Genomic DNA, 54,599 nt, shown 5'->3' with positions numbered 1-54,599 from the left:
GGCGACGATGAGCAGTTCATCGACGCGCTGCACGGCAACTTCAAATCGAACTTCCTGCTGCACTACAACTTCCCTCCGTATTCGGTGGGTGAAGTGGGCCGCGTGGGTTCGCCCGGTCGTCGTGAGATCGGTCACGGCAAACTGGCATGGCGCGCGCTGCAGGCGGTTCTGCCTGCACCGACCGACTTCCCCTATACCGTGCGCGTGGTATCGGAAATCACTGAATCGAACGGCTCGTCCTCGATGGCCTCTGTCTGCGGCGGTTCGCTGTCGATGATGGACGCAGGTGTTCCGCTGAAAGCACCGGTTGCCGGTGTGGCAATGGGTCTGATCCTGGAAGATGATGGCGATTACGCTGTCCTGACCGATATCCTGGGTGACGAAGATCACCTGGGCGACATGGACTTTAAAGTGGCAGGTACCGAGAACGGCATCACCTCGCTGCAGATGGACATCAAGGTCGCAGGTATCACGCCGCAGATCATGGAAACCGCTCTGGCACAGGCCAAAGAGGGCCGGATGCACATTCTGGGCGAGATGGGCAAAACCCTGTCCGAGACCAACGAATTCTCGGTCCACGCCCCGCGCATCGAGACCATGAACATCCCCACCGACAAGATCCGTGAAGTGATCGGTTCGGGCGGTAAGGTCATCCGCGAGATCGTGGAAACCTCGGGTGCCAAGGTCGACATCAACGACGACGGTGTGATCAAGATCGCCTCGCCCGATGGTGAATCGATCCAGAAGGCTTATGACATGATCTACTCGATCGTGGCCGAACCGGAAGAAGGTCAGATCTACACCGGTAAAGTGGTCAAGATCGTCGACTTCGGCGCCTTCGTGAACTTCTTTGGTAAGCGCGACGGTCTGGTCCACGTGTCCCAGATCGAAAACCGCCGCCTGAACCATCCGTCAGACGTTCTGAAGGAAGGTCAGGAAGTGAAGGTCAAGCTTCTGGGCTTTGACGATCGCGGCAAGGTCCGCCTGTCGATGAAAGTCGTCGATCAGGAAACCGGCGAAGAGGTCGTTCCCGAGAAGAAAGAAAAGAAAGAAGACGCAGAGTAATCTGTACCTATCTTCAGGCTCGAAAGGCCCCGGCGCTGTCCGGGGCCTTTTTGGTTTAGGTGTGTCTCCGACCACTCCCCAGTAATCTGGTCTAGGTAAATCAACCATTAACGATTCTTAAACGTATCAGCACAACCTTAAGGGTAATTTTGTTGCTCTCAGGGATGTTATGCGGCCGTGGCCACGATTACCGTCTATGAAATCAGTGCAGACCCGTTCAGCACACGCAACGTCGATATCACGGCCGCGTATTCTGTCGCAGTAACGGATAACGACGCCATCTTGGATGACCCGGACCCCGACAGCACCCAATTGGACCTGTCCGGGCTGCCGGGCTTTACCGCCTCGTCTCAGAATTTCAGTACGTTCGAGACATATACCGGAACGGTCAACGGCGCGCCTGTCAGTTTCACCCTGATCCAGTTCAGTAACCCGCGCTATATCATCGTCACTTCGGGGCAGGCTGCGCTGAATGACACCATCGAAGACACCAGCTTTGGCGGCACCGCATCTTCTACCCCGTATCAGAGCTTGCCGTCTTTCGTGTGCTTCACCACGGGCTCGCTGATCCTGACCCCCACAGGGCAGCGCCAGGTGGAAGAACTGGTACCGGGGGATCCTGTCCTGACCACAGATGGGCGCATCCGCCCGGTGCGCTGGATCGGTCGACGGCATCTGTCGACGCAAGAGCTGCGTTCCTCTCCGCATTTGTGCCCAGTGCGCTTCAAGGCGGGCTGTTTCGGTCCGAACTGCCCCACGCGCGACCTGCTGGTGTCGCCGCAACATCGGGTCGCTGTAACCTCAGCGATGATGGAACTGATGCATGGCGAGACCGCGATGCTGGCCCCGGCAAAGGCATTGATCAATGGGCAAAACATTGTAAAGGACCCGCCTGCGCAGGGGGTCGAATATGTTCACATCCTTTTAGATCAGCATGAGCTGGTGAATGTCGAAGGAATCTGGTCCGAATCCTTCTATCCCGGCGAAACGACCCTTAGTGCAATGGCACCTTCCACCCTGCGCAAGTTGTTCGACCTGTTCCCGGAACTGTCCCACGGCTCGACTGGTTACGGACCAACGGTGCTACCGGTCCTTAAACCTTTCGAAGCCGGAATGCTGAAAGCAGACTTGAAAGTTCCAAATTGGCGGGTTTATCCGAATTCGCTTAAGAAGGCCGCCTAACACAGTTTAGTGGGCAACACCGCCCGGCCCGTGTTTCAAAACGTGCCATTGGCCATAGCTGTCGTTCAAATCCAGCTTGATCGCCGCGTCTGCGCGCGTTGTAGCGCTGCCGATCTCGGCCATTGAGAACTCGATACCGCCAGGAATATCGATACGTACGCGATGCGGTCCCCCGCCATGAGGGGCTTCAATGGGGCGACCTGTCGAGCTCAGCACATCGCCGATGGACACACGGGCAGTACGCTCTTCCATGTTCATTTCGAAATCAATCGGCAGGTAAAGCGTGTCATGAACCTTATCGCACATGGCACGGAACACGTACCAATGTGTCGCCATCTCTTCCGTTTCTTCACCGTGAAAGACCTTTTCCAGCGCAGCGCGCTGTGCCGGGGTCGCAGCAGGATCAATGACAACCTGCATTTCTCCGCCGCCCTCGAAAATCGGCCCCGGCCAGGCATAGATCAGCGCGGCCTTGGCACCACCCAGATCAGTGTCACCGAAATACCCTGTGCCAATCTCTAGCACTTCGAAGCCCCGGCAGTTTCCGTGGGTGGGTAGCTCTTCGAATTGGCAAGGGCAGGCATAACCGCAATTGCAGTTTCCGAAGCTTTCTCCTTCAACATACCAATCTGTAAACGCCATGGTTCTCTCCTGCAAAGTACAGTGAAATCCCGATGGCTTTCGCCTGTGGAACAGCCCCCTTTCAGCCAGACTAGCACGTCCCTGCGCAGATCAGAAATCGACGGCCTCCCATTCAGCGACAACAACTCGAATAGGCGATTTATTCTATCACATGGCGCCAAATTAGAGTGACCCGATGTGACCGCCCGAACCCTTTCAATGCAACAGCAGACACACGATTTACGTGTGGAAACGTTTTGGAACAAAGGACATGATCATGGTTAGTCGTTTCATCCTGACCTCCGCCGCCCTGATGCTGGGCTCAACTGCAGCAACCGCGCAAAGCCTGGGTGACGGCACCTATGTTCAAGGCTTCATTGGCTACAGTCAGTTGCAGGACAGCAATTTCTCTGGCGCGATTGGCGGCGCGACCCAATCTGTCGATACGGATTTTGATGCAGGTTTTGGCCTGGGTGTGGCTATCGGTAAAGAGATCCCGCAGTGGTCCAACGACACGGTCGGAACGCGTATTGAACTGGAATTATCATACCGCGAAAGCGACGTGGATGGTGTAAATTTCTCGGGCAACGGTCCGGCACCGGAAGGCAATATTTCCGGCGATGTGTCGCAAACTTCGCTCTTTGCCAACGTGCTGTTCGACTTCAAACAATCCGGTGCGCTGACCCCGTTTGCAGGCTTTGGTCTGGGCGCGACTTATTCGGATTTGGATTTTGCTTACGGTCCCGGTGTGGCGCTGGATGACAGCGACACTGCTTTTGCGGCTCAGGTGATCGCTGGCGTGGCTTATGACATCAACCCGTCAACCGCCCTTACCGTAGACGCCCGCTATGCCCGCGCCTTTGATGTGTCGTCGCAGCGGTTGGCCCCGAACGGCGCTTTGACGGGAACGGTTGAAGACGACCTGGATACATTCAGCGTCAACTTCGGGCTTCGTTACAAGTTTTGATAAAATCGGGGGTTAGGTTTCTCTCCGGTTTCCCTTCCCCGTTATGCCCTCGCGCCTCTGGTGCGGGGGCATTCTGAAAAAATCGACAAAATAAAGCGCAGATCAAACATTCTGCGGATTGCCATGCGATCAGCAACCGCCAGTTGCATCCGACGCTAAACACATTTTGGGAAAAATGCCTATAGACGCGATTGGGGAGCCAACGGCCCCCCAACTTTCAGCCCGCCTTAGGACGGCGCTTTGGTCTTGCGCAGATATGGGAAGATCGTCTCAAACTCGCCAAACTTGGCCTTGGCATCTTCGTTGGAAACGGTCGGCGGGATAATTACGTCCTCGCCCGGAACCCAATTGGCCGGTGTCGCAACACCCTTGGCTGACATCTGCAGCCCGTCCAGCGCACGCAGGATCTCGGCAAAGTTCCGGCCCACGGTCATCGGATAGGTCATCGACAGCTTCAGTTGCTTGTCCGGGCCGATGATGAAGACTGAACGCACAGTGGCGCTGTCAGCCGGGGTACGTCCATCGGGCAGGTAGGCTTCGGCGGGCAGCATGTCGAAGGCTTTCGAAACGGCCAGTCCGTCATCGGCGATGATCGGGAAACCAGGATTGGCTTTGCCGTATTCTTCGATGTCTTTTTTCCACTTCTTGTGGTCCTCGACCCCGTCGACCGAAACACCAATCACCTTGGTATTGCGCGCAGCCCATTCGTCATTCAGTTGCGCAACGGCCGAAAACTCGGTGGTGCAAACAGGCGTGAAATCCTTTGGGTGCGAGAACAGAATGGCCCAGCTGTCGCCGATCCAGTCGTGAAACTGAACGGTACCCTGATCCGTTTCTGCTGTGAAATTTGGGACGGTATCGTTGATGCGCAAACCCATGGGGCATCTCCTTTCCTGTTAAAAACCTGAGTCGGTTGCTTGGAACCTAATCACTTTGCGCGCAGGTTAAACCATCCTATGCGTCTAGGGATAAGGAAATTACAGACCTCCCAAGAAAATAATTTGATCAAATTCACTATTGCCCAGTCTAAGTATGGGTGACAGAGTGTGTCCGAAACACCGATTTAAGGCTGAACCTTCAGGAGGGCGCGCGATGATCGAAAAACGGGATTTCTATATTAACGGTCATTGGGTCGCGCCGTCGCAGCCCAATGATTTCGAGGTCATCAATCCCTCGACCGAAGAACCCTGCGCAGTGATTTCGCTTGGCGCGGAAGCCGACACAAATGCGGCCGTTGCGGCGGCCAAGGCCGCCCTTCCCGGCTGGATGGAAACCCCGGTGGAAACCCGCATAGCGCTGGTTGAAAAGCTGGTGGATATCTATGCGGCGCGGTCCGAAGATCTGGCGCAAGCCATGTCTCTCGAGATGGGGGCGCCCATCGATCTGGCCCGTTCGGCGCAGGCTGGGGCGGGTATCTACCATCTGAAGAACTTCATTCGCGCTGCCAAAGCATTCGAGTTTGAGCGCCCGCTTGGAGATCACGCACCAAATGACCGGATCATTTACGAGGCTGTTGGCGTTGCCGCGCTGATCACACCCTGGAACTGGCCTATGAACCAGATCACGCTCAAGGTCGGCGCGGCGGCAATTGCGGGCTGTACGATGGTTTTGAAACCGTCAGAACAAAGCCCGTTGAACGCGATGATCTTTGCCGAGATGATGGACGAGGCAGGCTTCCCACCCGGTGTGTTCAATCTGGTCAACGGTGACGGGGTGGGCGTTGGCTCTCAGCTATCGGGCCATAAGGATGTCGATATGGTCAGCTTTACCGGCTCAACCCGTGCTGGCACGGCGATTTCGAAGAACGCAGCCGAGACGCTCAAAAAAGTGCATCTGGAATTGGGCGGCAAAGGTGCCAATGTGCTCTTTGAGGACGCCGACGAGAAGGCGGTCAAACGCGGCGTGCTGCACATGATGCAAAACACCGGCCAAAGCTGTAACGCCCCCAGCCGGATGCTTGTGCAGCGCCCGATCTACGACAAGGCAGTGGAAACGGCGGCCGAGGTTGCCAACATGGTCAAGGTTGGCCCCGCAACGGAAGAGGGCCGCCATATCGGTCCGGTGGTGAATGAGGTTCAGTGGACCAAGATTCAAGACCTGATTCAGAAAGGCATCGACGAAGGCGCGCGTTTGGTCGCCGGTGGCACCGGACGGCCCGAGGGGCTGAACAAGGGCTACTATGTCCGCCCCACGGTCTTTGCCGACGCCAACAACCAGATGACCATCGCACGCGAAGAGATCTTTGGTCCGGTTCTGACCATGATCCCCTTCGACACCGAAGAAGAAGCCATCGAGATAGCCAACGACACGCCCTATGGCCTGACCAACTATGTTCAGACCCAAGACGGCGCGCGAGCCAACCGCATGGCGCGGGTCTTACGCTCGGGCATGGTTGAAATGAATGGTCAATCACGCAGCGCGGGCTCTCCGTTCGGCGGCATGAAGCAATCTGGCAACGGGCGCGAAGGCGGTGTCTTTGGTCTGGAAGACTTCCTGGAAGTCAAAGCTGTCGGCGGCTGGGCTGCGGAATAGCGAGGCTTTGACGTGAATCAAGCGTGAGGCACCTTAGGATGCCTCACTCTATGTCTCAGGCATCCGCCTGAGCAGCTTCGTACGCCAGCATGGCCCGCTTGACCGGAAGACCCCAATGATAGCCGCCAAGGCCACCCGATTTGCGCAGCGCGCGGTGACAGGGGATCAACCAACTAACCGGGTTACGCCCAACTGCCGTTCCCACCGCACGCACGGCTTGTGGCGAGCCTACGCGCTGCGCGATCTCGGAATAGGTGGTGACTTGTCCTGACGGGATATGCATCAACGCTTCCCACACTTTGATCTGCAGTGGCGATCCGATCAGGTAAAGCGGTGTTGGTTCCAGCCGGTGGCTGGCAGCCCCAAAAGCGCTGAGCACCCAAGGCCGCAAACGCATCGGATCCTCGACGAAATCCGCTTTGGGCCAGCGCGAAATCATGTCCTCCATCGCGGCCTCTTCCCCGGTCTCTGCCCCAAAGGCGATGCCGCAGATACCTTTGTCTGTTCCCATGACAAGCGCAGGACCAAAGGGGCATTCGAACCAACCCCAATAGATCGTGAGACCTGCACCCTTGCGGGCGTATTCGCCGGGACTCATGGATTCCCATTTCAGGAACAAATCATGCAGGCGTCCGCTGCCCGAGAGGCCAACGTTATGTGCCGTTTCCAGCGTAGTGAATCGTTCCCGCAGCAATGCCTTTGCATGGCCTAGTGTCAGGTACTGCTGGTATCTCTTCGGTGACACCCCAGTCCAACGCGAGAACAGACGTTGGAAATGGGCCGGGCTCATATCCATCTGGTGGGCCAGCTCATCAAGGCTAAGGCCCTCGCCGCCCTGATCGATCAGATCGATCGCGCGGCGCATGACGTTGTAGTGGTATCCGCTTTCCGGGGTCTGGACATTCATGGTTCCACCTCATTTCCTGACAAAACCATAGCGCGCAGGCCACGCCCAAGCGACCCGGAACTTGCGCATTGGCTTTAGGCTTGTGTCACGGCCCACTGAGCGGCATTAAGGCCCGGATGGCAAAGCAACTCGATTATCATACGATCCGCGAGATCTTCACGCGCTTTCAAGACGCCGACCCCGAACCCAAGGGCGAGCTTGAGCATGTGAACGTCTATACACTGGTCGTGGCCGTGGCGCTGTCGGCGCAAGCGACCGACGCTGGCGTCAACAAAGCCACGCGCAAGCTGTTCAAGATCGCCGACACACCACAAAAGATGCTGGACCTGGGCGAACAGGGTCTGATCGAACATATCAAGACCATCGGCCTGTTCCGCCAGAAGGCGAAGAATGTCATCAAACTCAGCCGAATTCTGGTCGAAGACTATGATGGCGAGGTGCCCAACTCACGCGCCGCGTTGCAATCCCTACCCGGTGTAGGCCGCAAGACGGCCAATGTGGTGCTGAACATGTGGTGGCGGCAACCCGCGCAGGCGGTTGATACGCACATCTTTCGCGTAGGCAACCGAACCGGCATTTGCCCCGGCAAGGATGTGGACGCGGTCGAGCGCGCCATCGAAGACAACATACCTGCTGACTTTCAACTACATGCGCATCACTGGCTGATCCTGCATGGCCGCTACCATTGCAAAGCGCGCAAACCGCAATGCCCGACCTGCATCATCCGTGATCTCTGTCAATTCGAGGACAAAACCCAATGAAAACTTACCAGCTGACCGGCATCGGGAATGCCGTTGTAGACGTGATTTCCCAGGCCGATGACAGTTTCCTGGAACTGATGGGTATCGAGAAAGGCATCATGCAGCTGATCGAGCAGGAGCGTGGCGAGGTGCTGTATGCTTCGATGGAAGGTCGCGTGCAGACACCCGGCGGGTCCGTCGCCAACACCATCGCGGGGGCCGGTGCCCTAGGGCTAGACGCTGCTTTTATCGGTCGCGTGCATGATGACGCGCTGGGTCGGTTCTATGCGGATGCGATGAACGAGGACGGCGTCGATTTCGTGAACCCCCCGGTCCCGGGAGGAGAGCTGCCGACCTCGCGTTCGATGATCTTTGTGTCGCCCGATGGCGAGCGGTCGATGAACACTTATCTGGGGATTTCATCCGAGCTGTCCTCGCAGGACGTTTCGGATGATGTTGCAGGCAACAGCCAGATCATGTTCCTCGAAGGTTATCTGTTCGACAAGGAAAAGGGCAAAGCCGCGTTTCTTGAAGCCGCGCGCGCCTGTCACAAGGGCGGCGGCAAGGCCGGTATCGCCATTTCCGACCCGTTCTGCGTGGAACGTCACCGCGTCGATTTCCTGTTGCTGATCGAAAACGAACTGGATTTCGTGATCGGAAATGAGGCCGAGATCAAATCGCTGTTCGAAACCGACGATCTGGAGGAAGCGCTGGCCAAAACCGCCGCCATCTGTCCGTTGGTTGTCTGCACCCGTTCAGGCGACGGTGTGACTGTTCTGAATGGTGACAGCCGCATTGACGTGCCGGTTGAAAAGGTTGTGCCCGTGGATGCAACAGGTGCTGGAGATCAGTTTGCTGCGGGCTTCCTGTTTGGCATGGCCACAGGTCGGGATTACGAGACTTGTGCAAAGATCGGCAATGTCTGTGCCCGCGAAGTCATCAGCCATATCGGTCCGCGCCCCGAGGCAAACATGCAGGAATTGCTGCGCGCCGAAGGGTTGCTCTGACCTCGGATCGGGTCCTTTTCACAAAATGGATTGGGGCGTCAGCGCCCCAACCCTACCCTTTAGTTAGAAAACAGCGCCAGCCAGATTCCGACGAACATCAGAACCCCACCCAGGTTCACCCAGACGTGCCAAATCGCATAACGAAACGGCAGTGTCTTTTGGGCGTAAAACATCGTTCCAACGACATAGCTGACTGCACCGCCCGCAATGCACCAAAGGGTGGCTGCGGGAACGGTGGTCATGTCTGGGATTGCGCCTAAACCGATACCACCCAAACCAAGGTATGACGCCGTCGACCATCGCGACTTAACCGTCTCATTCGCGATCTTGTTCCAGACGGCTGCGATGGTCAGCCCCCAGCACACCCAAAGCAAGGTCATGGTCCATGCCGTGCCCGCCTGAACGAAGAATGGTGTGAACGTCCCGCAGATACTGGGATAAATCGCGGCGTGGTCGATACGGCGCAACAGCTTGCGGCGATCATGCCAAGGCGCAAAATGATAGGCGCAGGACGCAAGGTTCGACGCAAGTGCACTGAGAAAATAAACGATGACCGCAAGAAGCAGCGCAACATCCAGACGTTGATAGGCGTTCACGATCAGCAGGCTGCCAGCCGTCAGGATCAGGGACAAACCGATCACATGGACAACCATGTCGGCGGTACGATGCGCACGCGCGGGGCTGGGATAGGTGGTTTTCATCATGACTGGCCAGTTAAAAACAGCTCTGCGCTAAAGTCCCGCCAAAAGGATGTCCAACTTTCCCAAGCGTCACTTATACGAGCCGAGGTGGTCTTCAAAAGCCGCCAGCACTTGCTCGTACACGTCCCGTTTGAACGGTACGATCTCGTCGATCAACCGATCAGGCGCTTGCCATTTCCATTGTGAAAACTCTGGGTGGTCGGTTTCGATGTTGATCTGATCATCCTTACCGAGAAAGCGCAGTAGGAACCATTTCTGCTCTTGCCCGCGATAGCGCCCTTTCCAGATCCTGGGCACGATGTCCTGCGGCAGATCGTAGGGCAGCCAACCGTCGGTTTCGGCCACGATCTCCACCAGGTCCGAGGTTACCCCGGTTTCCTCCCACAACTCGCGCAGGGCCGCATCGCGCGGGTCTTCGCCCTTGTCCACGCCGCCCTGCGGCATCTGCCACGCGTCTTTGTGGCGATCATTGCGCTGACCCACAAAAATCCTGCCGTCCGCATTTATCAGCATTAGCCCCACACAAGGACGGTAGGGCAGCTTGGCGATATCTTCGGGGGTCATACGGGGCCTCATCGGATTGTTCCGCCAATCTCTAACAACCACAGGGGCAACAGCAAAGAGGGTGACGTGGGGTTTCGCGTGACAAAGATGACGCGAAGGTCAATCTAACTCGCATATTCGGGAGGGAGAGTTTCGCCATGACTGCGTACCCAAACATGCTGGCCCCGCTGGATCTGGGCTTTACCACCTTGAAGAACCGCGTGCTGATGGGTTCGATGCATACGGGGCTTGAGGAAACCGGTGACTGGAGCCGGGTGGCTGAATTCTATGCGGACCGGGCGCGCGGCGGCGTGGCGCTTATGGTGACAGGTGGCATTGGTCCGAATCTTGAGGGCTCGGTTCTGCCCGGCGCGTCGATGATGACCAATGAAAAAGAGGTGGCGAGCCATTCCATCGTGACCCAGCGGGTGCACGAAGCAGGCGGCAAGATTGCGATGCAGATCCTGCACGCAGGCCGCTATGCCTATGGCCCGAAATGCGTAGCCCCAAGCCCGGTGAAATCCCCTATCTCACCCTTTCCGCCAAATGAGCTGGATGAAGACGGCATCGAAAAACAGATCAGCGACATCGTGAACGCCGCCGTTCTGGCCCAACAGGCGGGCTATGACGGGGTCGAGATCATGGGGTCTGAAGGGTATTTCCTGAACCAGTTCCTTGTGACCCATACCAACAAACGCACAGACCGCTGGGGCGGGTCCTACGAAAACAGAATGCGCCTGCCGATTGAGGTCGTGCGCCGCACGCGCGAGGCCGTTGGCCGCGATTTCATCATCATCTACCGCCTTTCGATGATTGATCTGGTCCCCAATGGTTCAACCCATGAAGAAGTGGTGCAACTGGCGCAAGAAGTAGAAAAGGCCGGTGCCACAATCATCAATACTGGCATTGGTTGGCACGAGGCGCGGATTCCGACCATCGCCACCAGCGTCCCGCGTGCAGCCTTTGCTTGGGTGACGAAAAAGTTGATGGGCAAGGTTTCGATACCTGTGATCACCTCAAACCGGATCAACACGCCCGAGGTCGCCGAAGAGGTCTTGGCCACCGGCTGTGCCGATATGGTTTCGATGGCCCGCCCGATGCTGGCGGACGCGGATTTTGTCAACAAAGCAATCGCAGGACAATCTGCGCAGATCGCGCCTTGCATCGCCTGCAACCAGGCCTGTTTGGACCATACATTCAGCGGCAAACTGACGACATGCCTGGTCAATCCCCGCGCCTGTCATGAGACTGAGCTGGTGATTGAGCCCGCCACAACGCAGAAAAACGTTGCCATTGTCGGTGCGGGCCCCGCCGGTCTGTCCACGGCCATGACAGCCGCCCAGCGTGGTCACGACGTGACTTTGTTTGACCGCGCCGCAGAGATTGGCGGACAGTTGAACATGGCCAAACAGGTGCCGGGCAAGGAAGAGTTCTGGGGGCTGGTCGACTGGTATCGCACAATGATGGCCGATCTGGGCGTGAAGGTGGAATTGAACCGTGAGGTCAGCGCCGACGACCTGGCCGGCTTTGACGAAGTGATCATCGCAACCGGCGTCACCCCGCGTGATCCACAGATTCCCGGGCAGGATCGGAAAAATGTCCTCAGCTATATCGACGTGCTGCGTGGCAAGGCCGAAGTCGGCGAATCTGTCGCCGTGATCGGTGCAGGTGGCATCGGCTTTGACGTCTCCGAATTTCTTTTGGAGGACGGGCACAGCGCAACCACCGACTTGCCGCTTTGGATGAAGGAATGGGGCGTGACAGACCCGGCCGAGCACCGCTCGGGCCTTGCGCCAGAAGGGCCTCAACCCAGCGCGCCAGCGCGTCAGGTCACATTGCTACAGCGCAAGAAACAGGCACACGGCAAGGGATTGGGCAAAACCACTGGCTGGATTCACCGTGCAGCGTTGAAGATGAAAAACGTCAACTTCGTGGGCGGCGTGAACTATGAGCGCATTGATGACGACGGCCTGCATGTCAGCTTTGGCGAAGACCGTGCAGACCCCACAGTGATCTCGGCGGATACGATCGTTTTGTGTGCCGGGCAGGTTTCAGACCGGTCGCTCGCGGACGCACTGATCGAACGCGGCGTTACCCCGCACGTAATCGGCGGTGCGGATGTAGCGGCCGAACTGGACGCCAAACGTGCGATCAATCAAGGAACACGATTGGCGGCCGAGCTTTAAGCTTGGTCAGTCGGACAGCGCAAGTTTTACCCCAAGCGCGCCGAAGGCTGTTGCAAAACAACGTTTGATCCAGGCCATCACTGACGGGCGGTGGATTATGTAGTCCCGCGCCAAGGCCGCGCAGGCCCCGTAGGCGATGAATACAACAAAGGTCATCGCCATGAACGCAAGCGCCAGTTGCACCAAAGCCAGCCCCGCATCGCTTGTGTCGGCGGGCAGGAATTGCGGCAGGAATGCAAGGAAGAACAAAGACAACTTAGGGTTCAAAACGTTGATAAGCGTGCCGGTCGTCGCAATCTTTAGGTAGCCTTTACCGGATTTTTCGGCGCTCACTTCCATCGCACCGCCCTCACGGACGATTCCCCACGCCATATAGAACAGGTAGAGCACGCCAAGGTATTTGAGCACCTGAAAGGCCAGCGCGCTTGTATGCAGCAAAGCGGCCAGGCCGATAATGCTGGCTACAGCGGCGGGCACGATGCCAAGTGTACAGCCTGCTGCTGCCGCGACGCTGGCGCGAAATCCTCGGCCAAGCCCAATGGCCAGCGTGTAGATGACGCCGGTACCCGGCAACAGAACAACGATCAAGGACGTAAGAAGAAACTCAAGCGACATGAAACCCCCCGAACACGCGCCGGAGAGTTCCCCACATCAACGCGAAAGTAAACAGGCCCGTGGTTGCTTATTCGACGGTAATCGTAATCACCTCGGACACAATCGGCGGGTTATGCGGCACATGGCCCGCGTCCCCCAGCACCAGTTGCAACGTGTGCTGACCAGGGGGCAGGTCCAGTGTCACCTCGGTCTGACCGCCTCCGAAGTGCATGTGGTTGTCGTCGGCGGGCAGGCCATAGGCCAGCTCATCTGCGCCGTCATCACCCTCACCAATTGGTGGGCGGTTAAGCAGCAAGTGGTGGTGGCCGGTGTTTTCCTTCTCGGTCCCTGCCGGAGCGACACCCATTCCGCTGAGGCCAAAGACAACCGTAACCGGCGATTGCACTGCGTCACCGTCTGACAAATTGACGAAATAGACCTTTGCTTCGGGGTTCGAAGGCGTTTCACCCCCGGCGTGTGCGAAACCCGCAAAAAGGCAAAAGGCAGCGATGGTGAAAACGGTCTTCATGGTCTCCTCCCTTGTCACAAAAATGCCATTCTCAAACTAATAGATTAGTCCAATTGGCCAAAAAACACAGCCACACAGGGGCTGCGGCGCATTTGGAAACCACTGTTTCTGCGTTTCCCATACGCAAACGATCCGATTCAAATCCCTGATATTATCCCATGTATGCCCCGTTTCCGCCCAGATTCAGCGCCATAGTCAGGGAGGAAATCAAGATCTGGGGAACAAGTATGGACCGACTGACTGAAATGGAAGCCTTCGCCAATGTGGTGGACCAAGGTGGCTTCACCGATGCGGCCAAAAAGATGGGCATCTCCAAATCCGCCGTGTCCAAACATGTCTCGAGCCTCGAAGCGCGTCTGGGGGCCCGGTTGCTGAACCGCACCACGCGTCGGGTGTCGCCGACAGAAATCGGCCTTGCCTATTATGACCGCGCACGGCGCGTTCTGAATGACGCGGGCGAGGCAGATTCGCTGGTCACCTCAATGCAGTCGGCCCCATCTGGCCTGTTGCGCATCAGCGTTGCCACGGATTTCGGCGTGAATCACCTGTCCCCCGTTCTGTCCGAGTTCCTGGCCGCCTATCCCGACATCACCGTGAACATGGTTCTGAACAACCGTTATGTCGAACTGATTTCCGAAGGATTTGACGTGGCCGTCCGCATTGGCGAGCTGGAAGACAGCACGTTGCGCGCCCGTAAACTGACTGAAACCGTGAAGCGCATGGTGGTTGCGCCCAGCTACATAGAGCGCTTCGGTCGCCCGCAGAAGATTGATGATCTGAACGAACACAAGCTGCTGCACTATTCCAGCCAGTCCTCGGGCAATGTCTGGAAACTGACGGCACCTTCGGGTGAAAAGCGTCAGGTGCGCACTGCGGGCTGGCTGAGCGTGAATGACGGGCAGTCGCTGCTGAACGCGGCCATCTCGGGGCTGGGGATCGCGTATCTGCCCAGCTATCTTTATGCCGATGCGCTTAAATCAGGGCAGGTGGTCGACGCCATGCCATCACTGCCGGATGAGGTTCAGGGCATCTATGCCGTCTACCCACCCGGCCGCTTCACACAACCCAAAGTTCGGGCCTTCATCGACTTCCTGGTCAATTCCTACCACGACAAAGGCCCGATGGACTGGTAATTCTCCCTGAAGACCAACCTATGACCCGCATGTCAAAGTGCGGGTCTTTTTTTGCCTTCAGACTCGGCGGCACAGTTTCAGTTGACCAATAAAACCGCCTCGACCCGGCGGTTCAGGTCGCGCCCTTCAGGCGTTGCATTGGACGTTATCGGAGCCAGATAGCCCACGCCTTGCGCCTCAATCCGCTCGGGGGCCACGCCATGCGCCTCGATCAATCGGGTGCGTACGGCCTCGGCCCGGCTTTTGCTGACAGAGATATTGGCCGACAGCGCGCCGGTGTCGTCGGTATGCCCCACCAGCGCCAACCGCGTCTCCGGGTTGTCGGCCAGATATCCGGCCAGCAGGGCCAGTGAGCCAAATGGCCCTTCTCCTAACGCCACCTCGCCCGTAGGGAAATGCAAATCATCCAGGATCACATGCCCAGTGCTAGTCAGAGCCTCGAGCAATCCGCCCGAACCTTCGACGGCCTGTTCGATCACCACCGGATCAGGGTCAGGAGCATCCTGCGGCGTCACACGGATAAGCTGAACATAGCCATCCGGCGGGTTGCGACTGACCAACAGGCTCAACACAACAGGCCCTTTGGTGGCCGACAGGAAGCGGTAATCCTGAATGGCGACATACATGTCCGGTGTCGGCACAACTTCGGTACCAAATCGAAAATCGAAGCCGCCACAGTTTTGAGCCTCGCATTCGAACAGGATTTTGTATCCCTGCGCCTCGATCTGGTCGCGCAGCGGGGCCAGAAGTTGCAGGGTCGTACTGGACCCGGCCTGAAGCCGCCATGTGAACCGTTCGACCTGCCCCTCAACGGTCTTTGCTGGCACTGCACCATCGGCATAAGGCCCCGTCGGTAGGTCATAGCTATCCAGCGGCGAGGTCCGGTCGCTGATCTGACGCGCACTGCTGGGCAGTGTCAAGTCCTGTGCCAGAACCGGACCTGTCAGAAGCATTGAAACAAGGGCGGCGGCGCGGATCATCGAAACTGTGCGTGATATTCTTCGTTGGGTACCATTGCGGTCGCGCTGGCCACCCGGTTGGACATGTTGAAGAACCCGGTGACATTGGCAATGTCCCAGATATCCCGGTCGGTGAACCCGGCATCGCGCAGTTTCTGGCGGTCAGGTTCTTCAATCTCGGCACTGGCAGTGGTCATCTTGGCGGCAAAATCCAACATCGCACGTTGACGCGGCTCCAGCGGCGCGACGCGGTAATTCATCACCAGCATCTCACCCAGTTGCGGATTACCCGACAGCTGACGCACCGCCGCGCCATGTGCGACCAGACAGTAGAAGCACTTGTTGATCGACGATACCACCACCGCAATCATCTCGCGCTCCAGCTTGGACAAGCCGCTGTCGGCCAGCATCAGGTCATTGTACATCGCTGTGAAGGCGTTCAGCTTGTCGATGTCGAATGCGTTGGCTTTCAATACGTTCGGCACCATTCCCAGCTTTTCGACACAGATATCAAAGTATTTCTGCGTTTCCGGCGGCAGCGGATCGACCATGGGCAGGTTCAGCGCGGTGGGCATGTCTTTCTGTGTCACGGCAGCCTCTTCAGTTCACTCAAGGTGACGGTAATGGTATTCGCCCGCAAGCTCCATCCCGAGTGCGCGATAAAGACCATTGGCTCCCACGTTGGCCTTGGTGCAGATCACGCTGAGGGTCTGCGCGCCATTATCCCGCGCCCAGATTGCCGCCGCGCGCATGGTCCAGTGGCCCAGACCTTGGCGGCGATGATCGGGTAGGATTTCAAGCGCGTGGACCATGGCAACATCCCCATGCATAGCCACAAATGCCACGCCGCTGGGTTTATCGTTATGGCGCAGCAACAGGCTGGTCTTGAGACCATTCGCGCGCGCCATAACCGCTTGCCGTTCAGCGCCGATCCCAGCCGAAGCCCAGATTTCGCGCATGATCTCAAGCGGCTCCCAGACCGAGAAGACCATGATCGAAGGGATCGGTTGATCTGTCAGTAGGTCCACCGGACAGGCATAGATGTTGACTGGATCGAGAACGCTGTACCCTCGACGGGCCAGCTGCGCGTCCAGTGCCTCATCACCCGGACGCAGGCAGAAAATGCGTTTCTGCCCCATGGCCAGCATTGCGGCCTCGGCGGCGTCAATATCCGCGTCTGTTGCAGGACCCAGCGCATTGGCCGCAGACACACGTGACCCACCACCCTGCCCTTCGCGCAGCTGGAACGGGCCAAGCGCCTTGTAGCCTGCGGCAGGCCATGTGCCGTCGACAATATCCGCCCAGTTCAAGCTCAAAGCTCCAACTCTTTTGCCAGACGGGTCATCGCCGCATCAATCTGCCCTCCGTCAGTGCCCCGTATCACAACGTTGGCACCGAAGGCCCCGTTGATCTGGAACGGATAGCACCCGATGGACAGGTCACTGAACTCTTCGGCCAAGGCGGACAGGTTTGCGGCAATATCGCCCTCGCCCCGATCCACGCGCAGAGTTTGCGACAGCAAGGGACTGCCTCCGGTTAACGTTGGCAGAACACTGGCCACCATCGCCTGAAACACCGAAGGCACACCGGCCATCACATGCACGTTCGCAAGGATAAAGCCCGGTGCAGTCGAGACCGGATTGTCAATCAGCGCCGCACCATCGGGAATGCGGGCCATGCGCAGTCGGGCGGCGTTCAGTTCCAATCCGGATTTGTCGTAATGCGCCTGCAACAATGCCCGCGCGTCATCCCTGATATCAATCGGCGTGTTGAAGGCCCGCGCGATGCAATCGGCGGTGATATCATCGTGGGTCGGACCGATGCCGCCACTGGTAAAGACGGTGTCATAGGCATCAGACAGTGCCTTAACCGCCGCTTCGATGGCAGGGGCGTCATCGCTGACAATGCGCACCTCTTTCAGGTCGATGCCATGTTTGGTAAGCTCCTGCGCCAGAAAATGCATATTCGCATCACGGGTGCGGCCGGACAGGATTTCATCCCCGATCACCAGCATCGCTGCGGTTGGATTGGCCATGGCGCTCTCCCCTCTTGATCGTTCTCAGGGGCAGGTATAGGCCCTGAACCATGCGTTTTGAAACCCCTCTTGTCCCCGCCCGGCTGATCCGCCGCTACAAACGCTTTCTGGCCGATTGCACGCTTGAAGACGGGCAAGAGGTTACAGCCCATTGCGCCAATCCGGGATCGATGATGGGGCTGGCCGAACCGGGCGAGAAAATCTGGCTGGAACCCAATGACGACCCGAAGAAAAAGTTGAAATACGGCTGGCGACTGGTGGATCACGAAAACGGGCATTTCACCGGCGTTGACACCTCGGTTCCCAATCGCGCCTTAAGGGCAGCACTTGAAGCTGGCGAAATTCCTGAACTGGCCGCCTATGACATCGTCCGGCCCGAGGTGAAGTACGGCGAAAACAGCCGCATCGATTTCCTGCTGACCGGGCCGGGCCTGCCCGACGCTTTTGTTGAGGTCAAAAGCGTAACCCTCTCGCGCCAGCCCGGCCTGGCCGAGTTCCCCGACAGCGTCACGGCGCGGGGCACCAAGCATCTGGGCGAGCTGGCAGCTATGGCCGCGCAAGGGCATCGAGCGATCATGCTGTATCTGGTCCAACGCACCGATTGCGACCGGTTTGCGCTGGCGGCTGATATTGACCCGGCCTATGCGGCGGCGTTTGAGGCCGCGCAGGCGCAGGGGGTGGAACGATTGGTGTATGGGACGAAGATTTCGCCAGAGGGGGTATGGGTGGATATGAACGAAACCAAGTTCAGTGACAGATAATTCCGAATGACCGTATAGAGCCCAAAGCGGACTCGCATAACCACGTTCTTGCGCGTTCAATGGAGCAGTCGTTGCTTTGACGCATCTGATTTATGTCAATGCGCTCCTCACTTCCTGAGGTAATAGTGGTTTCCGGGAGTAGGAGGTCAGATGCTACGCAGTTTGCTCATATTTTTCTTGTGTGGAACGCTAGCGGCATGTGCATCTGATCGTGATGACTACAACAGGTTTGAAGTGAGGATGGACACTGGCGAGGACGCATTTTTATATTGCGTCGAGGATCCCGCTAAGGAAGGGGTATCCGGGCACAAGTTTACTGGAGATCGTCGAGTTGCCTCAGATTATCCACTTATGGCAGATGGGAAGAGCCATCTGGTGACCTACGAACTTTCGGATGGGGTTAGCTATTCTATTTATAGCCCAGTCGATGCGGAGCCATGCAAATCGCTGGTAGAAAGAGATGCTAATATATCGGCGGGTGAGGCAGGTGAGGCCGCAGCAGCATTTGCTGCCGGAGTATTGCTGGGCATTCTTATTTGCGTCCCCACATTTGGAGCTCTCTGCCCCTAACTATAGATTTCGCTCTCCGTCTGTTTTTAACCCTAGAATGGCGGCTTTGTCCGCAGACCGGAGCTTGCCCAATTTTCAGCCTCAACACAAAGACTGATGGCGACGTTCAAAACAACACTCAACCGGTTGACGCTTGAATTTACCGCTTTTTGCACCATCTGAAACCCGCAACCCTGCGCCCTCTGGTACTTTCTGCACAAGCAGCGTAAAAGGAATGCTGCGCGAAACATTTGGAGCTTAGCGTCGATGAAAGAACATCGTGGCCGCCTGACCAAAGACGGCATCCGCATCTATGAACAAAGCGACTTTGCCGGAATGCACGCGGCAGGGGCTTTGGCGGCGCGGATTCTGGATGATATTGCAGAACACGTCTTTCCCGGCCAGACAACCGGCGTAATTGACGGGCTGATTACTCAGATGGTTGAAGACGCAGGCGCAACCTCGGCCACGATTGGCTACAAGGGCTATCAGCATGCCAGCTGCATCAGCGTCAATCACGTCGTTTGCCATGGCATTCCGGGTGAAAAAAAGCTGAAGGATGGCGACATCCTGAACATCGACGTGACTGTCATCGTCGATGGCTGGTTCGGCGACACCTCGCGTATGTATGTGGCCGGGAAACTGCCGCGCAAGGCGGAACGGCTGATCCAAGTGACCCATGACGCGCTGTTCAAGGGCATCGAGATGGTCAAGCCCGGCAACACTTTCGGTGATATTGGCCACGCCATTCAGGCTTATGTTGAAGCGCACCGGATGAGTGTTGTGCGTGATTTCTGCGGCCACGGTCTGGGCCGCGTGTTCCACGCGCCGCCCAACGTTTTGCACTATGGCCGTCCGGGCACTGGCGCGGTTCTGGAAGAGGGTATGTTCTTTACCATCGAACCGATGGTCAACTTGGGCCGTCCTGAAACCAAGACACTGGCCGACGACTGGACTGCTGTAACCCGCGACAAGTCACTGTCGGCACAATTCGAGCATTCGGTGGGTGTCACAGCGGATGGGGTCGAGATTTTTACACTCTCGCCGGGCGACAAGTTCCACCCGACCTATTCCTCCTGATCGGCAGCCTGTTCGCGCATCACTTTCAGCAGCATCGTCTCCGCCCCCCACGGCGTCACCGCGTCGTGGATGAAAACAGGCGCGCGCATGGGCTTGCGCTCGGGGCCGGTAGAGGCTTCGGCGTCGTGGGAAAACGTCCAACTAAAGGGTGTCAGGGCGCGGTCCATGCCTGCACCTTAGCACAACAAAGGGTCAGAGTCCCAACAACTGGTGCGCTTGTGACATGTGCGTGATTACTTCGGCACCCAGATCTGCCAGCCTGTCGCCGCCGCCATTCGGTGCGTAGGCCAAACAGCGCATACCCGCCCGGGTGGCCGCAGTGACGCCGTTCTCGCTGTCTTCAATAACCACCGGGGCGTATGCTTCGAAGTGCTGAGCGGCCAGCTTGAACATCCTTGGGTCCGGTTTGCCAGTTCCCAGAACATGAGCCGAGAACATAACGTCCTTAAACCGGTCCCAGAGCCCATTCTGACCCAGGGTGATCTTCATCTTGTCCGGGCTGCCGTTTGACGCAACGCAGAACGGGATGCTGTTTTGATCCAATGCTGCCAAAAGCTCCGAGACTCCGGGCACCAAAGGGACACCCGCACGCAAGCGATCATAGGTTTCGGCATAAACCTGATCGATCCAGCCCTCGGGCAGATCAGCACCCATTGCACGCGCCTTGTCGCGCACCCCGACCATTGTTCCGCCTACAAACAGCGACATGCATTCAGGCAATGTCAGGTGCAGGTCATAGCCAGCTAGATTTTCAACCAGCACCTGGTTCGAGATCACTTCGCTGTCTACCAGAACGCCATCGCAATCAAAAATCACCAGATCATGCATCCGGTTCGTCTTTCCATATCAAAGAGATATACGTGTCGCCATATTTCCGACTGCCCTGCAACGTGAACCCGGCAGGTGGCTGCATCGGGGTGTTTTCTTCCCAAACCAGCAAGGCGTCATCAGCGACCCATCCACCGGCGGTTATTGCGGTCACTGCCTTTTGGCCCAACGCTTTGCCGTAGGGGGGGTCCAGAAAGATCAGATCATATGGGGCCTCCGGGTTGTCGCCCAGCCGGGTGGCATCGCGGCGGACCAGATCGGTACGCTCGGCGCTGTGGGTCAAGTCGATATTCTTGCGGATCAGCCCTTGGGCCACACGTCCGTCATCAACAAAGGTGACATGGGACGCACCACGCGACAGCGCCTCGAGCCCCAGCGCCCCGGTTCCTGCGAACAAATCCAACACGCGCAGGCCGTCAAAATCGATCTGGTGGGTCAGGACGTTGAAAAGACTTTCGCGCACACGGTCAGTGGTGGGGCGCAGATGTGCCCCCGCATCCCCTTTGCCGACCGAGGCCAAGGCGCGGCCCCGGAACTCTCCGGCGATGATTCTCACGCTTTAATCAGCGGCTTCAGGTCCGCGTCCGGATCCGCCACGATGGCCGGATCGGCCGTCTTGCCTGCGTCGATCAAGCGTTTGCCGACCATATACGCGCGTGGATCGTTCATTGCGTCAACAGCAATCAATTGGTCGCCCTTGTAGTACCAGAAGGACACGGTCTGCCCTTCGCCTTTCCGGGTCACAACGCGGTCATATCCGGTGTTCAGCCCGGCGATCTGCAGTTTGACGTCATACTGGTCCGACCAGAACCATGGGGTCGCCACATAATCCCGGGCCGCGCCCAGCATGTTCTGCGCGACGATCTCGGCCTGATCGATGGCGTTAGGCACACTCTCTAGCCTGATCCGGCCTTCACCGTGTGGAAACGAGGCACAATCGCCTGCCGCCCAGATTGACGGATCCGAAGTGCGGCCATGGGCATCGGTCTTGATACCATTGTCCAACTCAAGCCCCGCCATCTCAGCCAATTGGGTTGCGGGCGCGATGCCGACACCAACCACAACGAAATCAACCTCCAGCTCGGTGCCGTCGGTCAGAAGGGCGCCCGTGACCTTGCCGTTTTCGCCAATCAACCGATCCAACCCGACGCCTTCGCGAATGTCCGCACCATACTCGCTGTGCAATGCACGGAAATAGTCGCTGGTCTCGGGTGCTGCAACCCGTTGTAGAATACGGTCTGCCATCTCGACCAGAGTCACCTTGACGCCTCGCTTGGCGCAGACGGCTGCGGCCTCAAGCCCGATATAGCCACCCCCCAAGATCAACGCACGAGCACCTTCAGTGACCTTGGGCTCCATATCGTCGATATGCGCCAGATCGCGCACCACATGCACACCTTCCAGGTCGCCACCAATTGCAGCGGGCAGACGACGCGGATCGGACCCGGTGGTCAGCGCCAGTTCGTCGTAGGAAATGACCTCCTCCCCCAACGTCACAGTCTTGGCTTGCGGATCGATGCCCGTGACGCGCTGACCCAGACGCAGGGTGATGTTGTTCTCGGCATAGAAACTCTCGGGCCGCAGGAACAGGCGCTCCAGCTCCATCTCGCCCAGCAGGTATGCCTTGGACAAAGGCGGTCGCTGATAGGGCAAATGCGGTTCAGCGCCGACAAGGGTGATGTCCCCGTCGAACCCATCCTTGCGCAAACGCGCCACCAAAGATGCACCCGCCTGACCGGCACCGATCACGACAATATGGCTCATGTTTTGCCCACCCTGCAGTTTTCCCGTGGTCTCCGTGTTTGGACCACCTATATTGCGGCTAAGCCCAATTCTGCAAATCCAAACAACAGGAGCTGAAAAATGATTTCAACAGGAGACGCCCTTCCCGAAGCGACACTGACCCAGATGGGCGCGGACGGGCCGGAAGAGGTTCGGATTTCAGAAAAGACCAAGGGCCGCAAAGTGGTGATCTTTGCTGTTCCTGGGGCGTTTACGCCGACATGCCATTCCGCGCATGTGCCCAGCTTCATGCGGACGAAAGATCAGTTCGACGCCAAAGGCGTAGACGAAATCATCTGCATTTCGGTCAACGACCCCTTTGTCATGAAAGCTTGGGGCGAAGCCACCGGCGCGTCTGACGCCGGTTTGACCATGCTGGCAGATGCCGCATCAGAATTCACCAAAGCCATCGGCATGGATTTCGACGCCCCGCCCGTCGGACTGATTGCCCGGTCCAAACGCTATGCCATGCTGGTCGAGGACGGCAAAGTCACTGCCTTGAACCTGGAAGAAAACCCAGGCGCATGCGAAATCTCTGCCGGTGAAGGCCTGCTGGACGTCATCTGATAAAGTTCGGCCCCGGTTGTTCGGGGCCATCAAAATCCAAATTAACTTGATGCTCTTCCCTAATGCGCGAATACTTGATCCAGGCGTTTGGGGAGTTCTTTATGACACTTAAGACATTTTCACTTATCCTGAGCGGCTCCGCCATTCTAGCATCCTGCGGACCGGCACCCACCCCACAGCAACAAGCCGCGCGCCAGCACGAGATCGCGTGCCTGGGCGGAACTTTGGGCGGTGCGTTGATCGGTGGCGCAATCGGCAATCAATTTGGTGGCGGGTCGGGCAAGACAATCCTTACCGCTGCGGGTGCCGCGGCTGGTGGCTTTGAAGGCCAGAGATTTGCATGCTGAAAGGGTCACCCATGACACGCGGAATTATCATACTCATGATCACATTTCTGACCTCGGAAGCCGCCGCCGAAACCGTTGCAGAGCTGCATGAAAAAGAACTGAACGCCATTGATGCGAATAATGACGGGTTCTTATCAAAAGACGAGTTCAACGCATTCTCGGACTATGCATTTCAGGCCATGGATGAAGACAAAAACGGCACCCTGGGCCTGGAAGAGGCCAAACCGTTTCTGGACATCAAGCAGTTTCAGAATGTTGACCGCAACAAAGACAGCTTTATCTCAAGAGCGGAATATGATGCTCAGATGGATGAGGACTTCAACACGGCGGATCAGGATGGCAATGGCCAACTGGATTAAGCCTGTCACGACAGGAGCTTGGTATGAACAAATGGATTGGTTTGGGCGCATTGGCACTGGTCGCGGCCTGTGATGTTCCGCAGGCTACTGTGGTGACGGGACCGGATGGGCAGTCTCGCATTGAAATCAACCTTTCCGGGCTGACCTGCTATCAAAACCGCTGTCTGGACATAAACCCAGCAGCGCGGAGCGTGCGCCAGATTGGAAACAAGACCACCAGGATTCCTGCATCCATAGATGTCAACGACGGCTATGTCACGCCGGCCGAGTTTAGGCAGATGGCGACCACGGCCTCACTTGCCGGAGGCCAAGGCTCGGGAAATGATCGCTAGCACAGACTGTCCATCTTGCGTGCCAGTTTGGCATCCAATGAGGACAGACCACCTACGTCATGTGTGGACAAAACAACCTCGACCGTGCGGTACACGTTGAACCATTCGGGATGGTGGTTCCATTTCTCGGACCAAATCGCCACCTGGGTCATCCAGCCAAAAGCGGAAACGAAATTGTCGAAGATAAACGTTTTTGTGATCGCATCTCGGCCTTCGACCATCGTCCAACCGTTCTTGAACAGCGGATCCAGCAGCGGGCCGCGGGTTTCTGTCGACAAGAGTTCGGTCATTGCTGTTCCTCCGGGTTCGATTTCCTGAACGGACCGTAGTCCGTTAGAATCTCGATCTCTTCTCCCACTGCACGGCCTTCGGCGTCCAGATATTTTTTGACGGCATCAGCAAAACCCGGATCGCCAACCCAGTGCAAGCTATGCGTGCGCGTTGGCAAATAGCCCCGCGCCAACTTGTGTTCACCCTGAGCGCCCGCCTCGACCCGGGCCAGACCATGGGCAATGGCAAAGTCTATCGCCCTATAATAGCACAGTTCGAAATGCAGACAGGCATGATGTTCAACGCAGCCCCAATACCGGCCAAAAAGCGTTTCGCGGCCTATGAAGTTCAACGCACCCGCGATGGCATAGCCATCCCGCTCTGCCAGCACCAAGGCCATGTCATCTTCCATGGTTTCCTGTGCAATATCGAAGAATTGGCGCGTCAGGTAGGGCGAGCCCCACTTACGCGCGCCGGTATCCTGATAGAACCGCCAAAACGCATCCCAATGTTCCGGGCGCAACGCTTCGCCGGTCAGGGTGCGGATGTCACCGCCAAAGTCGTTGGCCTGCGCCCGCTCCTTGCGGATGTTCTTGCGTTTGCGCGATGACAGGGCAGCCAGGAAAGCGTCGAAGTCTGAATAGCCCTCATTCAACCAGTGAAACTGCTGCGAGCTGCGCAACATCAGGCCCATCTGTTCACCGGCCAACGCTTCGTCCTCGGTACAAAAGGTCGCGTGAACCGACGAAACCTGATTATCCGCCGCCAGTTGTACAGCGCCCTGCACCACAGCTGACATGCCGATCCTCTCGTATCCCGGGCGCACCAGGAAACGTCGTCCGGTAGCTGGCGTGAACGGCACTGCGATCTGAAGCTTGGGGTAATACCGCCCACCTGCGCTTTCATAAGCATGTGCCCAGCTATGATCGAAGATATACTCGCCCTGACTGTGAGATTTGGCATACATCGGGGCCGCTGCGATCAGCATCCCGTCAAGATAAGCAGTCAAATATTGCGGCTGCCAGCCTGTGCCGCGACCAACCGAGCCGCTTTCTTCCAGCGCCAGCAAAAACCGATGGGTTGTAAAGGGATCAAGAGGCCGCCCGCCATCAACGGCTTCGGGGCAAGCGCAGGCATCCCACTCTGCCGCAGAAATCTGCGACAGAGCACCCAGTACCTGAATTTCGATCTGTGCCTGATCCATATATCCTCCGCGCCTGCCCTTTATCTGTGACAGCCTGAAGGAGGTTCAAGCCGAATGCGCAGCCAGATACCCTTCGAAAGTCACATTGTCGGCAACTTTTCGAGCCTCTGCCTCTTGTTCGGGCGACCGGACAGTCCAGCACAGGATTGGCACCCCGTGCGCCTTCAATTCGGCCACGCGGGGGCGCGACAGGTCAGCGGCCTCGTGACTAATGAAACTTGCTCCGACACGATCAAAATCCGGTATACTTCTCAGATTGTCACAAACGTCTTGGGGCAAAAGTTCGACGCTGGGTTCGTAGGCGCAAGTGGTGATGCCGCGCGGCAGATGCGGGGCAAGCCGTGCCAGTTCAGCGACCGAGTTGGGATTGAAGGACATCAGGGCCACAGGACCGTCGTAACCCAGCAATGCGCGGACGGTATCCCGCTCCAACGCGCCCACATTTGCACCCATTGCACCGTCCTGATCTTTCAGTTCGATCAGCAGCGGTACCCGACCTGCCACCATCTCTAGGACCTCATCCAGCGTTGGAATGCCATCATCCCCATACAAAAGGGTCGCGCCAGAAGCTGCAGCCGCCGAGACCTGACGGATCGGCCCGGGCTGACCGGTCAGACGCGCCATATCATAGTCATGGAACACCATAGCCCGATCGTCCGATGTCAGTTGAAGATCGATCTCGATCCCGTAACCCGCTCCAATCGCTGCATGAATGGCCGCCCGGCTGTTTTCCGGGCGGTTGTCAGATATGTCATGCAGAGCCCGATGAGCAATCGGGACCTGCAAAAACGCGTTTGGCAAAGGTGGTATCATTCGACTTCGAAAATACCTTCGATTTCAACCGCCACGCCCAACGGCAGGGACGCCGCGCTGACAGCGGAACGCGAATGACGGCCCGCGTCGCCCAGCGCTTCGACCATGAAATCGGAGGCACCGTTGATCACCTGTGGCTGTGCTGTGAACTCTGCTGTCGAGTTTACAAAACCAGTCAGCTTGATCACACGCACCAGTTTCTCGATATCGCCGCCGCAGGCTGCCTTGACCTGCGCCAGCAGGTTGATCGCGCAAACCCGGGCCGCAGCGGCCCCGGCCTCAACGTCCATATCGTCGCCCAGTTTGCCGGTGATCAGTTCATCAGCTTTCGAGATCTGGCCCGAGACATAAACGATATTGCCCACGCGCACGAACGGCACATAGTTGGCAGCGGGTGCAGGCGCTTCATCCAGTGTGACACCCAGGGTTTCCAGTTTTGCGGCGATGCTCATTGAGAGGGTCCTTCCCTAAATTCGACTCTGCCGGACGCTAACCGGGAAGCTTGGATTGGGAAAGAAGGAAACCGGCAATTTCCTGTCAGCCTGCGATCTGAGCGTTTCTTTACTTATTGCGAGCTGTTGATCCTGGGTCACTTTACCCGCCCCCAAATGACAGGTTACACGCAAGGTGTTTCATTTAAGACCCGAAACGACTAGTGACAGAACTTGTGCCACCCCAGCACGTGGATTTTGATTGAATGTCCGGCGGACCATGTGTCGGACCATTTTGGGAGAAGCAAACCGTGCCAAGCAGATTGCGCCTGAAACATTTTATTGTCCTGTCATGCATGGCCATTCTGTCTGCTTGCGCTACTACCCCGCCCGAAGGGGCCTCGCGTAGCGACGTTTTTGATCCGTATGAGAACAACAACCGGGCAATCCACAAGTTCAACCTTGGTGTGGACCGATTTTTGTTCCGGCCTGCCTCGAAAGGCTATGTGAAGATCGTTCCTGATCCGATGGTGACCAGTTTCAGCACCTTCGCCGAAAACATCTCGCTGCCCGGGCAGGCCGTTGATTACTTGTTGCAGGGCAATCCGAAACAGATGGGCAACGCGTTGCTGCGATTCGTGATCAACATGACTGTGGGTGGCTTTGGTCTTTCCGCACCTGCGGATGAATTGAATCTGCCACCAGTGGATACCGATTTCGGCGAGACGCTGCATGTCTGGGGTGTGGGCGAAGGCGCATATGTTGAGCTTCCCTTCTACGGCCCATCCACCCAACGGGATGCGATCGGGGTTGTGATCAACTTGTTCTCGAACCCAATCAATTTTTCTCCGGTGCGACCGGTCGACAATATTGGCGTCTACGCCGAGATCGTGCGCCGCATGGGAGATCGCGGCCGGTTCTCGGATACAGTCGACTCGATTCTTTACGAAAGTGCAGACAGTTACGCGCAAGCCCGCCTGATCTTTTTGCAAAATCGCCGCTTTGAACTGGCAAGAGATGACGAAGACGCCTATCTGGATCTATATTCTGACCCCTATGCCGAAACCGGGACAGACCCGGTCAGGGACCCCTTTTTAGACCCCTACGAGGACCCCTATGCCGAATAACGAGTTGAACCGCCGTCACTTCATCGCCTCGGGCCTCGCGCTGGCCTTGCTGCCCATGCCTGCCTTGGCGCAGACCGAAGCTGCAGCCAAAGCGCTGGTCAACAGCGTGGTTGCTGACATCAATCGGGTGATCGATTCAGGCAAGTCTGAAAAGGCAATGCTGCGCGACTTCGAAAAAATCTTTGTTCAATATGGCGATGTCCCGATCATGGCTCGCTATGCACTGGGGGCGGATGCCCGCACGGCAAGCCCCGCCCAGCTGAAAAAATTCACCAAAGCGTTCCAGGGCTATATCTCGCGTAAATACGGCCGCCGGTTCCGAGAGTTTATTGGTGGCGAGGTTGACGTACGCAATGCGCGAAAAATCAAGGCCGGGTACGAAGTTCGGACGATGGTCAAATTGCGCGGCTCCGCCCCGTTTGACGTGACCTTCCTGGTGTCCGACAAGTCGGGCCGGGACAAGTTCTATAATATGTTCATCGAAGGCGTGAACCTTCTGCTGACCGAACGCACCGAAATCGGCGCTATGCTGGATGCCCGGAAAGGCAATCTGGATCAACTGATCAGAGATCTGAACAAAACAGGTTGACCTTGCGGCCGGGCGTGGCAACGCGCCAGCTCGAAGCCATTTCAGGCACATAACAAAGGGTCAGGTTCTTCTGACCCTTTTTTGTTTCGATTTCAGGGCGCATAGCTGCGTACCAAAGCGCCCGCAATCAAGGCCCAGCCGTCTGCTATGACAAAGAACGCCAGTTTGAATGGCAGGGATACGATTGCCGGAGGAACCATCATCATGCCCATCGACATCAACACCGCTGCAACAACTAGATCGATGATTAGAAACGGCAGGAAAATCAGAAAGCCAATCTGAAAAGCGCGCGCGATTTCGGATAGCATGAAAGACGGCATCAGGACGGATAGCGGCGCTTGCGCCGACAGTTCCATCTCATCCCCACCGGGTCGGAGGACTGCCATGGCATAAAAAGTATCCGCATCCAAGCGGGCTGCCATGAAAGTGCGGAAGGGATCCAGCGCCCGTTCCAGCGCGACCTCGACCCCGATCGTTTCCTCCATCATCGGGCGAATGCCACTTTCCCAGGCTTCGGTGAACACGGGGTCCATGATGAAATAGGTCAGAAACAACGCCAGACTGACAATCAGCATATTGGGCGGCGATTGCTGCAAGCCTATCCCCTGTCGCAGGATCGACAAGACTGTAACCAGAAACGGGAAACAGGTGATCATAACAGCCAGGCCCGGCGCTATGCTCAACACCGTGATCAAAAGGATCAACTGGATGGTCCGGGCCGATATCGACCCGCCCTCGCCAAGGGACAAAGTCACATCCTGCGCTGCAGCGAGCGATGGGGTCAGCACAATAGCCAGAGCCAGCCAGATCGCAAAGCGCATCAACCGATCCCGTTTTGAAGGTCGGCAATCTCGGTCAGGCGCACAGCCAATTGTCCGGCCTGGTCGCCCTCCATCTCTTCCAGCAAACCACGCGCAACCAGCTGGTCCCCGACGTAAAGGTCGACCGGATCTTCGATCCGTTTGTCCAGCGTCAGCACCGCATTCTCTCCCATATTGAGCAAATCCCGGATCAATGGGCGGGCGCGGCCGACCGAGACAGTCACCTCGATTGGGACCGATTCAAACGGGTTGGGTTTTTCGGTGTTCGGGGTCTGAGTGTCATTCATTGGACAAAGCCTCTCTTGCCTCAAAGACGTATGCGTCAAAAATCTGCGCAACGGTGGTCAGCAAGGCGCTGCAATCCACTTCGCGCCTGCTTATGCCGACTTGCAGGCGGGCCTGCCCCGGCTCGAGCCCGGGATCTTCGATGACCTCTGGCGCGGGCTGTGCACTTGGCGGCAAAATTGCTGCAACATCTTCGGCACGGCCCGTCGGCACCATGATCTGCATAGGTTGCTCCACATGCGCGCGCGCCATCTCCGACAGCTGTTCAACAAGAAGGGTGGCCAATCCCCGATCGACCATCTGCGGTAAGACTGTCTGCACCAGGCTTTCAAACATCGGCTCCAAAGACAGAGTCATTCGGGTCATCGCCTCGTGATAGGTGAAGGACATGTCCTCCAGCGATTGCGCGAGCTCTGCCGAAACCTTTCCGCGACTTTGCTCCTGCGCCTGAGTGGCATCCTCCCAACCAGCCCCATAAGGCTGGCATTGGATGCCGCGACCTTTCAGACAAGCGCAGTGTTCAGCCGCTTGACGACCAATCGCCTTGCGTCAATCTCACAACCTGAACCCGGTGGGGCATTGGAATTGGAGTTCGGGTGCGCGTGCGCAGCCTCGGCTTTCCTGTACCGGGATTCTATGATTGTTCTTGATATTGCACCGGGCGCATTTCTGCCCCCGCTGCTGGTTGACATCCCCCCACCATTGAAGCGGACGGCCAAAAAGGCCACGTCTGAATCGTATAAAGACGCGCAGTTGGCAGCATTGGACCTGCCGCTTCTTGAACAAGGGTTGAAGGACCAATTGTCCACGCGTTTTCTGCAAGGGGCCGACCGCAGATTGCTGGGTTTGAACCTAACCCCAGTTGGTCCTCGCAGCTCTGCCCCACCCGACGCAGCGCGCCTGCCAACGGGTTTGTCCGGCAATATTCGACTGACCTCTGTGCTGGACGACCTGCAGGATGTTCTGAATGCCGAGTTGCAGCAGTTCGACAACAAACCAGCCTGCATCACGACGTCCGAGCTTGGCTTCGCACACTGGTCAGGGGATGTACCCTTTTCTGCGCAAGTGTCTGCTTTGCGTACGGGTCTATTTAAGGAATTTGACCGTATTGATGAAAACAAGGCTCTCAGACTGGCAAAGCTGTATGCGTTCAACGGCTTTGGGGCCGAAGCGCTGGCTGCTTTGGCGCTGTCTGAAGCACCATCTGAAGACTTGGGCCGCATCGAGTTTGTCGCTCAGCTCGTAGACGACAAACCAATTAAGCCCCCCCATCCTTTCAGTGGATTGCAGCGTTGCAACAGTGACGCCGCGCTTTGGGCAGTATTGTCCGAAGGTACTCTGACACCTGACGCGGATGTTGAGGCGATCGAGCAAGCTTACGACAGTTTGCCGAACCACTTGCGCCGCCAATTCGGAAAACGTCTGTCCGAAATTCTCGTCAACGCACAACAGTTGGAGGCCGCCCGCAGAGTGATACGCTCGGTCGACCGTATCGAACAAAGCACCTCGGCAAGTACCGCACATGCCAAGGCCATAGTTGCTGCGGCAGAGGGGAACGACGTGCGCGAAGAGGAGTTGTTGACGGAGGTTGTTTCATCACCCAAAGCCACGGCAAATGCTCCGGTGGCGTTGGCCCGTTTGGTCGAAAAGCGCTGGGGCGAACGCAGCGCAGTCACTTCGAAAGAACTGGAACTGGCGGCGTCTTTTGCGGTCGAATACCGACGCTCGAACCTGGGCCCAACGATGGCACGCACGCACGCGATCGCCTTGAGCCTGAGCCAGGATTTCGAGCCAGCATTCGACATCATCCTGAACTTGCCAAACGGGCAGGACAGAACCCGCGCGTTCAATCGACATTTTCACCTACTGTCAGAGCGGTCCGACAACGTAATCTTTTTACGCCAAGCGTTCCACGTAATGCAGATGAGCAAGACCCCAGCCCTGTCAACGGACAGTGCAATCGCCGTTGGTGATCGGCTGGCGGCGCTTGGTTTTGCGGATCAAGCCATTGACCTGACAAACCGAGCAGAAGATCAAACGCACAAGACAGAAAGAGCGCGCGTGCGGGCCAAAGCGGCCCTTCTGTCGGGACGTCCGCACAAGGCTCTGATGGAGTTGGACGAAGACAAATCGGACGAAGCGCGCGCCTTGCGTGCACAGGCCCTGGGCAGAATTAGTGACTTTGCAGCAGCAGCTGAGATCATGCAAGATTTGGGGCAAGGCGAGGCAGCAAACCGCTTATACTGGCTGGCAGGGCTGCCGGACGATACCGTTGAACTACAGGGTGGGAAATACGCGGTCCTGAACCAGACAACGCAAGCCCTGTTGGACACCCCGGCACGACAGTTGGAAAAACCCCTAATGGACGCAGAGGGTCTGCTTGAGAACAGTGAAACGACACGCGAACGCATCTTTGAGATTCTGAATGCGGTCAATTTAAAATGACAAGTGCGCCTGCTGCTCTTCAGACAATCCAGTGCCAACATGAGAAAACTGCGTTTTGGGGTCAGTATTGCGATAGCGGCTCTCGGATTGGCTTGCGACGCAAACGCCATCAACATCTGGTCGGCGCGAAGAATTGAAAAGCGTTTTCTCAAATGATGCCCCGTTCCTAGGGCTTGGTGCCAGGAACAGGGACAGATTAGGCGCAACAGGCGTAACGCCGACTATTCAGTAGGGTGCCTCGACATCGTTCATCGAGACATAGACGGTTTTCATCTCGCTGAAGTGGTTGATTGCCAGTTTCGAGTTTTCGCGCCCCACGCCTGACATCTTCGATCCGCCAAACGGGGCTTCGACCGGCGCAAGGTTATAGGTGTTGATATAACAGGTGCCTGCTTCGAACCCGGCCACCACGCGGTGGGCGCGTGTCAGATCGCTGGTGAAGACACCGGCGGCCAGACCAAATTCAGTATCGTTGGCGCGGGCCATGACCTCGGCTTCGGTGTCAAAATCCAGCACCGACATGACCGGGCCAAAGATTTCTTCGCGCGCGATGGTCATATCGTCGGTCACGTCGGCAAAGACCGTGGGTTGCATGTAGAACCCGTCGCCATCAAGCCGGGCACCGCCATAGACCAAACGCGCACCCTCGGCCTTGCCTTTTTCGATATAGCCCAGCGCGATATTCATCTGATTTTCGCTGACCATCGGACCAAAGCTGACATCCTCGTCCATCGGGTCGCCGATTTTGGCGTTGGCCAGACGTTCGGACAGGCGTTTAAGGAAAGCTTCTTTGATACCCTTTTGCACAAACACGCGGGTGCCGTTGGAACAGACCTGTCCTGAGGAATAGAAGTTGCCCAGGATCGCGCCTGAAACCGCGTTTTCGACATCCGCGTCGTCAAACACGATCATCGGAGATTTGCCACCCAATTCCATGGTGACATGTTTCATGCCTTCGGCTGCTGCGGCATAGACCCTGCGGCCCGTGGGAACAGAGCCGGTCAGCGAGACTTTGGCCACACGCGGGTCGGTTACCAGCGCAGCACCTACATCCCCGTACCCCTGAATCACGTTGTAAACGCCTTTTGGCGCACCGGCCTCGATGAGGATTTCTGCCACTTTCAACGCCGAGAGGGGCGTGGTCTCCGAAGGCTTGAACACCATCGTGTTGCCGCAGGCCAACGCCGGAGCCCCCTTCCAGCACGCGATCTGAGTTGGATAGTTCCATGCCCCAATCCCGACGCAAACGCCCAAAGCCTCGCGGATCGTATAGACAAAATCACCCCCGCCCAGAGGAATGTGTTCGCCGGTCAGACTACAAGCCAATCCACCAAAGTATTCCAGCGCGTCCGCGCCCGAAGTGGCGTCTGCAACAGTGGTTTCCTGAATGGGCTTCCCGGTGTCATGGGTTTCAAGGACCGACAGATCATAGTTGCGTTCGCGCATGATGTCAGCGGCGCGGCGCAAAACCCGGCCCCGCTCGGTTCCCGACATCTCCGCCCAGGCCGCTTGCGCACTTTTGGCACTGTTCAGAGCCTGTTCAACAATCGCAGGAGTTGCCGAATGCAATCGCGCGATCACCTCGCCAGTGGCCGGGTAGATCACGTCGATGGCGGCACCATCTGTATCTTCGACATACGCGCCATCAATGAAATGGCTGGCCTGGGGCTGAAACTTCATACCGTGTCCTCTTCTCTTGCACCCGTCTGAACGGGACAATTGGTTCGTTGAATTCGGCCCTAAAGATTATTGATTGATCAGTCAATAAACTCATTCCAGCGGCGGGAACGTGCCGACTTTACCCCCAAACCTTGAAATTTTTGGTTAATGTTCTATTTATGTTCTACATAGTCAGAGGATAAACCGATGGCCCAGCACGCACGTCAACCTGCCCTGAACAGGCCCAGCAACGACTACCATCTGCTTCCGGTGACGGACCGGCAGATGCGCTATGCCCGGGCAATTGCCGAAAAGTCAGCATTGGAGATACCGGTCGAGGCACAACGTGACCGAAAGCTGCTTTCGGATTGGATTTCAACGCACAAACCGCGCAGCACGTCGCAATTCGACAATTACCCAACAGGCAAACAAGTTGCCTTCGCCGAGCGGATTTCACGCAGCAAGCGCCGCCCGATCCCTTCTGAGTGTTTTCGCGACAAGAAGATGATGTCGCGCTGGATCGATCACAACAAATAAACCCTACTTAGGGCCTTCATGACTATGATTGCGCGCATAAAGCGCGACTGCCGCTGCAACAAACATGCCCAGCAAGATGTATCCTGTCACAGCTTCGGACACGGCAAGCCCGCGACACAGGCCGGTTGGGGACATGTCGCCATATCCAACCGTCGTAAAAGTCACATACGAAAAATACAGAATATCACCCGGACCTTTTGCACCGACGACACAATGATCGTTGTATCCAAACGCGCCATAGACCGCAGCAAACAGGAACGGGACCACCTGTATGAAAGACACCCCCATCAGGAACAAAAGCCTTCGCGGTGATTTCACTTGGGTCATGTAGTACCAGGACTGCGACACCAGCCAGATCAACAGACCAACCGAAGCGATTGTGCCGATCGTGTCACCTGCGGTCGTTTCGCTCAGTCGAGAAAGGCCATACCAGGCGAGAAAGCTTGCCAGAACCAAACCCAACGCCGCCAGAAAGGTCGACTTCCACTCTTCCAGTGTTTTGGGTTTGCGGCGCATGAGTGCCCCTTCAAGCTGATTTCCAGGTGATCATCTGACCTAAAGCAATGGCCTGCAACCCGAATTCAATCCTGCCGTAAATGCGTCTCTCCCCGTTCACGCGCCAGCAGGATCTGCTTTTGCCGCTCGCGAAAGCGCATTTTATCTGCCTCGGACGTCTCATCGATGCACTGGTGGCAAGACACACCATGTTCGTATTCCGGGCGTTTCGTGTCCTCAGGCAAGATCGGTCGGCGGCAACCGTGGCAAAGCATGTGCGGCCCTTCAACAAGGCCGTGACCGACGGATACGCGATTGTCGAACACAAAACACTCACCCTGCCAGGTGCTGTCTTCAACAGGCGTCTCTTCCAGATACCGCAGGATTCCCCCTTTAAGGTGATAGACATCCTCAACCCCTTGCCCCAACAAGTAGTTGGTGGACTTTTCGCAGCGGATACCGCCGGTGCAGAACATGGCGACGCGTTTGTTGTGAAAGCGGTCCTTGTTTTCTGCCCACCACGCTGGAAAATCGCGGAAACTGGCTGTTTCAGGGTCTATTGCGCCTTCAAACGTGCCAATCGCCACTTCGTAATCGTTGCGCGTATCAATCACCACAACATCGTCCGAGCGGATAAGGTCGTTCCACTCTTGAGGCTCAACATAGTTGCCAACGCGGGCGCGCGGGTCGACATCCGGCTGCCCCATGGTCACGATCTCTTTCTTCAGTCGCACCTTCATCTTGCCAAATGGCGGATGATCCGAGGTCGCCTCTTTCCATTCGAGATCTGCGCAACCTGGCAAAGCGCGGATATGCGCCAGTACCGCATCAATACCGGCGCGTGGACCTGCGATGGTGCCGTTGATCCCTTCTTGCGCCAGCAGCAAAGTGCCGGTGACAGATTGCTCTCGGCACAGATCCAGCAGCGGATCACGCAGCGCGGCGGGATCCGGGAAACGGGTAAAGTGGTACAAAGCGGCGATTGTATACATAGGCGCGATTTACCTTTGCAAACCCAAAGTCGCAAGGGAGTGCATTGACGCCTCGTATTGTGATCCCTACCGATAGGATAATCAAAGGAGGCCGCAATGACCCATGCACTGCTCGTCATCGACGTTCAGAACGATTTCTGCCCCGGCGGAGCGCTGGCAGTGGCCGGAGGGGACGAAATCGTCGCCCCGATCAATGCAATGATGGACGATTTCGGCGCCGTGATCCTGACGCAAGATTGGCATCCGGCGGGGCATTCTTCTTTCGCCAGCTCACATGATACTAAAAACCCGTTCGATCTGATCGACATGCCCTATGGTCCTCAGGTGCTTTGGCCCGATCACTGCGTTCAAGGATCGCACGGGGCCGCATTTCACCCTGATCTCCGTGTCGATGGCGATCTGATCCTGCGGAAAGGGTTTCGGCGCGCTATAGACAGTTATTCGGCATTTTTTGAAAACGACCACAAGACACCCACGGGCTTAAAAGGGTATTTGGAAACCCGGGGTATCAACCGCTTGACCCTGGTTGGTTTGGCAACCGATTTCTGCGTCCACTATTCGGCCGTGGATGCCGCACAATTAGGGTTCGATGTCACTGTTCAAATGGATGCGTGCCGTGCAATTGATATGGATGGCTCACTTGCGGCAGCGGAACGCGCCATGCGCGACGCAGGAGTTACCTTGGGCTAAGGCGCCCCCCCCCCGGCTGCGGCCAGCAGCTTGATAAGCACAAACAAAACAACCGCCAACCCCAAAGCCAAGCCGATGCGACTGGGCACAGTCCGGCGCTTAGGGCTGGACTCTGCGGGTTTCTGTGGCGGCGGTGTGCGTGGCTGACGCGCGCGAACAATCCCAGCCATGGGTTGCGCCGTGCGCACGTAGTTCAGGAAATCCATCAGGTCGAACTCGCCGCAATATTCCCCACGGAGCCCACCGGTCTTAATGTTGGCAAAAAGTGACCTGAGAACCCGCACCCGATCCGTTTGATCTTCTGCCGGGAAAACACCAGGCACGATGCCGCTATTGCGCGACTCGAGGCTGAAACCAGCATCCAGAAACATCTTGCGGATTTTCGGAGACGTACCCCGCAAAGCGTCCGCAGTTCTGATGTCGCGGAAAACCGCATGCACTTGACGTACCCCACCCTTCTGAGCCCCCGGCATTTCGGGGTCAAAATCATCCGGTGCTACGTTAACAATATCAAAATCGTACTCGAGACCCATTCACAAACTCAGTTCCGTATTTCCATCCCCTCTTCTCACTAACCGGTTAAAACAATGCACAATATGCCGGCATTGTGACGTCAAACTGGCATTGTCACCAAATCAGCGACTCTTGCCATTCCCGTTGTCGATTGATCTAACTACGGAAATCGCAGGAGTTCCCCATGGTCGACATCGCGACCCGAGTATACAATCACAAATGGCAGATTGACCCAATTGTACGATCTTTGATCGATACAGACTTCTACAAACTGCTGATGTGCCAGTCAGTGTTTCGCAATAAGCCCCAAACAAACGTAGTGTTTTCGCTGATTAACCGGTCGAATCGCGTACCTTTGGCGAAATTGATCGACGAAGGAGAGTTGCGGGAACAGCTGGATCACATCCGATCACTTAGCCTGAGCCGGGGCGAAAGCACCTGGCTACGGGGCAATATGTTCTATGGCAAACGTCAAATGTTTCGTTCCGATTTCATGGAATGGTTCGAGAACATGCGCCTTCCTCCCTATCATCTTGAGCGCAAAGGCGATCAGTATGAACTAACCTTCGAAGGCAAATGGCACGAGGTCATGCTGTGGGAAATCCCTACGCTGGCGGTGTTGATGGAGCTGCGATCGCGCGCCGTTCTCAACGATATGCGGCGGTTCGCATTGCAGGTGCTCTATGCCCGCGCGATGACGCGCGTGTGGGAAAAGATCGAACGGCTGAGTTCGGTCGAAGGTTTAACCATCGCCGATTTTGGAACGCGACGGCGCCATTCCTTTCTATGGCAGGATTGGTGCGTGCAAGCGATGATCGAAGGCTTGGGCGCGTCCTTTACCGGCACATCGAACTGTCTGATCGCCATGCGGCGCGAGGTTGAGGCCATCGGCACCAACGCACATGAATTGCCGATGGTATATTCAGCATTGGCCGACACCGACGCCGAACTGGCGCAAGCGCCGTACGACGTCCTTAGCGACTGGCACGACGAACATGACGGCAACCTGCGCATCATTCTGCCCGACACTTACGGCACCAAAGGCTTTTTGGACAATGCGCCCGATTGGCTGGCTGGGTGGACCGGTATTCGTATTGACAGCGGGGATCCAGCGGCAGGGGCAGAAGTCGCCATCGAGTGGTGGAAGTCACGCGGTGAAGATCCGACGCAAAAGCGGATAATTTTTTCGGATGGTCTGGACGTCGAAAAAATTCAGGAGCTGCACGCACAATTTGCTGGCCGCGCCAATATTTCCTTTGGCTGGGGCACTTTGCTGACCAACGATTTTCGCGGACTTGTTCCCAATGACGCGCTGGCACCGTTCTCATTGGTCTGCAAAGCGGTATCCGCCAACGGGCGCCCGACGGTAAAACTGTCAGACAACCCGGAAAAGGCGATGGGCCCGAAAGATCAGATCGAGCGCTACAAACGCGTTTTCGGAGTGGGTGCGCAACAAGCGATCGAAGTCGTGGTCTAGCCGTGATAGGCTGCGACCGTCTTAAGTTGTGAGAACCCGTACAACGCCTCGAACCCTTTTTCACGACCGTGGCCAGATTTTCCAACACCGCCAAAGGGCAACTCAACGCCGCCTCCTGCTCCGTAGTTGTTGATAAAAACCTGCCCTGAATGCAGCGCCTTCGCCAACCGCATCTGGCGTGCCCCGTCGCGCGTCCAGATACTGGCAACGAGGCCATATTCCGTACTGTTTGCGATTGTCAGAGCCTGGTCTTCGGTGTCAAACGGGATCAGAACCTGAACCGGGCCAAAAATCTCATCCCAGGCCAGCACGTGATCGGGCGATACATCTGCAAACAAGGTGGGCCGGACATAAGCACCTGTTTCAGGTGCCTCACTGACGATACGACCCTGCGCGGCAATGGTCAGATCCGCGCCTTTATCCAGAAAACCGCTAACGATCTGTTTCTGCCGGTCCGAGATCAACGGCCCGACACGCATATCCTGAATTGCGGGCCCGACGGTCAGTTGTTCATACGCCTCAGACATGCGGGACTTGACCTGATCATACACCCCACGTTGCACCAGAATGCGCGACGAGGCCGAACAGGTTTGCCCTGCATTCTGTATACCCGCATTCACCAAAAACGGCAGCGCCGCATCCAGATCCGCGTCATCAAAGACCAGTTGCGGGGATTTTCCGCCCAGTTCCAGTGTCACGGGCACCACATTGCGGCCAGCTGCCTGTTGCACCAGGGCTCCAGTGGCCACCGAACCGGTGAACGAAATATGGTTCACCCCCGGATGTGCCGACAGCGCCGCGCCTGCCTCGGATCCAAGACCGGGCACGACGTTTAACGCGCCGGCTGGCAAACCGGCCTGTTGCGCCAGATGAGCAAAAGCCAGTGCCGTTAAACAAGCTTCCTCTGCAGGTTTCAGAACGCAAGCATTGCCCATAGCTAGCGCCGCCCCAACCGAACGCCCAATGATCTGCATCGGGTAGTTCCACGGCACGATATGGCCCGTCACCCCATGCGGTTCTCGCAGCGTATAAACGGTGTAGCCATCAAGATAGGGGATGGTCTCTCCCATCACCTTGTCCGCAGCGCCCCCATAGAACTCGCAATATCTGGCCAGCGCGACAGCGTCAGCCCGCGCCTGCGTCAGCGGTTTACCCACATCCATAGCTTCAAGCTGCGCAAGATCGTCGACCCGCTCCAGCACCAGCTGACCCAGCCTCGTCAGAATACGCCCTCGCTCTAGCGCTGTTTTACGCCCCCAATCCCCCTGCAAGGCGGTTTGAGCCGCTTGAACTGCGGCATCGACATCTGGTTCGGAGCCACGTGCGATCCGGCAGATTTCGGTCCCGTCCGAGGGGTTGATGAGCGGCAGGGTGCTACCCGAGGCTGCAGGTTTCCATCGTCCCTCGATCAGACAAAGCGTGGGGTCGAACCATATCTTCTGGATCAATTTCGCCTCCATTTCAGGCTCTAATCAGCATTTATTAGGCCGATACCATCTCAATCTCTGGCAATCGGGGTGCGGCTGCAATCAGAGTTTGTGTGTAGGGGTGTTGTGGTGCCTCAAAGACCTTATCGGTCTCGCCCTGTTCAACGATCTGACCGGACCGCATTACCAACACTCGGTCGGTGACGGTGCGCACAACGCTCAGGTCATGACTGATGAACAGATAAGTCAGGTCATACGCTTCGCAAAGCTCGGCCAACAGATCAAGGATTTGCGCTCGGACCGACACGTCCAACGCCGAGACAGCTTCGTCAAACAGGATCAATTCAGGTCGGATGATCAGCGCCCGCGCGATGGCAATCCGCTGACGCTGCCCGCCCGAGAATTCGTGAATGTACTTACCAGAGTCATCCGGGCTGAGGCCGACCGCTGTCAGCATCTCAGCGATCCGATCCTGACGGTCCGATCCGGTCGGCGGAGTATCTAGCAGATGGAAGGGTTCGGTGATCAGACGCGCCACGCGGTGGCGCGGGTTGAAACTGCCAAAGGGGTCTTGGAAAACCACCTGCATCTTCCGGCGCACCGCAAGGTTGGGTTTGTGACCTGTGAACACAGGTTGTCCGTCCAGTCGAACCTGGCCCGATTGCACCTCTTCCAACCCCAAAATTGCCCGCGTTAGGGTCGATTTTCCGCAGCCAGACTCGCCCACAAGCCCCAAACGTTCTCCTCGGTTGAGGGTAAAGCTTACACCATCCACAGCCTGATGATGACGCGTCCTGTCAAACAAGCCCTTCCGAGGCAGGCGATACTCACGCACGACCTGGCTCACCTCCAGTAACGGCTGCGGCTGCGGCGGTTCCGGCAGCGTGACCTGATGGCTGGAGGCCTCAAATAGCATACGGGTGTAGGGATGCTGCATGTTGTGTAGCAAGTAACTTGTCGCGCCGCTTTCGACCACTTCCCCGTGACGCATGACGGTAATTTGGTCAGCCATGTCTGCAACCACAGCCAAATCATGGGTGATCATCAACAGACCCATGTCATATTCGCGCACCAGCCCCTTGAGCAAATCGAGGATCTGCGCCTGCGTGGTGACATCCAGCGCCGTTGTCGGCTCGTCCGCGATCAACAGCTTGGGGCGCAGGGCGATGGCCATGGCGATCACTACACGCTGTCGTTGCCCACCAGAAAGCTCATGCGGATAGCGGGACAAAGGGAACCGATCGGCAGGCAAACCGACGCGGGTCAGAACCTCTTCTGCCCTTGCTCTAGCCTGAGCCAGAGGCATCGCCTTATGGATCAGGATCGTTTCCATCACCTGATCGCCAATGGTTTTAACGGGGTTGAGCGCTGTCATCGGCTCCTGAAACACCATCCCGATGGATGCTCCGCGCAATGCACACATCTCGGCCTCGGACCGGGTCAGCAGATCTTCGCCCTCCATTTGGACCAAGCCGTCTACCTTTGCACCATTCGGAAGCAACTGCATCACTGCCAAGGCCGTCATGGATTTACCCGAACCACTCTCACCCGTGACGGCGACGATCTGACCGTAATCGATGGACAGGTCGACCTGTTTCAGGATCGATGTCCCATGGATCGACAGTGACAGGTCCTTGATGCGCAACAAACTCATGCCCGCGCCACCCTGATCCGTGGATCCAGCCAATCCCGCAACCCGTCGCCCAACAGGTTCAGGCCCAAGACGGTGACGATGATCGCCACGCCTGGAATCAGAGCCAAATGCGGGGCAAAACTGACCATTGTCTGCGCATCAGCCAGCATTCTGCCCCAACTTGGCGTGGGCGGCTGCGCCCCCAGTCCGACGTAGGACAGACCGGCCTCAGCCAAAATACCTAGGCTGAATTGGATGGTGCCCTGCACGATCAGCAAGTTGGCGACATTGGGCAGGATATGCTCGACCGATATCCGCGCTGCCCCTTTTCCCGACACGCGAGCGGCAAGGATGAACTCGCGCTCCCACAGCGATAGGGCCGCACCTCGGGTGATACGGGCAAAAACGGGAATGTTGAAAATGCCGATGGCAATGATGGCGTTGATCGCGCCGGCACCAAACACGGCGGTGATGAGGATCGCGATGACCAGTGAGGGGAAGGCAAAAACCAGATCGTTACCACGCATGATGACCTCATCCAACCATGATCCTTTGCGGGCTGCGGCTGTCAGGCCAAGGGGGACGCCCAGCGCCATACCGATCCCCACAGCCACCAAAGCCACCGCAATGGACGTGCGCGCACCGACCATGATCATCGAAAACATGTCGCGCCCGAAGTGATCCGTACCGAACCAGTGCTCCACATTTGGGGGCTGTAGCTTCTCTGGAATGCTCAGTGCTGAATAATCATAGGGGGTCCAGACAAACGAAATCAGCGCGGCTAAAACCACCAGTGAAGACAAACAAGCGCCCAGAAACAGGTTGCGGCTCATGTCCTGCTCCTCAGCCTTGGGTCGACGGCGGCATAAGCCAGATCGACCAGAAAATTCACGGTGATCACGGCAAAGACCAGCAACATAACCACAGATTCAACGACGATCAGGTCGCGGGCCGAAATCGCCTGAAACACCAGTCGCCCAAGGCCCGGCAGGTAGAACACCTGTTCGATGATGATCGACCCGGCCAGCAGAAAGGAAAACTGCAAGCCGATGATGGTCAGCACCGGGATCAGCGCATTTCGTACCCCGTGCCGCCACAGCGCCTGACGGCGGGACAACCCCTTGGCCCGGGCCGTCCGCATGAAATCCTCGCCCAGAATGTCCAGCAGGGCCGACCGCATCACGCGAGCGAGGATAGCCGCCTGTGGCAAAGCCAGCGCGATTGCGGGCAGGGTCAGCGAATGCAATCCGGCCCAAACTCCGTTGCTCCAACCGACAAACCCGCCGGCGTTGAACCAGCGCAGGTTGATGGCGAAAATCAGCACAAGCATCATCGCAAACCAGAAATTGGGGACGGCAATGCCCAACTGAGTGGCGCCCATTACCGCCAGATCCCCCGGCTTGCCCCGGCGGGCGGCGGCGTAGATCCCAGCGGGAAACGCAATCAAGGTTGACAGAGTCAGCGCATAAAGTGCCAGCGGCAGCGACACCCAAAGCCGGTCTGCGATCATCTGGGACACCGGCGTGCGGTACGTGTAGGACGTACCAAAATCCCCCACCAGCATTCCGCCGACCCAGTTGACGTACCGTTGCACTTTCGACCCGTCCAGGCCCAGCTCAGTCCGCAACGCGGCAAGCGTATCCTCTTGCGCGTTCACACCCAGCATGAACGACGCCGGATCGCCCGGTGCGACCTCGATCACCGCGAAGATGACGACCGAGGCGACGGCCAGGCTGATCAACAGCGAAATCAGGCGTTTAAAGGCATAGCGGAGCATTGGCACCACGTTAGGGTCACATCCGGCGCGGGTCCAGCATCTAAGGCACCAGAAGATAGGCGAAAACCGCGTAGGCCACGATTGCGGCATAGCCCAGAGGATAGATCCACTTGATCGCGTAATTGTCCAACGTCCGCGCTGTGCCTTCCCTTCCGGACACTTTGAGTTTCCGCAACGCCACATTGAACACAATCAAGGCCCCGGTCATCAGGAACATGCATTGCAGGACAAAATCCAGAAAGGTCAGATAGCCCAGCTTTGGCAAATCTGCCGAGATCGCCCAGTTAAATGCAACAAAGACCAGCAGATTGCCGCCCGCAATCTCGATCCTGCGGCGGTATTCATCCAGGAAAAACAGCGCCCAGCCGACCGAAATCAGAACCAGCATCGGCAAGAAAACCCGAATGACGTAGTAGGTCAGGTGCCGGTTACCTTCGAAAACAAGCGCGACCTGATCGCTTTCCCTGCCGGACAAACCTGTGACCTTGGTTGCTTCCAGACGTGCATTGTCCAAAATCCACTCTTCTTCGCCCAACAGATCGCCAAGTCCCGAATAGTCCTCTAGCGGGCGGTACTTCACGTAGTCAGAGGGAAAGATTGATACGACTTCGAAGTGGAACTCCTGTGTGTCGAACGGGTATTTACGGAAATCAAAATGCGGTGCCTGTAATGTCAGCGATGATTTCTCAACATAAACCACGCGCCCGTCGTACCGCAGGGACGCCGCAGATTCGTGTATCCACTTGTTGGATTGCTGGTTGTGGATGACAAAGGCGGGCAAAACGGTGCCGATATCGGCGGCATGATCTGCCAGATCCGGCGGGTTGAACACCCGGATCTCGCGCCCGATCTCAGCCTGATCAAAAGCCAGCGCAGGATCCGTCCATTCGACCCGCAAAACCACAACGGCGCCATAGTTTTCGGCCTTTTGATCAACGCTGGTGATCTGGTCGATGCGGATACCTATGCCAACGTCAAGCGGGTTTTCAGGCGTGCCGGTCAATGCATCCAGACGCCCACCCAACACGTTTTGCGCCAAGCCCCTGTCCGGCGCAATCGACGAAAGGCAAAGGACCAGTAAAAGAAAACAAAAACCGCGAAACAAGACCATTACGAGAGACACACGAAAAGAGAGTGAGACCGGGGCCCTGCCAAAAAGCCCCGGTTCAGGCATTATTCAGACCAGCTGATCTGTGTCAGGTCGATCGCTGCTGTGGGGGCGTTTGCCCACAACCCCTGCACACCGGCCTTTGCGACGCCCAGCTTGGCCAATTGGAACAAATAGCCATTCACATAATCGGTTGAGATCAGGCGCTGGGCCTCACCCAACAAACGGCTGCGTTCATCAGGATCGGTGGTGGCGTTCAGCGTATCCATTAGCGCCTGAAAATCAGAGCTTTCATACTGGAAGTAGTAATCTGGCCGCGCATAGATTCCGATATCCATGGGTTCGGTATGGCTGACAATCGTCAGACCAAAATCCTTGCCCCTGAATACCGATTCCAGCCATTGCGCCCATTCGACATTGATGATCTCGGCTGTAATGCCGACCTCGGCCAGTTGCGCGGCAACGATTTCACCGCCCCGGCGTGCATAAGACGGTGGCGGCAGGTGTAGCGTAGTTTCGAACCCGTTCTCAAAACCGGCCTCGGCAAGCAGCGCCTTGGCCTGTTCCGGGTCATATGCGGACTCGCCGGTCAAATCGACATAGGCCGGATGATGCGGTGCAAAATGGGTTCCAATCGGCGTGCCATAGCCAAACATCGCTCCATCGATAATCGCCTGCCGGTCGATGGCATGAGCTAAGGCCTGCCGGACAAGAATGTCGTCAAACGGCAGCTGTTTGTTGTTGGTGGACAGGATCGTCTCGCCCTCGGTTGTACCAACCAGAACCTGAAAACGCGGATCGGCGTCGAACTGCGGCAGGTTTTCCGGCGCAGGGAAGTTGTCGAATGCGTCCACATCCTCGGCCATCATGGCGGCAAAAGCGGCGGTTGGGTCCGAGATAAACTTGAACGTTGCAGTCTCTAACGCAGGCTGATCGCCCCAATAGTCGGGGTTGCGGTTCAGCGTGATGCTGTCGCCCTGCACCCAGTTGCCAAAGGTATAGGCCCCGGTGCCGATAGGGTTGGTCTTGATGTTTTCGATGCTGTCGGGCGCAACAATGACCGCATCCCCCCAAGCCAGGTTGAACAGGAAATTGCCGTTTGGTTCCGAAAGAGTGACTTTGACGGTCAGCGGATCAACAACTTCAACGCTTTCAATCCCGGCAAACAGTGCCTTCTGGGCGTTCGCGCTGTCTTCGGCGGTGGCGCGATCAAGGGTGAACTTGACGTCCTCCGCGTCCATAGTTGTGCCGTCATGGAAGGTCACACCATCGCGAAGTTTGAAGGTATAAACCGTACCATCGTCAGAAATCTCCCAGCTTTCAGCTAGGCCGGGCACGACCGAGCCATCGCCCATGAACCGGGTCAGTCCTTCGAAAATGTTTGTATAGACCACCGAGTCAATGGCCTGCGCCGCCGCGCTGGTGGGGTCCAGATGCGGGGGTTCAAGCTGCATCGCAATGGTGATGTCCGATTTGGCATAGGCCTGCGTGGCAAGCAGACCAACGCCCACCGCCAGGGTCGACGCAAATGTCCTGAACATGAATTTTGTCATGTGAACTCTCCCTAGTGAAACTGGTTGTGCCCTTGATTTCAGAGCCGTTTTATCAACAGTTTTCCTGTAAACCTGAGGTCAATCAAGGGAATGTTCGCGCAACCGGGGTTTCTTTGGACCTATCCGGTCTGCTATGCCGCACTGCAACATAATACCTGCAGGAGCGACACATGAGCGCCACCGCCCGCAAGAAAGCCCCGAATGCCGAGGATATTCGCGCCCGAAAAGGTGGCGCGCCTCTGGTCTCGCTGACCGCCTATACCACGCCCATGGCACGTCTGATGGATGCGCATTGCGACTTTGTTCTGGTGGGTGACAGCGTTGGCATGGTGCTGCACGGCCTGGAATCTACCCTTGGCGTCACGATGGAGATGATGATCCTGCATGGGCAGGCCGTCGCGCGCGGTCTGGACAAGGCCATGATGGTCATAGACATGCCCTTTGGCAGCTATGAGCATTCTCCAGCCGATGCCTTCTGCAATGCCGCGCGCCTTATGGCAGAAACAGGTGCTGGGGCCGTGAAGCTGGAAGGTGGTGTTGAAATGGCAGAAACCATCCGATTTCTGGTCAAGCGTGGTATTCCGGTGATGGCCCATATCGGTCTGACCCCGCAATCCATCAACACGCTGGGTGGCTACAAGGTACAGGGCCGTGACGGACAGGCAGAAGCAGTCATGGCCGATGCCCATGCCGTGGCCTCGGCTGGTGCGTTTTCAGTCGTTCTAGAGAAAGTTCCACAAAAGTTGGCCGACCAAATCACCGAAGAGGTTGCGATTCCGACCATCGGCATCGGTGCCTCGGCTGGATGTGACGGGCAAATTCTGGTCGTGGACGACATGGTTGGCTTTTTCACCGCCTTCAAACCCAAGTTCGTCAAACGCTATGCCGAGCTCGGCCCACTGGCCGAAGCTGCCATAGCAGAGTACGCCGCCGACGTGCGTGCAAGGACCTTCCCGGCAGACGAACATGTCTTTTCCGACCAGGCTCCGACCAAAGGACCTAAGGCATGACAGCACCGATTTTGCGGTCTCTGGCCGAACTGCGCGCCAAAACCACCGAATGGCACCGCGATGACGAAATGATCGGCGTGGTTCCCACCATGGGTGCGCTGCACGAGGGGCATTTATCGCTGGCACAGGCCGCGAAAGAAGGCTGCGACCGGGTCATCGTGACGATCTTTGTGAACCCCAAGCAGTTCAACAAACCCGAGGATCTGGCAAATTACCCCCGCACTGAACATGAAGACGCCAAAAAACTGGCTCCCTACGAGGTGGACGCGATCTATGTGCCGGACCCGCAGGAAGTCTATCCTGAAGGCTTTTCCACCACGGTTTCTGTCTCTGGCCTGACCGACATGATGGAAGGCCCCTTCCGACCGGGGCACTTTGAGGGCGTGGCCACGGTTGTTGCCAAGCTGTTTCTGCAAACCCAAGCGGATCGAGCCTATTTCGGGGAAAAAGACTACCAGCAGCTTTTAGTTGTCCGCCGCATGACCCGTGATTTGGACATCCCCGTTGAGGTTTTTGGCTGCCCGACCGTGCGCGAACCCTCAGGGTTGGCAATGTCTTCCCGTAACCTTCTGCTCTCATCTGACGGGTTGAAGATCGCGGAACATATGCACAAGGTCATGCGACAAGTCGCCCAAAACCTGGCGGAGGGCGGTGATTTCGCAACCTTGGCGCAAGATGCCAAAGCGCGCTTGCTGGCCGCCGGATTTTCCGAGGTTGAATACATTGATCTCCGCTGCGCCGAGACGCTGGAAAGCCTGCCCAATGCCAACAGGCCAGCCCGCCTGTTCGTCACTGCATGGGCGGATGGCGTCCGTCTGATTGACAATATCCCGGTCGATTCAGCCTGATTTCTGCTCTGGCCCCTACGCCGTTGTTTGCGCTAAAGTCCCGCGAAACGAGACCGGGGGAGAGCGGACATGACCTATATTCTGGCAATCGATCAGGGCACGACATCTTCGCGCGCCATTCTTTTTGACGCACAAATGCAGCCGGTAGGCACCGCACAACAAGAGTTTCCCCAGCACTTCCCACAGGAAGGTTGGGTTGAACATGACCCCGAGGATATCTGGTCCAGCGTTTTGCATGTGTGCCGCGAGGTGAGGGAGACCACCGGCATTTCCGCCAATCAGATTGTCGGGATCGGGATCACCAACCAGCGTGAGACGACCGTCGTCTGGGACAAACACACCGGCAAAGCGATCCACAACGCCATCGTCTGGCAGGACCGCCGCACCGCCGACATCTGCGCCCGCTACAAACAAGCCGGATGCGAGGATGACGTCACGGCCCAAACCGGCTTGTTGCTGGACCCCTATTTCTCGGGGACGAAGGTCAAATGGTTGCTGGATAACGTCTCTGGCGCCCGCGACAAGGCCGAAGCCGGGGATTTGCTGTTCGGCACGGTCGACAGTTTCCTGATCTGGCGCCTGACCCAGGGCCGTGTTCATGCCACCGACGCCACCAACGCCGCGCGCACCCTGTTGTTTGACATTCATAAAGGCACATGGAGTACCGAGATCTGCGATCTGCTGGATGTGCCGCTGAACCTTTTGCCCGAAGTGCGGGATTGCGCCTCGGACTTTGGCTCCACTGCGGAGTTCGGTGGCGAAATACCCATTCTGGGCGTTGCGGGTGACCAGCAAGCCGCCACCATCGGGCAGGCATGTTTCCAACCCGGCATGATGAAATCGACCTATGGCACGGGCTGCTTTGCGCTTCTGAACACGGGTGCACAGCCAGTTGAATCGAAAAATCGCCTGCTGACGACAATTGCCTATCAGTTGGACGGTCAGCGCACCTATGCGCTGGAAGGGTCGATCTTTATCGCGGGGGCGGCGGTGCAGTGGTTGCGTGACGCGCTACAGATCATCGAGTCGGCCCCTCAAAGCGGGGATCTGGCAACGCGGGCGGACCCGAACCAACACGTAATTCTGGTGCCTGCCTTCACTGGGCTGGGTGCACCCTATTGGAAACCCGATTGCCGTGGTGCGATGTTTGGTCTGACCCGCAACTCGGGTCGGGCCGAGATCGCCCGCGCCACGCTGGAAAGCATTGCCTTTCAAACACGAGATTTGTGGCATGCAATGCAAGGCGACTGGGGTGCCGAAACCAACGTGACTCTGCGTGTCGATGGCGGGATGAGCGCTTCTGACTGGACCATGCAAGGTCTGTCCAACTGCCTGGGCGCACCAGTGGACCGTCCGGTGATGCAGGAAACAACTGCGCTGGGTGCTGCATGGCTGGCCGGGATGAAAGCCGGAATTTTTCCGGATCAGGCCGGTTTTGCCGAAACATGGGCGCTGGACCGTCGCTTTGAACCGACGCAAGCGCAAGACGAACGCGACGCAACTTACGGCCGCTGGCAACGTGCCGTACAGGCCGCAATGGCGTTCTAGCTGTGGTCTTTCAACAAGCGCTGTTTCTGACGTGACCAATCCCGCTTGGCCTGAGTTTCCCGCTTGTCGTGAATCTTCTTGCCCTTGGCGATCCCGATCTTCAGCTTGGCCCGGCCCTTGTGGTTGAAGTACAGAACCAGCGGCACCAGCGTCATTCCTTTGCGCTGGGTCGCATTCCACAGGTTCGACAATTCCTTGCGTGACACCAGCAGCTTGCGGCGTCGGCGTTCTTCGTGCTTAAACACTTTGGCCTGTTCGTAGGGCGCGATGTAGCTGTTGATCAGCCACAGTTCTCCATCATCGACCGAAGCGTAGCTTTCGGCGATGTTCGACCCGCCTGCGCGCAGGGATTTGACCTCGGACCCTTCCAGGACGATACCGCACTCGATATCCTCTTCGATCGCGTAATCGAAGCGAGCGCGCCGGTTTTCGGCGATTATCTTATAATTCGGGTCTGTCTTCTGTTTGGCCATGACGCGTTGATTTAGGCGGCTTGCGCCGACCTTGCAAGGCAGGGTTTTCCCAACTGCGTCACGATTTGGCAGAAATGATCAGATCAGGGCCAAAAATCGTGTCAGCATATTTGTGCAGATAGATCTTGAGCCATGGCGTGAAACGATCCGGATGGCGGGCCACTTCCGCCAGAAGATCGTGATAATCGATCCAGCGAATGTCCATGACTTCGTCCGGGTTAGGCTCGATTTTCAGTGGGCCGCGAACATGGGCCAGAAAGACGTCGACAACTTCGTTCTCGACCATGTTGTTGCCCACATCTGCATGGTACTCCAGACGGTGCCGGTATTCTGGATAAAGACCCGTTATCCCAAGTTCTTCGCGCAGACGTCGCACGGCACAGGTTGACGAGCTTTCATCCCAATCCGGATGCGTGCAGCAGGTGTTCGCCCAAAGGCCGGGCGTGTGGTATTTGCCCATTGCGCGACGTTGCAGCAGAATTTCCGTTCCGCGAACAACAAACACGGACACAGCCTTGTGCTTGAGCCCTTTTTCGTGCGCTTCGAGCTTGTCCACAGGGGTCAATTGGCCATCGACCCAGGCCGGGATCATAATTCCCATCTGTCCTCTCCCGTTGCCAATCCGTCTGCCCGGCGCTGGTTTGAATTTAGCTGCCATCTGAACAGGCTGGCTGTACGACGCGATTTGACATCTCCCGTCAGTACCAAAGTGGCTTCTATTCACTTGGGTATCAATCGCACCAAAGGCCGCAGGGGCTGCGGCCTTTAGTCCATGTGCTTTAGCACCGTGCGTTAAGGCTTATTCGCCTGAAACGCTGACGATATAGGCATAGACGTCTTCAGCACCTTTTTTCAGCTTGAAGGTCATTTTCGACTTGGCAGCAGTGTCATCCAGATAAGATTTCAGGAATGCTTTGGGATCTTGCGAGTATTCGACAAAGGTCGTCTCGTCCCAAACCAGGCCTTTTTCCCCTGCGGCAACGATGCTGTCACCGTATTTGAAGCCTTCATATGTCCCAGCCGTGCGGCCCGCGATTCCATACAGGTTGGGCCCAGTCTTACCGCCTTTGACAATCACTTCACCTTCCGGGTCAGCGATCAGGTGGCAGGACTTGCATTTGTTGAAGGCTTTCTTGCCGGCTTCGGCATCGCCTTCAGCATAGGCGGGCAGTGCCAGAAGGCCGACAATTGCGGTAGCGAGGATGCGATTCATAGCTTGTGCTCCGATACAAAATGGCTGCACCGAATGGACCTTCGGCGCAAAAAAGAGTCAACGCGCAGATTGCCGCGCGGGCTTACTGTGCCACTGCGACAAAAGGGATGTCCTTAACTTATGTCATGTACCTCGGACCAGCACGGCAAAAGGTCGCCCGCTGCCGGAGTCGCCAGGTACACCGCCCGCGCAATAGCCCGCGCCAGACAAACCGAACCTGCATGACCGATGCGCCCCAGTTCAGCTTCGGTTGATAAGGGTCGAACACCGGTGCTGGCGGCAAAAACCAGATCGCCGTCGCCCGGTGTGTGGGCGGGCACAATCGCACGCGCAATGCCGTCATGGGCGGCAACGGCCATCCTCTGACATTGGGGCTTGGTCAAGGCTGCATCGGTTGCGACGATGGCAATGGTCGTATTTGTCTTAGCCGGGTCTGCAGATTTCATCGCCTGCGCCTTGAGGCTTGCTTGCGGAGTACCAAGAGCGGCATTGGTATCAGGCCCTAAACCGCCAAATTCGTTGCCGATTTCAAAAGGTGCCGCCCAGAAATGTTGATCACCCGGTGTGGTCACACTGCCCAACGGATTGGCTGCAACCAGCGCGCCAACAGTGATGCCACTGTCCAGAATTAACGAAGCAGAGCCCAGCCCGCCCTTTTGCATCGCAGCCAAAGCTCCGGTTCCCGCACCTACTGAACCGAGATCGAAGCGGTCCGAAGCCACCTCGAACGCTGTGCGACCCAGGGCACGATAGGGGTTGTCCTCCCAGTTTTTGTCACCACCGTTGAGCAGGTCAAACAAGATCGCCCCGGGAACAATGGGAACATTAACGTCACCTACTGGAAACCCTCGTCCCATTTTGCGTAGTCCGTCCGAGACGCCGGAACAGGCGTCCAGGCCAAAGGCAGAGCCGCCAGACAACACAATCGCATCCACATGTGTCACAGCTTTGTCTGATGCAAGAAGTTCGGTTTCGCGCGTTCCGGGCGCGCCGCCCATCACGTGGACCGAAGCCACAAACGGGGCCTGTGCCGTCAAAACGGTCGTCCCGGATTTCACTGTGTCGTCCTGTGCGTTGCCGACAGTCAGGCCGGGAATATCGGTGATCAGGTTCTTGGGTCCGGGGGTCATTCTTGGCCTTGAGGTTGAGGCCGCAAAGCGCGCAAGCGCGCTGCCTCCGGCGGAGGTATTTTTGGCCAGATGAAGAACGGATCAGATACAGCGGCCACCGTCAACCTCAAGCGCTGTACCGGTGATCATGCTGGCCTCGTCCGAGCAGAGGAAACAGGCGGCGTTGGCCATGTCTTCTGGTGTGGAAAAGCGGCCCAGTGGAATGGTCGACAGGAACTTGGCGCGCATCTCGGGCGTGTCTTCGCCCATGAAGGATTTCAGCAGCGGTGTTTCTCCGGCCACAGGACAGATCGCGTTTACACGCAAACCGGTCGGGGCGAGTTCCACGGCCATGGTCTTGGTTGCCGTGATCATCCAGCCTTTTGAGGCGTTATACCAGTTCAGGTTGGGACGCGGGGATAACCCAGCCGTTGAGGCCACGTTCAGGATCGCACCCGCCCCGCGCGCTTTCATCGCCGGGACAAATGCGCGGGCGGTCAGATAGACCGATTTCATGTTTACATTGAACAGTCGGTCGAAATCGTCTTCGGCGACATCTTCGAGCGGGGTCGGCAAATGCGTGACACCTGCATTGTTCACCAGAATGTCCAGATTTTCGAACTGACGCCTTGCGGTATCTGCCATGGCTTGAACCGACGCGCCGTCTGCAACGTCAACCTGGTGTCCGATTGCCTGTTCACCCAGGGTGTTTGCAAGATCCAGCGCCGCTTCGCCATTGATATCCGCAATCATGACGCGCGCACCTTCTTCGAGGAATTTTTGCACGATCCCTGCGCCGAACCCGGATGCGCCACCGGTTACGATTGCGGTTTTTCCCTCCAGCCTCATGGCATTACCCTCCTGCCTGTCAGGGGCAGAGTAACAACGCATCGAAAAGATGCCAGATCATTCTTCCGAGACCTTGCCCCGCAGTGTTTTAACGTCGCCGCGCGCCTTCTTGGCCGCCAACCTGCGCTTGACCGACCCATAGGTCGGCTTGGTTGCGATGCGCCGTTTGGGTTTAACGAGCGCACGGGTGATCAGTTCGGCCAGCCGTGCGCGCGCAATGTCACGGTTACGCGCCTGAGAACGGGTTTCTTCACATTGGATGATGATTGCGCCCTCTTTGGTCCAGCGCCGCCCGGCCAGTCGTTTCAAGCGGCTCTTGACCGGATCCGGCAAAGAGGGAGAGCGCGCGGCTTCGAACCGCAGTTCAACTGCGGTCGAGACTTTGTTGACGTTCTGCCCACCGGGTCCGGAAGAGCGTACGAAGCTTTCGGTCATTTCCCAGTCTTGCAGGATGATATCGTCGGAGATGCGCAACATGGGCCGGACCTTACAGGGCACGGATGGAAACAGAAAGGGCCGCCCCTTTGGGACGGCCCTTCGAAAGTTCAGGAGGTCGGGTCGGTTAGATCAATCGACCAGCCGGAGCGAGCGCTCCGCCAAGGGCTGCCCTAGCAGGCTTTCCCCCCGGTTGTTCCGACACCTCTCTCCAATCTCTTTCTTGACACTGGATCACCTCCTTTTCTATCTGTTGCGGTTAACTTTGAGCCTGACACAAGATGCGCCATTCTCAAAGCACTTTTTTACGCAGCCTGTACGGCGGTCAGCCGGGCAACAATGACTTTGAACGGGATCAAAGCAATCAGCGCCAGCGACAGCTTCACCAACCAGTCCGCAAAAGCCAACGTCACCCATAACGGGGCCATTGGGCCGGACAACATGAACGGCACAGGCTCCCACGCCCAGTTGATTGCGGCGTCGGCGTTGGCTCCGAAGAAGGTGACCGAGGCCGAGAACGCGATAGTGAAGAAGATGGCGGTATCGAGCGCCGAGCCCACCAGTGTCGATACCAAAGGCGCGCGCCACCAGCGGCCACCGCGCATGGCGTTGAACACTGTGACGTCGGTCAGTTGCGCGATCAGGAAGGCTGTGCCCGAGGCGACTGCGATCCGCAATGGAACGGCGGCGTATTCAAACCCGTCGCCTTGCAGCATGATCTGGCTGCCGATCAGCGAACAAATGATGCCGGTGACAAACCCGGCGAACACGACTTTGCGAGCTGGTCCCACGCCATAGACGCGGTTCATGATGTCCGTGACCAGAAAAGCCAGCGGATAGGTGAAAGCACCCCAGGTCAACAGACCGTCAAGGATCAGAAACTGGACCAGGATGTTTGAGGCCACAACAATGGCGGCCATGGCAATGATGCCGGGAATGTAAGCGCGTTGCATGTTTTGATG

Annotated in this window: 63 protein-coding genes (1 of these 63 cut by a window edge); 24 read left to right on the top strand and 39 right to left on the bottom strand. The window is 57.2% G+C overall.

The window, feature by feature from the left end; all coding sequences use genetic code 11:
- Positions 1-1,065, top strand: the final stretch of a protein-coding gene (pnp, locus tag GOV91_RS05980) for a polyribonucleotide nucleotidyltransferase (protein ID WP_171234800.1). 1,083 nt of this gene lie to the left of the window's left edge; 1,065 of the gene's 2,148 nt are visible here — the last part of the coding sequence; the start codon falls outside the window, past its left edge; the stop codon is at positions 1,063-1,065.
- A 177-nt stretch (positions 1,066-1,242) separates the two neighbouring features.
- Complete coding sequence (locus GOV91_RS22850; protein ID WP_171234799.1) at positions 1,243-2,247, top strand: Hint domain-containing protein; 1,005 nt, start codon at positions 1,243-1,245, stop codon at positions 2,245-2,247.
- A gap of 6 nt (positions 2,248-2,253) precedes the next feature.
- Here the strand turns inward: GOV91_RS22850 and GOV91_RS05970 are convergent, their stop codons facing one another.
- Entirely contained in the window at positions 2,254-2,889 is a 636-nt protein-coding gene (locus GOV91_RS05970; protein ID WP_171234798.1) for a DUF1326 domain-containing protein, read from the bottom strand.
- Between the two features lie 256 nt (positions 2,890-3,145).
- On the opposite strand from GOV91_RS05970, the gene GOV91_RS05965 reads away from it, so the two are divergent.
- A complete protein-coding gene (locus tag GOV91_RS05965) occupies positions 3,146-3,835 on the top strand; it encodes an outer membrane protein (protein WP_171178236.1) in 690 nt (229 codons plus the stop codon).
- A gap of 227 nt (positions 3,836-4,062) precedes the next feature.
- On the opposite strand, the gene GOV91_RS05960 is transcribed toward GOV91_RS05965, so the two are convergent.
- On the bottom strand, positions 4,063-4,713 hold the full coding sequence (locus GOV91_RS05960; RefSeq protein ID WP_039543105.1) for a peroxiredoxin: 651 nt from the start codon (positions 4,711-4,713) through the stop codon (positions 4,063-4,065).
- Positions 4,714-4,927: 214 nt separating this feature from the next.
- Between GOV91_RS05960 and GOV91_RS05955 the strand changes: the two genes are divergently transcribed.
- Complete coding sequence (locus GOV91_RS05955; protein WP_171234797.1) at positions 4,928-6,367, top strand: aldehyde dehydrogenase family protein; 1,440 nt, start codon at positions 4,928-4,930, stop codon at positions 6,365-6,367.
- Between the two features lie 55 nt (positions 6,368-6,422).
- On the opposite strand, the gene GOV91_RS05950 is transcribed toward GOV91_RS05955, so the two are convergent.
- Positions 6,423-7,274, bottom strand: a complete 852-nt coding sequence (locus GOV91_RS05950; RefSeq protein ID WP_171234796.1) for a bifunctional helix-turn-helix domain-containing protein/methylated-DNA--[protein]-cysteine S-methyltransferase — start codon at positions 7,272-7,274, stop codon at positions 6,423-6,425.
- Between the two features lie 116 nt (positions 7,275-7,390).
- Between GOV91_RS05950 and nth the strand changes: the two genes are divergently transcribed.
- Positions 7,391-8,035, top strand: a complete 645-nt coding sequence (gene nth, locus GOV91_RS05945; RefSeq protein ID WP_171234795.1) for an endonuclease III — start codon at positions 7,391-7,393, stop codon at positions 8,033-8,035.
- Complete coding sequence (locus GOV91_RS05940) at positions 8,032-9,021, top strand: adenosine kinase (RefSeq protein WP_171234794.1); 990 nt, start codon at positions 8,032-8,034, stop codon at positions 9,019-9,021. The genes nth and GOV91_RS05940 overlap by 4 nt, the downstream gene beginning before the upstream one ends.
- Positions 9,022-9,080: 59 nt before the next feature.
- Here the strand turns inward: GOV91_RS05940 and GOV91_RS05935 are convergent, their stop codons facing one another.
- The gene (locus GOV91_RS05935) at positions 9,081-9,725 is read right to left on the bottom strand and encodes a hemolysin III family protein (RefSeq protein WP_171234793.1); all 645 of its coding nucleotides are present in this window, start codon (positions 9,723-9,725) and stop codon (positions 9,081-9,083) included.
- Between the two features lie 66 nt (positions 9,726-9,791).
- Entirely contained in the window at positions 9,792-10,286 is a 495-nt protein-coding gene (locus GOV91_RS05930) for an RNA pyrophosphohydrolase (RefSeq protein ID WP_171234792.1), read from the bottom strand.
- A 137-nt stretch (positions 10,287-10,423) separates the two neighbouring features.
- Between GOV91_RS05930 and GOV91_RS05925 the strand changes: the two genes are divergently transcribed.
- Positions 10,424-12,451, top strand: coding sequence for an NADPH-dependent 2,4-dienoyl-CoA reductase (locus tag GOV91_RS05925; protein ID WP_171234791.1), 2,028 nt, complete (start codon positions 10,424-10,426; stop codon positions 12,449-12,451).
- Positions 12,452-12,457: 6 nt separating this feature from the next.
- Here GOV91_RS05925 and GOV91_RS05920 read toward each other — a convergent pair whose 3' ends face one another.
- Both GOV91_RS05920 and GOV91_RS05915 read right to left on the bottom strand, forming a co-directional pair.
- Complete coding sequence (locus tag GOV91_RS05920) at positions 12,458-13,066, bottom strand: LysE family translocator (RefSeq protein WP_171178255.1); 609 nt, start codon at positions 13,064-13,066, stop codon at positions 12,458-12,460.
- 67 nt (positions 13,067-13,133) lie between these two features.
- Positions 13,134-13,574, bottom strand: a complete 441-nt coding sequence (locus GOV91_RS05915; protein ID WP_171178257.1) for a DUF4399 domain-containing protein — start codon at positions 13,572-13,574, stop codon at positions 13,134-13,136.
- Positions 13,575-13,801: 227 nt separating this feature from the next.
- Between GOV91_RS05915 and GOV91_RS05910 the strand changes: the two genes are divergently transcribed.
- A complete protein-coding gene (locus GOV91_RS05910) occupies positions 13,802-14,707 on the top strand; it encodes a LysR family transcriptional regulator (protein ID WP_171178259.1) in 906 nt (301 codons plus the stop codon).
- Between the two features lie 77 nt (positions 14,708-14,784).
- On the opposite strand, the gene GOV91_RS05905 is transcribed toward GOV91_RS05910, so the two are convergent.
- From GOV91_RS05905 to GOV91_RS05890, 4 genes are read right to left on the bottom strand one after another with little or no spacing between them, the layout of a single operon-like run.
- Positions 14,785-15,687, bottom strand: coding sequence for an OmpA family protein (locus tag GOV91_RS05905; RefSeq protein WP_171178261.1), 903 nt, complete (start codon positions 15,685-15,687; stop codon positions 14,785-14,787).
- Positions 15,684-16,241 (bottom strand): peroxidase-related enzyme, encoded by a 558-nt coding sequence (locus tag GOV91_RS05900; protein ID WP_171234845.1) that lies wholly within the window; start codon positions 16,239-16,241, stop codon positions 15,684-15,686. Before GOV91_RS05900 ends, GOV91_RS05905 begins: the two co-directional genes overlap by 4 nt.
- A 30-nt stretch (positions 16,242-16,271) precedes the next feature.
- Positions 16,272-16,982, bottom strand: coding sequence for a GNAT family N-acetyltransferase (locus GOV91_RS05895; protein WP_171234790.1), 711 nt, complete (start codon positions 16,980-16,982; stop codon positions 16,272-16,274).
- On the bottom strand, positions 16,979-17,701 hold the full coding sequence (locus GOV91_RS05890; protein WP_171234789.1) for a molybdopterin-binding protein: 723 nt from the start codon (positions 17,699-17,701) through the stop codon (positions 16,979-16,981). Before GOV91_RS05890 ends, GOV91_RS05895 begins: the two co-directional genes overlap by 4 nt.
- Before the next feature lie 50 nt (positions 17,702-17,751).
- On the opposite strand from GOV91_RS05890, the gene sfsA reads away from it, so the two are divergent.
- The 3 genes from sfsA to map all read left to right on the top strand — a co-directional run bounded on the left by sfsA (position 17,752) and on the right by map (position 20,091).
- A complete protein-coding gene (gene sfsA, locus GOV91_RS05885; RefSeq protein WP_171234788.1) occupies positions 17,752-18,462 on the top strand; it encodes a DNA/RNA nuclease SfsA in 711 nt (236 codons plus the stop codon).
- 150 nt (positions 18,463-18,612) lie between these two features.
- The gene (locus GOV91_RS05880) at positions 18,613-19,032 is read left to right on the top strand and encodes a hypothetical protein (RefSeq protein WP_171234787.1); all 420 of its coding nucleotides are present in this window, start codon (positions 18,613-18,615) and stop codon (positions 19,030-19,032) included.
- Between the two features lie 246 nt (positions 19,033-19,278).
- Positions 19,279-20,091, top strand: coding sequence for a type I methionyl aminopeptidase (gene map / locus GOV91_RS05875; protein ID WP_171234786.1), 813 nt, complete (start codon positions 19,279-19,281; stop codon positions 20,089-20,091).
- Here map and GOV91_RS05870 read toward each other — a convergent pair.
- The 4 genes from GOV91_RS05870 to GOV91_RS05855 are packed head-to-tail and all read right to left on the bottom strand — an operon-like array spanning position 20,079 to position 22,683.
- Positions 20,079-20,258, bottom strand: coding sequence for a hypothetical protein (locus GOV91_RS05870; RefSeq protein WP_171178272.1), 180 nt, complete (start codon positions 20,256-20,258; stop codon positions 20,079-20,081). The genes map and GOV91_RS05870 overlap by 13 nt on opposite strands.
- Before the next feature lie 25 nt (positions 20,259-20,283).
- A complete protein-coding gene (locus tag GOV91_RS05865; RefSeq protein ID WP_171234785.1) occupies positions 20,284-20,919 on the bottom strand; it encodes an HAD family phosphatase in 636 nt (211 codons plus the stop codon).
- Positions 20,912-21,475 (bottom strand): 16S rRNA (guanine(966)-N(2))-methyltransferase RsmD, encoded by a 564-nt coding sequence (rsmD, locus tag GOV91_RS05860; RefSeq protein ID WP_171234784.1) that lies wholly within the window; start codon positions 21,473-21,475, stop codon positions 20,912-20,914. Before rsmD ends, GOV91_RS05865 begins: the two co-directional genes overlap by 8 nt.
- Positions 21,472-22,683 carry an NAD(P)/FAD-dependent oxidoreductase gene (locus GOV91_RS05855; protein ID WP_171234783.1) on the bottom strand — a complete coding sequence of 404 codons (1,212 nt, stop codon included), beginning with the start codon at positions 22,681-22,683 and terminating at the stop codon, positions 21,472-21,474. The genes rsmD and GOV91_RS05855 overlap by 4 nt, the downstream gene beginning before the upstream one ends.
- A 99-nt stretch (positions 22,684-22,782) precedes the next feature.
- Here GOV91_RS05855 and GOV91_RS05850 point away from each other — a divergent pair, with 99 nt between their 5' ends.
- From GOV91_RS05850 to GOV91_RS05835, 4 genes are all read left to right on the top strand, one after another.
- Positions 22,783-23,268: a peroxiredoxin gene (locus GOV91_RS05850; protein WP_171234782.1), complete on the top strand. Its 486-nt coding sequence runs from the start codon at positions 22,783-22,785 to the stop codon at positions 23,266-23,268.
- A gap of 101 nt (positions 23,269-23,369) precedes the next feature.
- Positions 23,370-23,615: a glycine zipper 2TM domain-containing protein gene (locus tag GOV91_RS05845; protein WP_171234781.1), complete on the top strand. Its 246-nt coding sequence runs from the start codon at positions 23,370-23,372 to the stop codon at positions 23,613-23,615.
- Between the two features lie 11 nt (positions 23,616-23,626).
- Entirely contained in the window at positions 23,627-23,974 is a 348-nt protein-coding gene (locus tag GOV91_RS05840) for a hypothetical protein (protein WP_254440603.1), read from the top strand.
- 23 nt (positions 23,975-23,997) lie between these two features.
- A complete protein-coding gene (locus GOV91_RS05835; RefSeq protein WP_171234779.1) occupies positions 23,998-24,306 on the top strand; it encodes a hypothetical protein in 309 nt (102 codons plus the stop codon).
- Here the strand turns inward: GOV91_RS05835 and GOV91_RS05830 are convergent.
- From GOV91_RS05830 to GOV91_RS05815, 4 genes are read right to left on the bottom strand one after another with little or no spacing between them, the layout of a single operon-like run.
- Positions 24,303-24,596, bottom strand: coding sequence for a 4a-hydroxytetrahydrobiopterin dehydratase (locus tag GOV91_RS05830; protein WP_171178288.1), 294 nt, complete (start codon positions 24,594-24,596; stop codon positions 24,303-24,305). The two genes, GOV91_RS05835 and GOV91_RS05830, sit on opposite strands and share 4 nt — an antisense overlap.
- A complete protein-coding gene (locus GOV91_RS05825; protein WP_171234778.1) occupies positions 24,593-25,780 on the bottom strand; it encodes a GNAT family N-acetyltransferase in 1,188 nt (395 codons plus the stop codon). The genes GOV91_RS05830 and GOV91_RS05825 overlap by 4 nt, the downstream gene beginning before the upstream one ends.
- 45 nt (positions 25,781-25,825) lie before the next feature.
- On the bottom strand, positions 25,826-26,593 hold the full coding sequence (locus tag GOV91_RS05820; RefSeq protein ID WP_171234777.1) for a glycerophosphodiester phosphodiesterase family protein: 768 nt from the start codon (positions 26,591-26,593) through the stop codon (positions 25,826-25,828).
- Positions 26,590-27,045 (bottom strand): RidA family protein, encoded by a 456-nt coding sequence (locus tag GOV91_RS05815; protein ID WP_171234776.1) that lies wholly within the window; start codon positions 27,043-27,045, stop codon positions 26,590-26,592. Before GOV91_RS05815 ends, GOV91_RS05820 begins: the two co-directional genes overlap by 4 nt.
- Positions 27,046-27,335: 290 nt before the next feature.
- Here GOV91_RS05815 and GOV91_RS05810 point away from each other — a divergent pair, with 290 nt between their 5' ends.
- Together GOV91_RS05810 and GOV91_RS05805 are read left to right on the top strand one after the other, a co-directional pair.
- The gene (locus GOV91_RS05810) at positions 27,336-28,151 is read left to right on the top strand and encodes a VacJ family lipoprotein (protein WP_371732269.1); all 816 of its coding nucleotides are present in this window, start codon (positions 27,336-27,338) and stop codon (positions 28,149-28,151) included.
- The gene (locus GOV91_RS05805) at positions 28,141-28,740 is read left to right on the top strand and encodes a phospholipid-binding protein MlaC (protein ID WP_171234775.1); all 600 of its coding nucleotides are present in this window, start codon (positions 28,141-28,143) and stop codon (positions 28,738-28,740) included. The genes GOV91_RS05810 and GOV91_RS05805 overlap by 11 nt, the downstream gene beginning before the upstream one ends.
- 92 nt (positions 28,741-28,832) lie before the next feature.
- On the opposite strand, the gene fliP is transcribed toward GOV91_RS05805, so the two are convergent.
- From fliP to GOV91_RS05790, 3 genes are read right to left on the bottom strand one after another with little or no spacing between them, the layout of a single operon-like run.
- The gene (gene fliP, locus GOV91_RS05800) at positions 28,833-29,561 is read right to left on the bottom strand and encodes a flagellar type III secretion system pore protein FliP (RefSeq protein WP_171234774.1); all 729 of its coding nucleotides are present in this window, start codon (positions 29,559-29,561) and stop codon (positions 28,833-28,835) included.
- Positions 29,561-29,848 carry a FliM/FliN family flagellar motor C-terminal domain-containing protein gene (locus GOV91_RS05795; RefSeq protein WP_171234773.1) on the bottom strand — a complete coding sequence of 96 codons (288 nt, stop codon included), beginning with the start codon at positions 29,846-29,848 and terminating at the stop codon, positions 29,561-29,563. The genes fliP and GOV91_RS05795 overlap by 1 nt, the downstream gene beginning before the upstream one ends.
- Complete coding sequence (locus GOV91_RS05790; protein ID WP_171234772.1) at positions 29,841-30,236, bottom strand: hypothetical protein; 396 nt, start codon at positions 30,234-30,236, stop codon at positions 29,841-29,843. Before GOV91_RS05790 ends, GOV91_RS05795 begins: the two co-directional genes overlap by 8 nt.
- Positions 30,237-30,482: 246 nt before the next feature.
- Here GOV91_RS05790 and GOV91_RS05785 point away from each other — a divergent pair, with 246 nt between their 5' ends.
- Complete coding sequence (locus tag GOV91_RS05785) at positions 30,483-32,291, top strand: hypothetical protein (RefSeq protein WP_171234771.1); 1,809 nt, start codon at positions 30,483-30,485, stop codon at positions 32,289-32,291.
- 225 nt (positions 32,292-32,516) lie between these two features.
- Here the strand turns inward: GOV91_RS05785 and betB are convergent, their stop codons facing one another.
- Positions 32,517-33,971, bottom strand: a complete 1,455-nt coding sequence (gene betB, locus GOV91_RS05780) for a betaine-aldehyde dehydrogenase (protein ID WP_171234770.1) — start codon at positions 33,969-33,971, stop codon at positions 32,517-32,519.
- Between the two features lie 186 nt (positions 33,972-34,157).
- On the opposite strand from betB, the gene GOV91_RS05775 reads away from it, so the two are divergent.
- The gene (locus GOV91_RS05775; RefSeq protein ID WP_171234769.1) at positions 34,158-34,487 is read left to right on the top strand and encodes a hypothetical protein; all 330 of its coding nucleotides are present in this window, start codon (positions 34,158-34,160) and stop codon (positions 34,485-34,487) included.
- 3 nt (positions 34,488-34,490) lie between these two features.
- On the opposite strand, the gene GOV91_RS05770 is transcribed toward GOV91_RS05775, so the two are convergent.
- Positions 34,491-35,003 carry a potassium channel family protein gene (locus GOV91_RS05770; RefSeq protein WP_171234768.1) on the bottom strand — a complete coding sequence of 171 codons (513 nt, stop codon included), beginning with the start codon at positions 35,001-35,003 and terminating at the stop codon, positions 34,491-34,493.
- Between the two features lie 65 nt (positions 35,004-35,068).
- Positions 35,069-35,974 (bottom strand): rhodanese-related sulfurtransferase, encoded by a 906-nt coding sequence (locus tag GOV91_RS05765; RefSeq protein WP_171234767.1) that lies wholly within the window; start codon positions 35,972-35,974, stop codon positions 35,069-35,071.
- 96 nt (positions 35,975-36,070) lie between these two features.
- Between GOV91_RS05765 and pncA the strand changes: the two genes are divergently transcribed.
- The gene (pncA, locus tag GOV91_RS05760) at positions 36,071-36,664 is read left to right on the top strand and encodes a bifunctional nicotinamidase/pyrazinamidase (RefSeq protein ID WP_171234766.1); all 594 of its coding nucleotides are present in this window, start codon (positions 36,071-36,073) and stop codon (positions 36,662-36,664) included.
- Here the strand turns inward: pncA and GOV91_RS05755 are convergent.
- Positions 36,661-37,197: a hypothetical protein gene (locus GOV91_RS05755; RefSeq protein WP_171234765.1), complete on the bottom strand. Its 537-nt coding sequence runs from the start codon at positions 37,195-37,197 to the stop codon at positions 36,661-36,663. The genes pncA and GOV91_RS05755 overlap by 4 nt on opposite strands.
- A gap of 164 nt (positions 37,198-37,361) precedes the next feature.
- Here GOV91_RS05755 and pncB point away from each other — a divergent pair, with 164 nt between their 5' ends.
- Positions 37,362-38,654, top strand: a complete 1,293-nt coding sequence (gene pncB, locus GOV91_RS05750; protein ID WP_171234764.1) for a nicotinate phosphoribosyltransferase — start codon at positions 37,362-37,364, stop codon at positions 38,652-38,654.
- On the opposite strand, the gene GOV91_RS05745 is transcribed toward pncB, so the two are convergent.
- From GOV91_RS05745 to GOV91_RS05720, 6 genes are all read right to left on the bottom strand, one after another.
- Positions 38,651-40,114: an aldehyde dehydrogenase family protein gene (locus tag GOV91_RS05745; protein ID WP_171234763.1), complete on the bottom strand. Its 1,464-nt coding sequence runs from the start codon at positions 40,112-40,114 to the stop codon at positions 38,651-38,653. The two genes, pncB and GOV91_RS05745, sit on opposite strands and share 4 nt — an antisense overlap.
- A 22-nt stretch (positions 40,115-40,136) precedes the next feature.
- Complete coding sequence (locus tag GOV91_RS05740) at positions 40,137-41,735, bottom strand: ABC transporter ATP-binding protein (RefSeq protein WP_171234762.1); 1,599 nt, start codon at positions 41,733-41,735, stop codon at positions 40,137-40,139.
- Positions 41,732-42,547 carry an ABC transporter permease gene (locus tag GOV91_RS05735; RefSeq protein WP_171234761.1) on the bottom strand — a complete coding sequence of 272 codons (816 nt, stop codon included), beginning with the start codon at positions 42,545-42,547 and terminating at the stop codon, positions 41,732-41,734. Before GOV91_RS05735 ends, GOV91_RS05740 begins: the two co-directional genes overlap by 4 nt.
- Positions 42,544-43,491 carry an ABC transporter permease gene (locus tag GOV91_RS05730; RefSeq protein ID WP_171234760.1) on the bottom strand — a complete coding sequence of 316 codons (948 nt, stop codon included), beginning with the start codon at positions 43,489-43,491 and terminating at the stop codon, positions 42,544-42,546. The genes GOV91_RS05735 and GOV91_RS05730 overlap by 4 nt, the downstream gene beginning before the upstream one ends.
- Positions 43,492-43,531: 40 nt before the next feature.
- Positions 43,532-44,530: a hypothetical protein gene (locus GOV91_RS05725; RefSeq protein ID WP_254440601.1), complete on the bottom strand. Its 999-nt coding sequence runs from the start codon at positions 44,528-44,530 to the stop codon at positions 43,532-43,534.
- 134 nt (positions 44,531-44,664) lie between these two features.
- On the bottom strand, positions 44,665-46,152 hold the full coding sequence (locus GOV91_RS05720) for an ABC transporter substrate-binding protein (RefSeq protein WP_171234758.1): 1,488 nt from the start codon (positions 46,150-46,152) through the stop codon (positions 44,665-44,667).
- Positions 46,153-46,322: 170 nt separating this feature from the next.
- Between GOV91_RS05720 and panB the strand changes: the two genes are divergently transcribed.
- The 3 genes from panB (at position 46,323) to glpK (ending at position 49,558) form a co-directional block, all read left to right on the top strand.
- Positions 46,323-47,162, top strand: a complete 840-nt coding sequence (gene panB / locus GOV91_RS05715; RefSeq protein WP_171234757.1) for a 3-methyl-2-oxobutanoate hydroxymethyltransferase — start codon at positions 46,323-46,325, stop codon at positions 47,160-47,162.
- Positions 47,159-48,010 (top strand): pantoate--beta-alanine ligase, encoded by an 852-nt coding sequence (panC, locus tag GOV91_RS05710; protein ID WP_171234756.1) that lies wholly within the window; start codon positions 47,159-47,161, stop codon positions 48,008-48,010. Before panB ends, panC begins: the two co-directional genes overlap by 4 nt.
- Before the next feature lie 69 nt (positions 48,011-48,079).
- A complete protein-coding gene (gene glpK / locus GOV91_RS05705; protein WP_171234755.1) occupies positions 48,080-49,558 on the top strand; it encodes a glycerol kinase GlpK in 1,479 nt (492 codons plus the stop codon).
- Here glpK and smpB read toward each other — a convergent pair.
- The 7 genes from smpB to GOV91_RS05670 all read right to left on the bottom strand — a co-directional run bounded on the left by smpB (position 49,555) and on the right by GOV91_RS05670 (position 54,590).
- Entirely contained in the window at positions 49,555-50,031 is a 477-nt protein-coding gene (smpB, locus tag GOV91_RS05700; RefSeq protein WP_171178347.1) for an SsrA-binding protein SmpB, read from the bottom strand. The two genes, glpK and smpB, sit on opposite strands and share 4 nt — an antisense overlap.
- A 58-nt stretch (positions 50,032-50,089) precedes the next feature.
- Positions 50,090-50,632, bottom strand: coding sequence for an isopentenyl-diphosphate Delta-isomerase (gene idi / locus GOV91_RS05695; RefSeq protein WP_171234754.1), 543 nt, complete (start codon positions 50,630-50,632; stop codon positions 50,090-50,092).
- 198 nt (positions 50,633-50,830) lie between these two features.
- Entirely contained in the window at positions 50,831-51,244 is a 414-nt protein-coding gene (locus GOV91_RS05690; protein ID WP_171093120.1) for a cytochrome c family protein, read from the bottom strand.
- 113 nt (positions 51,245-51,357) lie between these two features.
- Positions 51,358-52,374, bottom strand: a complete 1,017-nt coding sequence (locus GOV91_RS05685; RefSeq protein WP_171234753.1) for a P1 family peptidase — start codon at positions 52,372-52,374, stop codon at positions 51,358-51,360.
- Between the two features lie 81 nt (positions 52,375-52,455).
- A complete protein-coding gene (locus tag GOV91_RS05680) occupies positions 52,456-53,202 on the bottom strand; it encodes an SDR family oxidoreductase (RefSeq protein WP_171234752.1) in 747 nt (248 codons plus the stop codon).
- Between the two features lie 57 nt (positions 53,203-53,259).
- Positions 53,260-53,679: an alternative ribosome rescue aminoacyl-tRNA hydrolase ArfB gene (arfB, locus tag GOV91_RS05675; RefSeq protein ID WP_171234751.1), complete on the bottom strand. Its 420-nt coding sequence runs from the start codon at positions 53,677-53,679 to the stop codon at positions 53,260-53,262.
- Positions 53,680-53,942: 263 nt separating this feature from the next.
- The gene (locus GOV91_RS05670) at positions 53,943-54,590 is read right to left on the bottom strand and encodes a queuosine precursor transporter (RefSeq protein WP_171234750.1); all 648 of its coding nucleotides are present in this window, start codon (positions 54,588-54,590) and stop codon (positions 53,943-53,945) included.
- Positions 54,591-54,599 lie beyond the last annotated feature (9 nt).

It is taken from the genome of Ruegeria sp. HKCCA6837, assembly GCF_013034475.1.
Classification (GTDB): domain Bacteria; phylum Pseudomonadota; class Alphaproteobacteria; order Rhodobacterales; family Rhodobacteraceae; genus Ruegeria.
This window is presented reverse-complemented; position numbering and strand designations above follow the sequence as displayed.

Excerpts from the sequence above, each read along its gene's own strand:
- GOV91_RS05970 (WP_171234798.1), bottom strand. The coding sequence starts at position 2,889 with ATGGCGTTTACAGATTGGTATGTTGAAGGAGAAAGCTTCGGAAACTGC.
- GOV91_RS05965 (WP_171178236.1), top strand. The coding sequence starts at position 3,146 with ATGGTTAGTCGTTTCATCCTGACCTCCGCCGCCCTGATGCTGGGCTCA.
- GOV91_RS05960 (WP_039543105.1), bottom strand. The coding sequence starts at position 4,713 with ATGGGTTTGCGCATCAACGATACCGTCCCAAATTTCACAGCAGAAACG.
- GOV91_RS05955 (WP_171234797.1), top strand. The coding sequence starts at position 4,928 with ATGATCGAAAAACGGGATTTCTATATTAACGGTCATTGGGTCGCGCCG.
- GOV91_RS05950 (WP_171234796.1), bottom strand. The coding sequence starts at position 7,274 with ATGAATGTCCAGACCCCGGAAAGCGGATACCACTACAACGTCATGCGC.
- nth (WP_171234795.1), top strand. The coding sequence starts at position 7,391 with ATGGCAAAGCAACTCGATTATCATACGATCCGCGAGATCTTCACGCGC.
- GOV91_RS05940 (WP_171234794.1), top strand. The coding sequence starts at position 8,032 with ATGAAAACTTACCAGCTGACCGGCATCGGGAATGCCGTTGTAGACGTG.
- GOV91_RS05935 (WP_171234793.1), bottom strand. The coding sequence starts at position 9,725 with ATGATGAAAACCACCTATCCCAGCCCCGCGCGTGCGCATCGTACCGCC.
- GOV91_RS05930 (WP_171234792.1), bottom strand. The coding sequence starts at position 10,286 with ATGACCCCCGAAGATATCGCCAAGCTGCCCTACCGTCCTTGTGTGGGG.
- GOV91_RS05925 (WP_171234791.1), top strand. The coding sequence starts at position 10,424 with ATGACTGCGTACCCAAACATGCTGGCCCCGCTGGATCTGGGCTTTACC.
- GOV91_RS05920 (WP_171178255.1), bottom strand. The coding sequence starts at position 13,066 with ATGTCGCTTGAGTTTCTTCTTACGTCCTTGATCGTTGTTCTGTTGCCG.
- GOV91_RS05915 (WP_171178257.1), bottom strand. The coding sequence starts at position 13,574 with ATGAAGACCGTTTTCACCATCGCTGCCTTTTGCCTTTTTGCGGGTTTC.
- GOV91_RS05910 (WP_171178259.1), top strand. The coding sequence starts at position 13,802 with ATGGACCGACTGACTGAAATGGAAGCCTTCGCCAATGTGGTGGACCAA.
- GOV91_RS05905 (WP_171178261.1), bottom strand. The coding sequence starts at position 15,687 with ATGATCCGCGCCGCCGCCCTTGTTTCAATGCTTCTGACAGGTCCGGTT.
- GOV91_RS05900 (WP_171234845.1), bottom strand. The coding sequence starts at position 16,241 with ATGCCCACCGCGCTGAACCTGCCCATGGTCGATCCGCTGCCGCCGGAA.
- GOV91_RS05890 (WP_171234789.1), bottom strand. The coding sequence starts at position 17,701 with ATGGCCAATCCAACCGCAGCGATGCTGGTGATCGGGGATGAAATCCTG.
- sfsA (WP_171234788.1), top strand. The coding sequence starts at position 17,752 with ATGCGTTTTGAAACCCCTCTTGTCCCCGCCCGGCTGATCCGCCGCTAC.
- GOV91_RS05880 (WP_171234787.1), top strand. The coding sequence starts at position 18,613 with ATGCTACGCAGTTTGCTCATATTTTTCTTGTGTGGAACGCTAGCGGCA.
- map (WP_171234786.1), top strand. The coding sequence starts at position 19,279 with ATGAAAGAACATCGTGGCCGCCTGACCAAAGACGGCATCCGCATCTAT.
- GOV91_RS05870 (WP_171178272.1), bottom strand. The coding sequence starts at position 20,258 with ATGGACCGCGCCCTGACACCCTTTAGTTGGACGTTTTCCCACGACGCC.
- GOV91_RS05865 (WP_171234785.1), bottom strand. The coding sequence starts at position 20,919 with ATGCATGATCTGGTGATTTTTGATTGCGATGGCGTTCTGGTAGACAGC.
- GOV91_RS05855 (WP_171234783.1), bottom strand. The coding sequence starts at position 22,683 with ATGAGCCATATTGTCGTGATCGGTGCCGGTCAGGCGGGTGCATCTTTG.
- GOV91_RS05850 (WP_171234782.1), top strand. The coding sequence starts at position 22,783 with ATGATTTCAACAGGAGACGCCCTTCCCGAAGCGACACTGACCCAGATG.
- GOV91_RS05845 (WP_171234781.1), top strand. The coding sequence starts at position 23,370 with ATGACACTTAAGACATTTTCACTTATCCTGAGCGGCTCCGCCATTCTA.
- GOV91_RS05840 (WP_254440603.1), top strand. The coding sequence starts at position 23,627 with ATGACACGCGGAATTATCATACTCATGATCACATTTCTGACCTCGGAA.
- GOV91_RS05835 (WP_171234779.1), top strand. The coding sequence starts at position 23,998 with ATGAACAAATGGATTGGTTTGGGCGCATTGGCACTGGTCGCGGCCTGT.
- GOV91_RS05830 (WP_171178288.1), bottom strand. The coding sequence starts at position 24,596 with ATGACCGAACTCTTGTCGACAGAAACCCGCGGCCCGCTGCTGGATCCG.
- GOV91_RS05825 (WP_171234778.1), bottom strand. The coding sequence starts at position 25,780 with ATGGATCAGGCACAGATCGAAATTCAGGTACTGGGTGCTCTGTCGCAG.
- GOV91_RS05820 (WP_171234777.1), bottom strand. The coding sequence starts at position 26,593 with ATGATACCACCTTTGCCAAACGCGTTTTTGCAGGTCCCGATTGCTCAT.
- GOV91_RS05815 (WP_171234776.1), bottom strand. The coding sequence starts at position 27,045 with ATGAGCATCGCCGCAAAACTGGAAACCCTGGGTGTCACACTGGATGAA.
- GOV91_RS05805 (WP_171234775.1), top strand. The coding sequence starts at position 28,141 with ATGCCGAATAACGAGTTGAACCGCCGTCACTTCATCGCCTCGGGCCTC.
- fliP (WP_171234774.1), bottom strand. The coding sequence starts at position 29,561 with ATGCGCTTTGCGATCTGGCTGGCTCTGGCTATTGTGCTGACCCCATCG.
- GOV91_RS05795 (WP_171234773.1), bottom strand. The coding sequence starts at position 29,848 with ATGAATGACACTCAGACCCCGAACACCGAAAAACCCAACCCGTTTGAA.
- GOV91_RS05790 (WP_171234772.1), bottom strand. The coding sequence starts at position 30,236 with ATGTCCTTCACCTATCACGAGGCGATGACCCGAATGACTCTGTCTTTG.
- GOV91_RS05785 (WP_171234771.1), top strand. The coding sequence starts at position 30,483 with ATGATTGTTCTTGATATTGCACCGGGCGCATTTCTGCCCCCGCTGCTG.
- betB (WP_171234770.1), bottom strand. The coding sequence starts at position 33,971 with ATGAAGTTTCAGCCCCAGGCCAGCCATTTCATTGATGGCGCGTATGTC.
- GOV91_RS05775 (WP_171234769.1), top strand. The coding sequence starts at position 34,158 with ATGGCCCAGCACGCACGTCAACCTGCCCTGAACAGGCCCAGCAACGAC.
- GOV91_RS05770 (WP_171234768.1), bottom strand. The coding sequence starts at position 35,003 with ATGCGCCGCAAACCCAAAACACTGGAAGAGTGGAAGTCGACCTTTCTG.
- GOV91_RS05765 (WP_171234767.1), bottom strand. The coding sequence starts at position 35,974 with ATGTATACAATCGCCGCTTTGTACCACTTTACCCGTTTCCCGGATCCC.
- pncA (WP_171234766.1), top strand. The coding sequence starts at position 36,071 with ATGACCCATGCACTGCTCGTCATCGACGTTCAGAACGATTTCTGCCCC.
- GOV91_RS05755 (WP_171234765.1), bottom strand. The coding sequence starts at position 37,197 with ATGGGTCTCGAGTACGATTTTGATATTGTTAACGTAGCACCGGATGAT.
- pncB (WP_171234764.1), top strand. The coding sequence starts at position 37,362 with ATGGTCGACATCGCGACCCGAGTATACAATCACAAATGGCAGATTGAC.
- GOV91_RS05745 (WP_171234763.1), bottom strand. The coding sequence starts at position 40,114 with ATGGAGGCGAAATTGATCCAGAAGATATGGTTCGACCCCACGCTTTGT.
- GOV91_RS05740 (WP_171234762.1), bottom strand. The coding sequence starts at position 41,735 with ATGAGTTTGTTGCGCATCAAGGACCTGTCACTGTCGATCCATGGGACA.
- GOV91_RS05735 (WP_171234761.1), bottom strand. The coding sequence starts at position 42,547 with ATGAGCCGCAACCTGTTTCTGGGCGCTTGTTTGTCTTCACTGGTGGTT.
- GOV91_RS05730 (WP_171234760.1), bottom strand. The coding sequence starts at position 43,491 with ATGCTCCGCTATGCCTTTAAACGCCTGATTTCGCTGTTGATCAGCCTG.
- GOV91_RS05720 (WP_171234758.1), bottom strand. The coding sequence starts at position 46,152 with ATGACAAAATTCATGTTCAGGACATTTGCGTCGACCCTGGCGGTGGGC.
- panB (WP_171234757.1), top strand. The coding sequence starts at position 46,323 with ATGAGCGCCACCGCCCGCAAGAAAGCCCCGAATGCCGAGGATATTCGC.
- panC (WP_171234756.1), top strand. The coding sequence starts at position 47,159 with ATGACAGCACCGATTTTGCGGTCTCTGGCCGAACTGCGCGCCAAAACC.
- glpK (WP_171234755.1), top strand. The coding sequence starts at position 48,080 with ATGACCTATATTCTGGCAATCGATCAGGGCACGACATCTTCGCGCGCC.
- smpB (WP_171178347.1), bottom strand. The coding sequence starts at position 50,031 with ATGGCCAAACAGAAGACAGACCCGAATTATAAGATAATCGCCGAAAAC.
- idi (WP_171234754.1), bottom strand. The coding sequence starts at position 50,632 with ATGGGAATTATGATCCCGGCCTGGGTCGATGGCCAATTGACCCCTGTG.
- GOV91_RS05690 (WP_171093120.1), bottom strand. The coding sequence starts at position 51,244 with ATGAATCGCATCCTCGCTACCGCAATTGTCGGCCTTCTGGCACTGCCC.
- GOV91_RS05685 (WP_171234753.1), bottom strand. The coding sequence starts at position 52,374 with ATGACCCCCGGACCCAAGAACCTGATCACCGATATTCCCGGCCTGACT.
- GOV91_RS05680 (WP_171234752.1), bottom strand. The coding sequence starts at position 53,202 with ATGAGGCTGGAGGGAAAAACCGCAATCGTAACCGGTGGCGCATCCGGG.
- arfB (WP_171234751.1), bottom strand. The coding sequence starts at position 53,679 with ATGTTGCGCATCTCCGACGATATCATCCTGCAAGACTGGGAAATGACC.
- GOV91_RS05670 (WP_171234750.1), bottom strand. The coding sequence starts at position 54,590 with ATGCAACGCGCTTACATTCCCGGCATCATTGCCATGGCCGCCATTGTT.